Genomic DNA, 57,671 nt, shown 5'->3' with positions numbered 1-57,671 from the left:
GCAATTCGCGCAACATCCGCAGCCGGGGCAGAGACAGGTCCATGGCTCCGAGCCTAAATGCTGTGCAGGAACGCTGAATACTCCCGTGAACGAACCGTAAATGGACGCGCGGGCAGGTGGGGCCGCACTCTGGTGGCACGCGAGTGATCAGGAGAGCGATCACGAAGCCCTGGACTCGCGATTACGCAGCGCGGCGTTCCCTGTAGGCGGTGGTAACCGACACGAGCACGACGAGGAGGTGGTTCGTCATGACGACAATGCAGAACCCGGGCGGAAGTGTCCCGATGGCGACACGGCCGGTTCCGACCATCGCTCCGGTGCCGGTCGCCCCGACACCACACCGGCCCGAACCGTATCTGCGCATGCAGTGGACCGATTCGGTCACCGGCGCGGTCGGCTACCTCGTCGTCCACACCCTGCGTTCGGGCCTGGCCACCGGCGGCACCCGGATGCGGGCGGGCTGCACGCTGAGCGAGGTCGAGGATCTGGCGCGCGGCATGGCCAACAAGACCGCCACCTTCGACCTGCCGATCGGCGGCGCCAAGGGCGGCATCGACTTCGACCCCAAGGATCCGCGCGCCCCGCGCGTGCTGGAGCGCTTCTGCGCGGCCATGCGGCCCTGGATCGACGCGCACTGGGTGACCGCGGAGGATCTGGGCGTGCCGCAGCACCTGATCGACGAGGTGTTCGCCGGACTCGGCCTTGGTCAGAGCTATCACGCCGCCATCCGGCGCGCCGCCGACCCGGCCGCCACCCTGGAGCGGGTCCGCAACGGCCTGAACGCACGGGTGGAAGGCGGCTTCGCACTGGGTGACGTGATCGGCGGCTACGGTGTCGCGCACGCCTGCCTCGCCGCCGCCGTCTCCTGGGGCCGGGCCCCCGCCGATACCACCGTCGCCATCCAGGGCGTCGGCACCATGGGCGGTGCGGCGGCCTACTACCTGCACGAGGCCGGCATGCGGGTCACCACGGTGGCGGACGCCGCCGGGACCCTGCACCACCCCGGCGGCCTGGACATCCCGGCGCTGCTGGAGCTGCGCGACGGTTTCGGTGAGATCGACCGCTCCCGGCTGCCCGCCGACATCGAGCGGCTGCCGCGCACCGCGATCGTGTCGGCCGATGTCGATATCCTTGTCCCGGCGGCGATTTCGTACGCGATCACCCCGGACAACTCCTTCGACGTCCGGGCCCGCGTCATCGTGGAGGCCGCGAACGCCGCCACCACACCGGAGGCAGAGGCCATGCTCGCCGCCCGCGGCATCCCGGTGCTCCCCGACTTCGTCGCCAACGCCGGAGCCGTCGCCTGGGCGTGGTGGCTGCTGCTCGGCCAGGTGGACGACATCCCGGAGACGTCCTTCGACCGCCTGCGCACCACCATGCACGGCAAGGTCGCGCAACTGCTCACCGCGTGGACCGACGAGGGCCTCACCCCGCGCGAGGCCGGTCACCGCTGGGCCGACGACCGGGTGTCCGACACCGAACCGATCGTCATCCCCTGAGCACGGCCGCACGGACCCGAGCCGGTCGCACTAGGTCGCGTTCCCCGGCTCCGGCAGTTCGAGGGTGTCGCGCAGCCAGCGCAGGACCGGCGGCGCGACCCGTTGCACCGCGGATTCGGCGATGATCCAGTGCGGCAGACCGGGATGCCGCTGATGCTCGGCTCGATAGCGGGCCGCGATGCGCGCCGATATGGGAGACCGAGTTTCTGTCGTTCGGGCGCTGCTGGGCGACGTAGCCGGAGCACCGCGCTCTCGCCTCCCCCGTCGACACCTGTTCCGGATTGAAGCGAAACACCCGGCGTGCCCGGCAGATGATGCCGGGCACGCCCGCGGGGTATCAACCCATGCCGAGATTCTTCACGATCGTGCCGATGTGGTGGTCGGCATCGCCGAAAGCGAGCGCGGATGCCATCGCATGCCGCGTGTAGTGGTGCAACCGGTGCTCGGCGGTGAACCCGATGGCCCCGTGCACCTGGTGGGCGGTGGCGCACACGCGCTGGTACACCTCGGACACCCAGGATTTCGCCAGCGCCACCTCGGTCGACGCGTCCAGCCCGGCCGCCAGCCGCCAGATCGCCTCGTAGGCCAGCAGCCGCGCGCCGAGCACCTCGACCGCCATATCGGCGCAATGGTGCTGCACCGCCTGGAAAGCGCCGATCGGTCTGCCGAACTGTGCGCGCTGGGTGGCGTAGTCCACGGTCATGTCCAGCACGGCCTGCGCGCCGCCCACCATCTCCGCGCAGACCGCCGCCGCGCCGTAGGCGTCGATCGCCGCGGCCACCTCGGCTCCGGCCGGGAGCACGCCATCCTCCGGAATCGGCACATGGTCGAAGGCCACCCGGTGGGACTCGTCGCCGACGACCGCCAGCGGCTCGCGGCTGATTCCCGGTGTCGCGCAATCGATCAGCACCGCGATCGGCCGGTCGGCGTGCGCGATGACCAGCAGCGTGTCGGCGATGTCGGCGTGCGGCACGAACATCGCCGCGCCGTGCAGCGCTCCCTCGTGCACCCCGACGCCCTCGACACAGGTGAGCAGCCGTCCGCCGGTGATCGCGGGGAGCCAGGCGGCACGTTCGGCGGCGCTGCCGTACCGCAGCACGGGCATTCCGCAGCAGGCCACGGTCGCCGCGAGCGGGCTGGGCACCCGGGCGCGGCCGACTTCCTCGAGCACCAGGCACAGCTCCAGGAATCCGGCCCCGAGACCGCCGTATTCCTCCGGGAACGGCAACCCGGTCCAGCCGAGTTCGACCATCCTGGTCCAGAGCTTGCCCGACGGCTCGGCCGCGCTCAGGAATTCGCGCGCGGTCGACCGGATCAGTTCCTGCTCGTCGGTGAGGGTGAGGTCCATCAGCTGTTCGCCGGGATCTTGTCCGACCGCACCCAGACGCCCGGGCGCTCTTCCCAGAACAGCTGCACGAGTACGCCACCCGCGTGCTTGGGGTGGATGAAGGTGTGCCGCCACGCCGCTCCGTCGGTGACGCCCGCGTCGGGGTCGAAGGTGGGCGTGTGGTGGTGTTCGCAGGCGGCGAGCGCGGCGTCCCAGTCGGCCACCTGGAAGGTCACGTGGTGCACGGCCGGACCGTTCTTCGCCAGGAATCGGTCGATGAACGAGTCCTCGCCGCGCGGCTGGATGATCTCCCAGCAGATCGACGAGCCGGGGATGTTGAGTACCAGGTCGGCCATATCCGGCCATTCGTCGATCGGCGTCTTCCACACCGGCACGAAACCGGCCAGTTCGGCGTACCAGTTCGCCAGCACCTCGCGGTCCCGGAACGCCTGGCAGATATGGTCGATCGCCACGATGCCGAGCGTCGGTCCGGTCGCGGGGGTCGCCGCGGCGGCGTTGGCGAGCTCGTCGCCGACCAGGGCGAGGCCGCCCGGCCCGCGCAATCGGAAGCGCACGCCCGGCCCGTCCTCCGGCGGCGTCAGCGACGACTCGATCCAGCCCGGCCCGTCGACCGGTTCGAGCCCGAGCTTGTGCAGCTCGGCGCGCGCCGCCTCGAGGTCGGGCACTTCGACGCCGATGTGGTGGATCGCCGGTCGGCCGCCCTGGTCCTCGAGTGCGGCGCGCAGCGGGGAACCGTCGCCGGAGGGCGCGATGACGACCCAGTCCTGACCCCAGCTGCCGGGCACCGTCATGCGTACCCCGGTGACGCCCTGCTCCGGGTTGTCCCAGGTGCTGGTGCGGCGAAAGCCGAACAGCCCCTCCAGTTTCCGCGCCGCGGCGTCGAGATCGGGTACCAGCTGGGCGATGTGGTCGATTCGGTAGATGCGCACGGCGCCTCCTCAGCTCGGGTGCGGTTCGATCCAGTCGTATCCGCCGGACACCAGCTCCTTGACCAGGCGCAGGTTGTACCGATTCATGGCGGCGATCCGCTCGGCCAACTCCCCCACGTGCTTGTCGAATTCGGCGGCCGGGAAGACGTTGTTCACCAGTCCCAGTCGCAGTGCCCGCTGCGCGTCCAGCTGGATGCCGGTGAACAGCAACTCCTTGGCGCGGGCCTTGCCGATGCGTTCCGGCAGCCGTTTCACCCCACCCCAGCCGGGCGCGGAGCCGCCGTAGGCGGGCTGGTCGGGGTCCGCGCCGCCGTTCATGTATTTCGGCTGGTAGGGCGGGCGGGCCGACAGGGTGATCTCCACCAGTCCCATTCTCGCGTCGTCCGAGCAGACGATGAAGTCGGCGGCCAGCGCCAGTTCGAGGCCGCCGCCCACCGCGTAGCCGTGCACCGCGGCGACGACCGGAATCGACAGCCGCTCCATCATGGCGAAGGTCTTCTCGCCGAGGCGGCCCTGTTCGACCCGCTCCTTCGGTGTCAGGCCCTCCGACCAGGACAGGTCCATTCCGGCGCAGAACGCGCGGTCGCCCGCACCGCGCAGCACCACGACGCACACGTCCTCGTCGTCGTCCACCCTGGTGAACACCTCGCGCAGTTCGGCCATCGAGGTGGGAGTCAGCGCGTTGAGTTTCTGTGGGCGGTTGAGCGTCAGCCAGGCCACCCGTTCTTCGATTGTCACGTCGAGGGTTTCGTACATGTGCACCTTCTCCCGGGGACTATTTTCTCGGCAGGTTCAGACCTCTGGTCGCGATGACATTGCGCTGGATCTCGGTGGTGCCGCCGAGGAATGTCGCGGCCACCGCGTCGAATCGCAGGCGGGTGAACTCGGTTGCCGGCGAGTGCTGTTCGCCGCGCGCGCTCAGCTGGGCGAGTGCCCCGAACGCCTTCGTGCCGGTGGCGGCCAGCCGCTGCGCCAGTTCCGCGCCGAACAGCTGGTTCACCGAGGCTTCGTACCCCGGCACGCCGCCGTGCGCCTGGCGCGACACCGTATATCGGGCAAGGTTGTACAGCACCCGCAGTTCGATATAGCGGCGCGCGATCTCGTACCGCAGCACCTCGGAGCCGCCGGTGGCGCGCACCTGCTCGACCAGCCGGGACAGCGCCCGTTCGAGTTTCACCGTCGCGCCGATTCCGGCCCGCTCGAAGCTCAGCGCGTCCATGGCCACGTACCAGCCGCGGTTCTCCGCGCCGACGCGATTGCGCACCGGCACCCGCGCGGCGTCGAAGAACACCTCGGCGAACGGTGTGTCGCCGCGGATATCGGTGATCGGCCGGACGGTCACACCGGGCGTCGCCGTATCCACCAGCAGGAAGCTGATGCCCGCGTGCTTCGGAGCCTCCGGATCGGTGCGCACCAGCACGAACAGCCAGTCGGCACAGTGGGCCAGCGAGGTCCACACCTTCTGCCCGTCGAGGATGTAGTCGTCGCCGTCGCGCACCGCCCGGGTGCGCAGCGACGCCAGGTCCGAGCCCGCGCCGGGCTCGGAAAACCCTTGCGCCCAGGTTCTTTCGCCGCTGGCGATGGGCGGCAGGTGTTGCGCCCGCTGTTCCGGAGTGCCGTGCGCGATGAGCGTCGGGCCGAGCAGGAACGCGCCGATGCCGTTCACCGTCGGCACCCCGGCCCGCATCATCTCCTCGTGCAGGATGAACTCCTCCACCGCCGACAAACCCGCGCCGCCGTACTCCTGGGGCCAGTGCGGGACGATCCAGCCCCGGGCGGCGAGTGCGTCCGCCCACCGCCGGGCCCCGGCCGCACGGTCGGGATCGGCGCTCATCCGGTCGACCGGCCAGTTGTAGCCCCAGACGTCCTCGGGTTCCAGGCTGTGCTCCGCGTCCGGGTCGGGCCGGTACTCGGCGGGGAATTCGGCCGCGATGAACGCCCGCACCTCGGCACGGAATTCCGCCTGCTCCGGCGTATCACCCCAGTGCATACCGGTCACCGGGGGTCGGCTGGTCGGCGGGCGGCGGTGCCTGCCGGTCCCAGGTGGTGGCGGTGACGCCGTGGTCGCCTTGTTCGCGCAGCCGGTACTTGGCGACCTTGTCGGTCGGCGTTCGCGGCAACGCGTCCATGAACTCGATATAGCGGGGCACCATATAGCCGGGCAGTTGCCGCTGACAGAACTCGACGAGTTCCTCCGCATCCAGCCGCGCGCCGGGGCGCACCACCACGGCCAGTTTGACGTCCTCTTCCTCGAGTTCGGAGGGCACGCCGATGGCCGCGGATTCCAGGACGGCGGGGTGCAGATTCACCTCGCATTCGAGATCGAAGGCCGAAATCGATTCGCCGCGACGCCGAATGGAGTCGGTCATGCGGTCGAGGAAGTAGAAGTATCCGTCCTCGTCACGCCAGACCCGATCACCGGTGTGGAACCACAGGTTTCGGAAGCATCTGGCGGTCGCGTCCGGTGCGCCGTGATATCCGGTGGTGATGACGTAGGGCTGTTTGGGTCGCAGCACCAGTTCCCCCGGCACACCGGGCCCGACCTCACGGTCGTACTCGTCCACCACGGCGGCATGGAACCGCTGCTCGTGCACCGTGCCGCAGGAACCGACGCGCCACTGGCCGTACGGGCTGCCGGTCGCGATCCCGGCCTCGGTGCTGGTGTAGGTCTCCACCGAGCGCACCCCGAATCGCTTGCGCAGCGGCTCATCCAGACTGGACTTGCCCATATAGAACATCTCGAGCGGATGATCCTTGTCGCGCGGCGACGGCGGCTGCTTGAGCAGGATCGGGATCATCGAGAACACGCTCATCGCGACGGCGGTGTCGAAGCGGCGCACATCGTCCCAGAACGTCGAGGCGTGGAATCGGTCGACGATCGCGATCGACCCGCCGCACAGCAGCGCGGCCAGCACCCCGTCCCACAGCCCGGCCGCGTGGAACAGCGGCAGCGGGCAATAGATCGACTTCCCCCACCGGTCCAGATAATTCAGCGAATCGTACGCGCAGGTCAATGCCAGGGCGTGCGAGCACATGGCCCCCTTGGCCGGTCCCGTCGTCCCCGAGGTGAACATGATGGCCTGCAGATCATGGAAGCCGACCTCGACCCGCGGCGCCTCCGCACCGTGATCGAGCAGGGTCGACCACGGCAGCACCGGCACCCCGACCTCGCGCACCGGCTCCGGCTCACCATCGGCGACCGGCCCCGTGATCACCGTCCGCAGCCCCGGCAACCTGTGCGTCAGCGGTGCCACCCGATCGAGGTAGCGGCCGTCTGCGATCAGCAGCACCGCATTCGAACCGGCCAGCACATGCCGCAGCATCTCCCCTCGGTGCGCGGTATTGACCGGCACCGCCACCGCCCGCAACCGCGCCAGCGCGAAGATCGCATACACGAATTCGGCACAGTTCGGCAGCATGACCGCGACATGGTCCCCCGGCCCGACTCCCGACGAGATCAACCCCCGCGCAACCCGATTGGCCATCTCATCGACCTCGCCATAGCCGATCTGCCCCTCGCGGAACCGCAGAAAAGGCTCTCCCCGGTGCGTAATCGCCCGGCTCGCGAGCACGTCACCGAGAACGAAACTCTCCAGGTTCCCCTGTGACGCCTCGCGCATGACAACGACCTCCGACAGCGCTGATATTCGTCCTCCATCATGACGCCCGCACCGCCACCACATGACCGATCCGCGATCTCACTTCGGACACAGAGACATTCGATGTAGCTATCAGCACTGGTCACCGCATGGTACGCCCTGGGCATAGCGATCGACGGGAAGGCGTTAACAGCTGCCGAGCCCCCAGAACTGGGGTTGGTTATCCGCGCTAATGATCACCGGACCGCCGACGACGCACTGAACATGAGCACACCTTGGAGCCCCACCCGCAAGACCTCGATGTTCCTGCGCGCCGGCATCGCCGCCGCATCGGCCACCGCCGCGCTGGTCGGCTTCACCGGCCCCGCCGCCGCCCTCCCCAGCGACCCGGCCACCATCTTCTCCACCACCCTCACCCGCATCCCCGGCCCCAGCTGCGCCGCGATCATCAACGCCACGGTCGTACCCCAGCCGCGCTCGGGCGAGTTCGGCGTCCGGGTGCGGATCACGCAGGACGGCGATTTCTGCAGCAGCTACCGCGTCGCCGTCGAGTGGCGCAACCTCGACACCGGCCGCGAGAACGGACAGTCGCACCAGGTCAACGAGCGCGGCGAGCTCCAGCAGGCGCCGGACGGCGTGATCACCGGTTTCGGCATGGGGCCGGGAGCCGGACGGGTGGAGGCACGCATCGTCACCTTGTACGACGACGGCTCCCAGCGGGAGCTGGAGCAGATCAGCGGCAGCGCGAGCTTCACCCTGGGCTGACCGGCTGCGTGGACGGGGCCGGTGGGCATTGCGCGCCGCACCGCCCCGGCAGCACGGGTGTCACAGCTTCGCGACGATCGCCTCGACGAGTTCGGTGACGATCACCGATCGTTCCCACTCCCGCTGCCGCCGCAGCTCATCCGTTGCGGATTCGCGTGCCCACGCGACTGTCTCGCCACCGTGCAGGTACCGAATCGCGGTGAACTCGTCCACCTGCCGGGTGTACTCGGCCGTCACCGAGACCTCGAACACGACGTACAGTGTGGCGCACACAAGACCATTGCCACCGGCGCCGACGCACGGCACCCCGGCGATCGTGACCACCGGATTGTCGCGGGAAGGCTCCGGCCGGTTCCGGTAGACGGCCCCCGCACTGCCCGCGGCTAGCACCTCGACCATCACCTCGGCCCCGGCGCGGGGCGGGAACTCGGCCGCGTCGAACGTGATCCCCGGAAGCGCCATCGCTACCGCACAGCGCGCTCCACCGACCCGGACCGTATGCGAAGGCTCCCATGCCTCCAGCGGCGAGAGCAGCATCAGGTTCGTGTCGCTCGCGACTTTCTCGATATCGGTCACCTGCGGAAATACCGCCCGGATATCGGCATCGGCAACCAGATTGCAGGCCTTGGGCCACTGGTCGAACTCATAGAACCCGGAGGAGTGCACGGATGCGCCCTCGTACCGCGGCCCGGCAGGATTCGCAGGCGCGGCCCCGAGACGAATCGGCGGCGGCGGCTCGGAAGGCAGTATGGAACAGGCCGCCGCGAACACTACCGCGGCTCCCACCGGAAACACACGTCGGAGAATCTCGACCGCCACCTTCGTATTCACAGCAGCCGACGAGCCCGGCACTGAAACGCCAAGTATGGCAGTCATTCTCGCCGCGATAACGCCCGCACCCCTGATCGGGAGGCCGACCACGCCGACATCGACACGCCACCGACTGGATCGCGGGCGCCCTCGGCATCGACGAGGCGGTCGCCTTCGGCAAGGAACTCTCAGCCGTGGGCATCGACCTCCTCGACATCACCTCCGGCCTGGTGGTACGCGGAGTGCCTCCAATTCGCGGATCAGCTCCGACACGGTGACGGGGTCGAGGGCATTCAGGTCGGTGTCGATCAGGTCGACGCTCGTCACGATGTGAGTCGAATACCGCATCAGATCGCGCCATTCGAGGCTTGGCGAAAACCGCAGCCGGACCGAACCGCCGGCGCGCAGCGGCCGCGTCATTCGATCGATGGCGCCGTCGGAGGACTCTCGTATCCACCCGCGATGTGCCAGTGCCAGCAACCGTCCCGGCGAGGTTTCGAGATCGTGATACCCGCCCAAGCGCGCCGCGAACGCGGATGGTTCAGGTGCCCAAAATGCTCGATCCAGCTGTGAAAATGGCTGCAAAACAGCATACTCCGAGAAAATCGACGCCCATCCCGCGACGGCCCCACCCAGCTGCACCGGATGGGCGATGCCTACCACGGCATGGTCGGCGATGCGGAAAGCGCCGTCCTCGACGTCGGCGAAGGTGAGATCTTCCGCGATCCGGAAGGACTGCTGAAGGACGCCGTCGATGCCGAAGGTGCCCCACACCAGTCGCCGGGCGAGCTGGCGCAGCATCGGATGGTCGATGAACAGCTCCCGGTGTGCCCGCACCGACCAGCGTCGACCTTCGACCATGGCTCGCTCCAGGCGCCGAATCTGTTCACGGGCAACCTTCTTCGCGCCCGCCCGCAGTACCGTGAACTGTTCATAGGCTGCGTTGGCGACGGCGCGGTCGTCCTGTGCGGCGGGTTTGGGCAAGGTCGAGCGGCGCGGGCCCGCAGCCCATGAGCCGTCGTCTGCGCGGCGGCCGTCGAAGACGACGACTTCTAGTCGCTCATCCAGATCGATGACAAACCCACGGGATCCGTAGTCCAGGGTGAGCCGACCATCCTTGCCCAGACCAAAATCCGGGATAGCACGATCGGCCAGTTCATCCGTCGAGATATGGTGCCGCTCTGCGACGGCATCGAGCTTGGCTCGCGCGGCCTTTCGAAATCCGCGCTGTCTCGTGCGGAAGGCGATGTCGCGCAGGTACCCGAGGGCTGCCGGTGTACCGATGTCGGCCAGTACGTCGAGGCCGGTTACCGCACGGGCCGACGCCGACTGCCGCGGCCATTGCAAGATCAGCGGGACCAGCAACCGCGCGGCTTCGTCGTCCCCGAACAGACCCACGGCACGCAAGGTCCAGATTCCACCCGCTGGATACTCGGCGAACACCCATGCCTGGAACAAGCCCCAGGCGAAGCCCGCCATCGACATCGGATCGAGGATGGCCGAAAGCTGTTCGATCGCGGTGCGATCCGGGTTGCGTTTGGCCAGCAACGCGCACACGGCTTCCACCGCCGACGGTGGCAGGGCTCGCGCGGTCTCGCTCGTCAGCAACGGCGGTAGCACCGGCAGAATCAACCACGACGGCACCGCGGCCGGCTTCCGGCGCGGCCGCAGCAGCTCCGGCAACTCCGCTGATTCGACAACCGGAAGATCGGGTAGCTGGACGCCGAGTTCCGCGGCCAGGCGCGGGTTCTGCCAGGCATGTATCCGCAGCAGCGTGCCCACAGCCGACGACCGCACGGCATCGGACGACAACAGCCGCATGGCCCGGCGCGGAAAACGGTGCGCCGCCGCCATCGCCGCCGTCGGAACGCCGTAACGGTCCAGGTTCTGCAGCAGCAGGCGGAACGCCTCGTCGGTGGGCAGATACGACAGAATGTCAGCCAGATCGCGCGTTCTCTCACGCGTCCAGTTGGTCACGTGATTCACGAAGCCCACGGCGGCAATCGTTTCGGCTGCCGCCGGGCCGACACGAGTGACCGCACCGATGTACTCCGCCGTGGTCACACCAGCCCGATTGTCCGGCCGCAAACGCGCGATGAAGGTCTCCAGCTGGGGCGCGCTCGTCACCGTCGTCACGAGGAGGGCATAGATGGTGTGGACCCAGTAATTGTCCACTACCGGTACGTCGATATCGGCAGAGACCCAGGACTGCTCGGTCGGCACCAGATAGCTCGAGGCGATACGGACCGGCAGTGTGGCGGTAGCCGAACGTATTTCACCGAGCCGCGTGACGGCAGCCCGGTAGTGGTCGTCGGTGGCGGCAACCAGATGTTCACGTGCTCGTTGCAAGGCAGCCAGGGAGTAGAAATAGTTGAGGCGACCGACCAACCATGGTGTCAAGTTGTAACCGCAGTCACCCGCTGCATCACGGTATTCGCGAGTCATCGTGGTCGCGATGAGTGCGGCCTCGGCGGCGAACACCACATCGCGCTGGGCTACCCACGTGTCGACCGTCATGGACCAGTAGTCGGCACTGCCGATGTGTCGCCCTTCGCACTCGGCCACAACCGCCAACGCGGCCGCCCCGAGCGGCGTCGCCGATGTCGGATCGGCCAACGCGGCTGCCCCAGCCTCGGCCGATGCTGCCGGCCACGAGGCCGCCAGCGCGCGGTACAGCGAATCCCGCTCGGCAGCAATCAGATTGTCGTACCGTTCGACAGCACTCTGATCAGGCGTGAAGGATCGATACGGGGGAAACCCGCGGACCGGAAGCGCCCCCTCGCGCCAGGCTGTGGGAACCTCCCAGGCATCCTCGTCGGCATTGCCACGCCAGTGCTCAACCTCAGTGGCCATCGGCCCCCCTCTACAGGAACTACGACAAACTGCCGACATTCAAGCAAACGAGACCGACACCCGAGCCACGCCGCACGCAGAGCGCTTCCGCATACCAGACGACGAGTCGACGCTTCCGCCATAGCCGTTGTCGTCCGGCGGAGGCCCCATTGGCCGCGGGGCGCTTACTTTCGGCGGAACATGGAGTGGCTATTCGGTGCGCAGCCGGGAGAGCCACCACAGGTCCCGGCAACCCTTCAGCAGGTGGTCGCGGACGGTCAGGCCCAATTCCGGGCGCTTGCCGTACTTCTTGAAGTACTCCCCGTCCTGTAAAAGGTCCCGGACACAGCCGTCGGCGATGTCGACACCGTAGAACGTCGTTGTGGACACAGCGAACGGGATGGCGGGGAGATATCCGACCCTTTCGACCAGCGGGGCCGGTTTGTCTCGCCGGTGTCCGAGGGCCCGCATTTGGGCGGCTTCGGCGGTCCAGGCGGGCGGATCATATCGGTAGTCTTCGTCGATTTGCTTGCGCACCAACTCTTCTCGCCACCGGACTCCGTCGCGGATTTCCTGCACCGACAGGACGTACCCGAGGCCCCAGTGCGGGGTGGCAAGACCGTTCGACTCCGCGAGCAGCTCCCGGTGTTCGACGTGCAGTCCGCCTTCCAGTTCACGATCGAGCGCGTCCAATTCCGCTGTCGTCGCACCGGCCCGCGTCGGTGCGGGACGGTCGGAATTCCCGCCCTCGATCAACTCGCTGATTTTCGCGACGATCTCGGCCATCGTCGGCGGGGCCGTGCGAATATTGCGGCCCTGCCAGGGTTCCGAATACTCGCCCAGCGTAGTTTGATCGGCGTCGTCGGTCATGCTGTCGAGCTGGGCACGGAAGTAGCTGTACAGATCGGGATAGGTCATCTCCGGTGGCAGCGGAACCGCCGCTCCGGTCGGCAGATCCGACGCCGCGCCGACGAACAGGAATACGTTGTCGCTGTAGCCGTTATCGTTCTCGACCACCAGTTGGAAGCTATCCGGGTCATTGGGAGCGCCGATCTCGTCACCCCAGTCGTTGTCGTCGAACCAGATCCCGGCCTGCATCAATCCCGATTCCCAGCGCGGACCTGACCCGATGTCCTCGGTACCCAGCAGGCTGAAACTGATCCAGAAATGGTCCCATCCGTTGGCCACCGAGAGCAATCCGCGATACTGCGGGTCGAGCCGACGCCCCAATCTCGACTCCGCCGCCCGCAACTGCTCCTCGGTCGCACCCGGCTTCGGCATCGTGTCCGATTCGTAGTCTCCGAATGCCAGAAGTCGTCGCTTCTGCTCGGCGAGCCCGTCAACCAACTCCCGCCACGCCTTGTCCCCGACCGGTGTGCCCATATCAGCTCCTCACATCCCGCACCCCTCATACACTGAGCACCCAACGAAGGCAAATATACAGCGAATACGAGGCCGCTCACCTATCACTCATCAGTCGAAGCGCGCCCAGATGGATAGGGGCATTACAGGCGACGTATCACTCCCATGCAGATTGCCAATAGATTGCTAATCTGAGTTCGTGGAGTCACTGGAAACGTCCGTCAGCGTACGGGCGAGGGCGTGGCTGCGTGACCTGCACTACGCGCCGACCTGGGTCCTCACCCTCACCTTCACCGTCGCGGTGTGGACCCTCTACGCGGTGTTCACTCCGTGGCTCTTCGCTGTGGTCGCCGCGCTGCTGATCGGTGCGACATTCAGCGCCGTCACCGCCGTGGTGCGCGGTCGCTACGGCGGCCGCCGGACGATGCGCGCATTCTTCGATGCCGTGCACGCTCGCGAACTACCGGACCTACACACCGACGACGAGATACGTCGATGGCATCGAATCATCACCGCAGAGCGCGTCCGACGCCGACGAGACCTGACCGGAGCCCGGCTGTACCTGATCGGCGCGTTCATTTTCGCGATGATCGCGGCCATCGGTATCGGCGGCCGAACCGGGATTTCCCCGACCGTGATCCAACTGCTCGCGGCGGCCTGGTTCGTCTACCGGTACTTTCGTGTCCGTTCGGTGAATACGGACGTCCTCGCCACGCTGGAAGTCTTCGCCGAGCAAGGAACTCAGCGCGGCTACGGCCGTCACCTACCCGAGAACTCGCCAGCGGCGAACGCCCGACGATGAACGAGCCCCCTCGGTGGGCACCGGGCCGCACCCTACACAAGCAAGCGAGCAGGAATGCGAGCACAGGGCTCCCCTTCACCGCGCAAACTCGCGCCGCCCGGCTCGGCCGGGCAAACTTGCCACGTGACCGACACCTCTCCGGCCAGCTATGACCGCTCCATTCTCCTGGGCGCGTATCTGGATGCCGTAGCAGAGTACTCCAAGCTCGAGCGGAAGACGGGCATGGAAGCCGAAGACGCGTATGTGGGGTGGTCCCCCGACGCGGTCGTACGCTCGAAGTCCCGTCTGGCCTTTCTCGCCGATCTCGAGAGACTGTTCGGTGTGGACCTCGGGCTGCCTACCCCCCGGTTCAGTTCCAACGACAGCCGCCAACGCGTCCGATTGACATTTCTGCACCAAACGGCCCAGTCATATCATGCGATCGCGACGCCCTTCTCCGGGTATATGGAAGCCGGCGGGTTGGTGAATGCGATGGAAGACGTCGGTGTCGCGGCAGCGGTTCTCGACAGCTGTGACCGTATGCAGGTCCCCGTCGAGACTCTGCGACAGCAGCATCTGGAATTGCTCGACACCGTACTGCGCGGGCTGCTCGGCGAACGAGCCGATGCGGTCTACGCGCACGACGACCCGGCCGCGACTCACATCGTTGTGCCGGATCCGTGGGATCCTTGGGACTGACCCATCCGCGAGCACAGAGTCATTCGCCCGCTGTACGCCCACGTGGCTGGTACCGCTTGCGGACCCGCCGACGGGCCGATCGTATCGGCAGCACAGTACGCCGACGCGATCGCGCAAACCCTTCAGAACAAAGGATTTGAGGTGGGCTTGTGTCCGGAGGGGGACTTGAACCCCCACGCCCTAATACGGGCACTAGCACCTCAAGCTAGCGCGTCTGCCATTCCGCCACCCGGACCGGTGTTGCTCGAAAACTTTAACGGATGAACCGTCGGTTTGTGAAAACGGCTGGATGCGATCCATTTTCCGGGGTGGGGAGGCGGGTGGCAAGGGGCCCGGTGCCGCCGCGGGTGGGCGGCACCGGGCCGGGTCAGGCGGTGAGCTGCTGGTGCAGGGTCACCCATTGGTCGGGGTGGACGTAGGCCACCACGGTGTCGCGGTCGATGCCCGCGACGGCCAGCGCTTCGTCCACGCCCCGGTAGCGAGCGCGCAGCGAGGCGCGGACCGAGCCGCCGAGGCCGGAGAATCCGGTCCGGACGAGTTCCAGGTAGGAACTCCGGTCCCGCACGAGCGGTTCCGGGCGGCGGACGATCCGCAGGATCGCCGAGTCGACCGATGGGACGGGCCGAAAGCTGGTCCGGTCCACCTGGCCGCGCAGTTCCCAGGTGAACCACGGCCACGTTTCGGCCGTCACCAGGCTCCAGCGGCCGTAGTCGCCGGTGCGCTTGCGCGCGTACTCCCGCTGGGTGAGCAGGGTCGCCGAGGTCAGCGCGGGTGCGGTCAGGCACCAGTCGACGATCTTGGCGGTCACCGAGTACGGGATGTTGCCGACCACGGCGAACGGTTCACGCGGAGCCTTCGCCTTGGTGAAATCACCTCGGACGACGCGTATTCCGTTCTCGCGCCGGGTTCGGGCGGAGAGTTTCATCGCCAGTAGCGGGTCGATCTCGTATGCGGTCACCCGGGCGCCGCGACGGGCCAGTTCCGTGGTGAGCACGCCCTCGCCCGCTCCGGGTTCGAGCACCAGCCCGGTCGGTTCGGCCACCGCCACCATGAGTTGGACGGCGTCGCGATTCACCAGGAAGTTCTGGGAGAGGGTGCGCCTGGCATGGTCGCGAGGCGTGCGAGCACCGCTGCCGCCGGTGACCTTGCGCTGGGTATGCGAGTAGTTTCGGTGTGCAAAATCTTGCGCCACAGCGTTTGCCCTTTCGGGTCCTCGAGTCGAATGAGTCTCGAAGGGCCCTGGGCGCGCCTGCGGACGCCGAGAGAAGAATCCGCGTCCGCTAGCGGGCCAGAGCCCGGCCGTAGCGCATACGGATGAAGTAGGGGGCGCAGTGACATGTCATGCGGGCAACCGTAGAGAACGTCGAACGGCCGACGCAACCGAATTTCGGGACCTGCCAGGTACATCAGGACCGCGACGGTCTCCGCAAGTTCCACGGACCTCACGGACAGGTCCCGTCGAGTCCACCGAAGCCAGCGAACCGTACGGCGCACCGGAACGGGCACGACCGCCAGCGCCACGGCGACCGCCCCGCACCCGCCATGAGCGGTGATCCGACCAGGACGGCGGCGGCCCACACCGACCGCCCGGTGGGCCTATGTGCTCGCCACCGGCGCGGCCCGATACCCATGCGGCACGCTATCCACCATCACGGACCCACCGGTCCGCACCGGCGTCCAATCCCCGCGGCGCGGACGGTCCGGTCAGACCGCGAGACTCGACACCGCGACAGCGACCGTCGTCGCCACCTCCACCGCCGCGCCGAGCACGTCGCCGTTGAGCCCGCCGAACCGGCGAACGGCGTGGCGGACGAGGACCGCCGCCGTCACCAGCGCGGCTCCCACGGCGATCGGCCCCAGCCACCACGCGTCGGTGGCGAACACCGCTACCACCAGAGCGACCGCGGCCCAGGCGAATCCGGTCACACGCGCCTGTGTGCCCGCGACCAACGCCCCGAATCCGGCCCCCGGCGCGGCGTCGATTCCGTCGCGGCAGGCGAGAACCACCGCTATCCGCCCCACCGCCACCGCGACCACCACGGCCGACCACCGCTGCGCGTCCACCAATGCCGCGAACGAAACCGCCTGTATCCCAATGACGAACACCAGCGCCGCCACCCCGAACGGCCCCGCCCCGCCACTCTTCATGATCTCCCGCGCCCGCTCCGGCGGACCGTAGCTCCCGAGCCCGTCCATGGTGTCCGCGAGCCCGTCGATATGCATCCCCCGCGTCCCCAACGCCAACGCGGCCACCCCGGCCAACCCGGCCAGCAGCGGCGAGGCTCCCGCGACCCCGAGCACCCACATCACCGCGACCGCCCCCGTGCCCAGCAGCACCCCCACCACGGGCGCCCACGCGATCGCACCCGCCGCAACACGCCGGTCCACCCGCTCCGGCCCCCGCACCGGCAGCACCGTCAGCCACGACACCGCCAAAGCGAGCCCCTTCACCGCCCCCTCCGGCGTGAGAGTTCCCGCACCACGCTGCGCGCCTGGACAAGGGCACCCCGAATCCGTACCCCGACGCGCCCGCTCCTCGCCCTTCGGGCATCGCCACCGGTGGACGAACGATCAGGGGGATTCTGTGGCGGCATCGTGCGATTGGCCAGCGCCACCAGGTCCCCCTCGCGATGAGGATGGCCGTGGCGGGCGGACTCCGTCGCGCACGCAGGGTGGTGCCATGCGAAGTGGGCCCGGATATCGGCGGCCGTGGCCTCGTCCGCATTGCACGAGTAGGTGGGTCCGGGGTACCGGCTCGGTGGGCGGCACCCTCGTGATGGCCGCCTCTTACGCACTGGCTTCCGACGAGTCGGCGGCACCCACCCCGGCCACCGGCGAAGCGGTTCCGCTCCCGCCTGCTGCTGTCGAATTGCCTGCGCTCACACCCGTTTCCACTGGATCGGGCCCGCTCGCACCACCGTCCGACGAATCGGCCGTGCTCACCCCGGCTTCGGCGAAGGTGGCCATCTCGCCGAGGGTCGCCACGGCCGCGCGCAGGACCGGGAGCGCGGTGAGCGCGCCGGAGCCCTCGCCCAGGCGCATGCTCAGGTCGACGAGGGGTTCCAGGCGGAGCCGGTCGAGGGCGATTCGGTGGGCGGGTTCGCTGGAGCGGTGACCCGCCACCCACCAGGCGCTGGCCCCGGGGGCGAGCTGTTCGGCGATCAGGGCGGCGGCGGTGACCACGACGCCGTCGAGGATCACCGGGGTGCGGCGGGCGGCGGCGCGGGCCAGGAATCCGGCCATGGCGGCGAAATCCGCGCCGCCCGCGACCCGCAGCAGGGCTCGCGGATCCTTGACCACCGGGCGCGCCCGCCACATGGCGTCACGCACCGCGGCGGTCTTGCGCATCCAGCCCGCGTCGTCGATGCCGGTGCCGCGGCCGACCGCCACCACCGGTTCGGTGTCGGTGACGGCGGCGATGAGCACGGTCGCCGGGGTGGTGTTGCCGATGCCCATATCTCCGGCGATGAGAAGGTCTGCGCCGGAATCGATTTCCTCGTCGGCGAGGGCCGCTCCGGCGTGCAGCGCGGTACGGGTCTCGTCCTCGGTGAGGGCGTCCTCACGGTCGATGGACCCGCTGGAGCGCCGCACCTTGAAGGTGGAGATCTCCGCGGCGGTATCGCCTTCCACCGCCATATCCACCACGCGCACGCTGGCATCGGCCAAGCACGCCAGCACATTCACGGCCGCGCCGCCGTGCAGGAAGTTGGCGACCATCTGCGCGGTCACCGCACTCGGATAGGCCGACACCCCGTGCCGCGCCACCCCGTGATCCCCCGCGAACACCACGACGCGCGCCCGCTCGAACTGCCTGGGCGGACACACCCCCTGGCATGCCGCCACCCAGTTCGCCAACGCCTCCAACCGCCCCAGCGCCCCCGCCGGTTTGGTCAGCTGCCGCTGCCGTTCCTCCGCGGCCGCGCGCGTCGCCGCATCCGGAGCCGCCACCGGGCCGAACTCCACCGCCACCGCGCCACCTTTCGACAGCCCGACCCGCGCACCCTCGCCGCCAGCGGAAGCGATTGCGCCCCCGGCGATTCCAGCGGCTCCCTGATCCACCGTCGTATCCGAGCGGTCGACTTCGAATGCGGCCGCGCCGCTCCCGCCACCTGTCATCGCATCCCCGACGGGCACCGAAGCGACTGCCGCTCCCGCTCGTTCGGTGGCATTGCCTCCGGTCCGACCGACAGCCACATCGTCCGCGGCAGCGGTCCCGGACCCACCGTCCACGGTCGACGCCGCACTGCCCTCGGCGGCCGCGGAACGAGTTCCACCCGACGCGCTGGGAACAGCACGCTCGCTCGACTCGTATTGCGCGGCTTCAACTCCCGCCGTCTCCTGTGTGGAGGCTCCCACACCGACGATGTGCGACGCGGGGACCGCTGCCACAGGCGCCCCGCCGGTCTTCTCCCCCGTCCGCGCCGCGTTGGTCAGACCGCTGTTCACAACATCCCCCACGCCCGGCTTGACCCGCACCGCCTGTCCGGCGACGAGCAGGTACACCTCATCGCACACCGCCGCGAGGCGCTGATTGAGCGTGCCGATCTCATCCCGGAACAACCGCCCGGACCGGGTGGCGGGAATGACGCCCAAGCCGACCTCGGGGCTCACGATCACGAGCCGTTCCGGATAGTCGGCCACTGCGGCGACGAGGGCGTCGAGATCCGGCCCCACGGTCCCGCGCGGCAGCTCCCACGCCTTGCGCGCGTCGAGGCGGGCGGTGAGCCAGGTGCCGAGGTCGTCGATCAGGGTCGCGGGGGCGGACTGCCCCAGCCCCGCGATCGGGTCACCCTCCACGACCGTCCAGTCCGCGGGACGCCGCGCCCGATGCGCCGCGATCCGCTCGGCGAAGTCGGTATCCGCCGGATCGACCACGGCGGTGGCGATGTACCGCACCGGCCCCGCGGCCACCAGTTGTTCCGCGAACGCCGATTTTCCGGACCGCGCCCCGCCGAGCACCAGCGTGCGGAGCGGCCGATCGGTTGAGTGAGCAGTGTGCGACACGTCAGCACGGTATCAACCACCGCGTCATACGACGCTCCCCAACCCACGCGGACACCAGCCCGAAGCCGGTGAGCCCGGGTGGCGGCCGGGTCGTTGCGCGCCCGAGGGTTCCGTCGCCCTGCCTCACATAGTGGCGGCCTGCCTTGTCGCACCGGTGCAGCCCCGCCGGCGAGGCCCCACCCGAGTGCTGCCGCCGACCACGAACCCGGCACCCGGTGCCCCCGTCCGGACCTGAGTGTCCGGCGGGCGCGTCCAACCGGCTCGTCCGCTCACTGGTTCTGCACGGCCAGCCGCCCCGCGAGCGCCACGAACGACGCCCCGAACACCCGCCGCATCCACATCACCACGGCGGGCCGCGTGATGATGTGATCCCGCACCGCCGCCGCGGCCACTCCGTACACCGCGAACACCAGGAAGGTCGCGAGCATGAACACGCCGCTCAACTCGAGCATGCGCGGCACGGCATTCGCCGTCCCGGCGGGCACGAACTGCGGCAGGAACGCGAAGAAGAAGATGGTCAACTTGGGATTCAGCACATTCGCCAGCACGGCCGCGACGATCACCCGCCCCGCGCCCGGGGCCGCACCCGACTGTTCGGGCACGGTCAGCGCCCCCTTGTCACGGAAGGTCATCCACGCCATGTACAGCAGATACGCGACGCCGAGGTATTTCAGCGTCTGAAACGCCACGGCGCTGGTGTTCAGCACCGCGGCCACACCGGTCACGGCGGCGATCATGTGCGGCACGATGCCGAGCGTGCAGCCGAACGCGGCGATCACACTGGCCCGCGTCCCCCGGGCGAGCCCGGCCGCGAGCGTGAACAGCACGCCGGTTCCGGGCGTTGCGACGATGACGAGCGTCGTCAGCAGAAATTCGATGCTCATCTCCCGCACAGTAACCGGATTCGGTGACCGGCGACACCCCCCGCCGCGGACCTACACCCCTACCTCACCGGGGTTGACTCCGAAGCGCCTGCGATATTCGGTGGGCGCGATGCCGACGAGCCGTTGGAAGTGGTGGCGCAGCAATGCCCCGGACCCGAATCCGCACCGATGCGCGACGGATTCCAGATCCAGTTCGGTGTCCTCCAGCAGCTGCTTGGCCAGCAGAATCCGCTGTCCCGTCAGCCATTTCACCGGCGTGGTCCCGGTCTCGGCGGCGAACCGGCGCGCGAAGGTGCGGGTGGACATGGCGGAACGAGCGGCCAGTGATTCCACGGTGTGCGGCAGTTCGAGGTGCTCGTTCATCCAGTGCAGGGTGTCGCTGAGGCTGTCCGAGGTGCATTCGGGCACCGGACGTTCGATGAACTGACGCTGTCCGCCGTCGCGCTGCGGCGGCACCACCATGCGCCGCGCGATGGCATTGGCCGCCGCGCTGCCCAGTTCGCGTCGCACCAGATGCAGGCAGGCGTCGATCCCGGCGGCGGTGCCGGCACTGGTGATCAGATCCCCCTCGTCCACGAACAGCACATCCGGGTCGACGGTCGCCTTCGGATACCGCTGCGCGAGTTCACCGACGTACTTCCAGTGGGTGGTGCATTTGCGGTTGTCGAGCAGTCCGGCTTCTCCGGCGAGGAAGGCCCCGGAGCAGACGGTGAGGATGGTGGCCCCGTTCTCGGCGGCGTCCCGCACAGCGGAGATGACCTGTGGATCGGTCTGCCCCAGCACGACGAACGGAAACGCCGGTATGGCAACGAGATCCGCGTTCCGCAGTTCGTCCAGTCCGTATTCGGGCGTGATCGTGATGCCGGGGGTGCTGCTGCCCAGCGGCTTCCCGGGTTCGAGTCCGCAGACACGGAAGTCGAAGGCGGGCAACCCGTCCATCGTGCGGTCCAGTCCGAAAACCTCGCAGACGACGCCGAATTCGAACATGGCGAGGCGCTCGTTGAGCACCACGGCGACCTTGGACAACATAGCCCCAGCCTATCTGGCCGAATCTTTACGAACAATGTCAGAACTGCCACTGTTGGCAGAAAGCCCGCGAGGGAAAACTTACTGCCATGCACGCAGTCACCGCAATACTCGCAGCCGGGACCGTTATGACCGCCCTGGCAATGCTCACCGGCGCGGCGATGGCAGCCGGCATCGAGACTTCCGACGAGCAGGAGGCATAAGCCATGACCGCCATCACCACCACCACCGAGCACCGCACTACAGCCGCGGCACTCGCCCGGTTGCGCCGCCTGTTCACACTGTTCGCCGCCGCCGGGCAGGCCGTGCCCTTCCACCGCGAATCCGGTTCGCGGCGGGCCGGTTCCTACGACATCGTCGATCGCGACACCCAGCGGGCGCTGGCCGAGCTGAATGCCATCAGCACCATCCGCGAGCACGGATAGCTCCGGCCAGACAGCACGCGGCCCCGCTCCGAGCCGATGCCCGGAGCGGGGCCGTCCGCGTCGATCCCCCTGGCTATACGCTCGCGCCCGGCTGCACCCGCGGCTTCGGTGCCCGCATCTTGCGCAGCTGCGAGGCGCGCACGAACGCGTACCAGCCCAGCGAGAAGCTGGAATCGGTGGCGTCCGGGAAGCGTTCCCGCACCCGCTTGTTCACGATCCGCCCCAGCAAGAAGCCCTCGGCGATCATGAACACCATCATGACCAGCATGGCCAGCGTGACGTACGCCTGCAGCACCGGCGACAGGAACATGGTCAGAATCAGCACCAGCGCCAGCGGCATGAACAGCCCCAGCAGATTGCGCCGCGCGTCGACCACATCGCGCACATACCCCTTGACGGGGCCGCGGTCGCGCGGCAGCAGGAACTGCTCCTCACCCGCGAGCATGCGCGCCCGCCGGTCCGCATTGTCGGCCCGCCGCTGGGCGGCCGCGACCTTGCGATCCGCCCTGGAGCCGCGATTGGCCTTGCGCCGGGCGCGCGCCTCCTTGGCGGTCATGGGCGCGGGCGCCACGGGACCACGCCGACGCGCCTCGGCATCCCGCCGCTTGGGGGTGGGCCGACCCTTGCCGAGCGTGACGTTCGGCTCGGCGGCCGTCGCCGAATCGCCGTTCGACGAAGCGGAGGTGGTGTCGTCGGTGGTACTGGACTCGCCGCGGCGCAGGAACTTCACGCCGACCAGGCTATTCGATCCGGCGTTCGTCCGGAAAAGGTGGTCCGTTTCCGGTGTCGTCGACCACACGAAACCACGCCCCGACGGGCCGGGAACGTCGTCGGCGGTAGCCGGATTTACCGACATTGCGCCCGGTCACGACCGTGGTCGACGCCTACCGCCCAGCTCGAGGGCTCGCGCCGCCCGCACCGTTGGATGTCCGGGTGGGTAGGGCCGATGAGTCGCCGGGTCCCGCGTAGGATGAGGAATAGCCGCCGGGGAAGCGGCGTTGACAGCCTTTGAGCCGTGCACAGTTCACGGTTGAACACGGTGCCCTAGGAGAGTTCATGACTGTGCAGAACGAGACCACCACCCACGGGGTGACGCTGACCGATGCCGCCGCCTCGAAGGCGAAGGCACTGCTGGACCAGGAGGGTCGCGACGACCTCGCGCTGCGGATCGCCGTGCAGCCCGGTGGCTGCGCCGGCCTGCGCTACCAGCTCTTCTTCGACGACCGCAGCCTCGACGGCGACCTGGCCGTCGAGTTCGGCGGCGTGAACCTGGTGGTCGACCGCATGAGCGCCCCCTACGTGCAGGGCGCGGCGATCGATTTCGTCGACACCATCGAGAAGCAGGGTTTCACCATCGACAACCCGAACGCCACGGGCTCCTGCGCCTGCGGCGACAGCTTCAACTGAGTCGCGCCGTCAGCGCGGAACTCCGAATACGGGGTTCCGCGCTGACGCATGTCCAGCCGCGACCGAACCCGTAGCTCCCGGCCCCGGATCGGCACGCCGATCCCCCGCTCGGGGGTGGAGTCGTCCGTCTCGGACAGTGTAGTTTTGGAAGGCGTCCGACCATCGGCCGCCGATCCCACCACCCCCGCGTCTGTCGTCCCGCATGCAGGTGTGCCCTCGCCTGGCAATGAACACAGCGCACGACACCGAAGGATTCCGCACGTGACCATCGCCGTGTCCGCCTCCATCGCGACCGATCACCTCATGCGATTCCCGGGCAAGTTCTCCGATGTGCTGCTGGCCGATCAGCTGCAACATGTTTCACTGAGCTTCCTGGTCGACGATCTGGTCATTCGCCGCGGCGGTGTCGCGGGCAATATCGCTTACGCGATGGGCCTGCTGGGCCGCAATCCGCTGCTGGTCGGCGCGGTCGGCTCCGACTTCGCCGATTACCGGCAGTGGCTGGAATCCAATGGCGTCGACTGCTCGGCCGTGCGGGTCTCCACCGAGGCGCACACCGCGCGCTTCGTCTGCACCACCGATGAGGCCATGGCGCAGATCGCCTCGTTCTACCCGGGCGCGATGAGCGAGGCCCGCGAGATCTCCATCGGCGAACTGGCCCGCACCCATCCCATCGACCTGGTGCTGGTCGGCGCGAACGATCCCGACGCCATGCTGCTGCACACCGAGCAGGCCCGCGCCGCCGATATCCCCTTCGCCGCCGACCCCTCCCAACAGCTGGCCCGCCTGGACGGCGAGCAGGCGCTGCGCCTGATCGACGGCGCCGCATACCTTTTCACCAACGAGTACGAGTGGGGCCTGCTGTTGCAGAAGACCGGCCTGTCCGCCGCGGAGATCGGCGAGCGGGTCGGCATCCGGGTCACCACGCTCGGCGTGAAGGGTGCGCTGGTGGTCGACAAGGACGGCACCGAACTGCATGTCGATGTGGTGCCGGACAATTCGAAGGTCGACCCCACCGGCGTCGGCGACGGCTTCCGCGCGGGCTTCCTCACCGGACACACCGCGGGCCTGAGCCTGGAGCGCTCCGCACAGCTGGGATCCCTTATCGCCGTGCACATTCTGGAAACCGTGGGCACCCAGGAATGGACTCTGGACCACGACGTGGCCGTGAAGCGCCTGCGCGCGGCCTACGGTCCGGAGGCCGCGGCGGAAATCGAAGCAATTCTTCGCTGACACCTGCCGGTTCCCTGTCGGACGCCTGAGCCCCGCACACTGATCGCGTGATCGGTGCGCGGGGCACCTGTCTGCGCGGACATTTCCCGTCCGATCACTGCTCTGTACGTGCTCTACGCGATCGGCCGATCGCGCCCGTTCCGAAGGATTGAACAAGTGTTTGCGTCATCGGACGCACCGCGGTCGGGCGGTGCAGCCGTGCGAATCGGAATCGTGGATCTGATGTCGCTGCGGCCGGAGAGTATGACTCGCAGAGTCTTTGCCGCCGCAGTGGCCGCGGGCGCGGCGCGGCTGGGCTGGCGGACAACGGGTTTCGGTGCCGCGACCGGTGGCCCGTCGGCGAGCGTCGCGTCCGGACGATCGGCGACCGGACGCTCGTCGGACGGGTCCTCGACAACCCGTCCCCCGGATGGCCGCCCGCCGGGAATCCGGTCCGAGGCGACTGGCCGGGCGGCCGTTGTACGCGCATCGGCCGGTTCGTTCGCGACCGAGCCCGCACCGGCCACCGAACATTCCGCAGCCTCCCCCTGGCAGACGACCGAATCCGAGGTGACGGTCGCGTTTTTCGGCATCGACCCGCTCCGTGCGAGCACCGATGTCGATTGGCCCGCGCTGGCCGCCATGGACGCCCTCATCATCAGCGGCAGCGAGCCCAAGGCCGCGAGCATCGCCGCCGAGCCCAGCCTCGCGGTCGTCGACCGCATCCTGCGCGACTGCTCGGGCGCGGCCTCGCTCCTGTTCTCCTGCCAATCCGCCCATGCCGCACTGCATCTGCTGTACGGGCTGGAGCGGCATCGCCTGCCGTACCGCGCGCACGGCGCGTTCGACCACTGGGTGCACAGCGCGGCCCTGGACCGGGTGGGCGGCGTGCAGCCGGGAGCGCACCCGGGCACCGCACTGGTCGAAGGTCTCGCCACACCCGTGCGCGTCCCACATTCCCGCTGGAACGCAATGACTTCCGCCGATCTCCGGGCGGCGGGCGTCGACATCCTGCTCGACTCCGAGGAAGCCGAATGGCACCTCGCCACCGCCCCCGACGGTCTGCGCCACCTCTTCCTCCAGGGCCACCCCGAGTACCTGCCCGACACCATGGCCCGCGAGCACCGCCGCGACCTGCGCCGCTGGCTGTCCGACCCGATTCGCCCCTTCCCCGGCATCCCGGCGCGATACTTCCCGCACGAGACCGAACAGGCCCTGCTCGACCTGGCCGTCCGCCTCCGCACCACCTTCGACCCGGCTCTGCTCGACGGCTTCCCGCTGCCGGGCCGTTACTCCGACGTGGTGGCCGACTGGACCGCCGACGCGGAGGTGTTCTTCGCCAACTGGCTTCGAGCCGTCGCCGATGCCCGCGCGGCCTCCGAGGTACCCACCGGCACGGCACCTCGACCGATCCCGGCGACCTGAGCCACCGACCGCCCACGAGACCGGAGCGGTCGCGCGGGCTGTCGCGCGACGCGCCTCCCGAACAGTGCCCGACCGGCCGATGATTTTCGCACCGCCAACCCGTCTACACAGCACACCTCTGTGAAGGAGCGAACCATGGCCGAGCCGAAGACACACACCCTCGAGGTTCCGGGCGCCATCCTCACCTACGACATCCGCGACGCCGAGACCGGTGCCGGTCCCGTCCTGCTGATGATCGGATGCCCCATGGGCGCGGCCGGTTTCGGCACCCTGGCCGGATATTTCCCCGATCACACGGTGGTCACCTACGACCCGCGCGGCGTGGAGCGCAGCACCCGCACCGACGACGCCCGCGAATCCACCCCGGACCAGCACGCCGACGACCTGCACCGGCTCATCGCCGCCCTGGATCGCGGCCCGGTGGACCTGTTCGCCAGCAGCGGCGGCGCGGTGAACGCTCTCGCCCTGGTCGCGAAGCATCCGGAACAGGTGCGCACGCTGGTGGCGCACGAGCCGCCCGCCGCGCAGGCGCTCCCGGACCGCGAGCACGCCTTGGCGGCCACCTCCGAGGTGTGCCGCGTCTACGCCGAGCACGGCTTCGGCCCGGCCATGGCGAAGTTCCTCAGCCTGATCAGCCACCAAGGCGAGGTGCCCGCCGATTTCGCCGAGTGGCCCACCCCCGACCCCGCCGAGCTGGGCATGCCCGCCGAGGACGACGGCACCCGCGATGACGTGATGTTCGCGCAGAACCTCGCCACCCTGGCCTACTACGAGCACGATTTCGACGCCCTGCGCGCGGCCCCGACCCGCATTGTGCTGGCGGGCGGGGCCGAATCCGAGGGTCAGCTCGCCCGGCGGGCCGGCGAGGCCGTCGCCCAGCGCCTCGGCACCGATATGGTGGCCTTCCCGAGCAATCACAGCGGATTCCTGGGCGGCGAATACGGCCAGACCGGAGAACCCGAGGCTTTCGCGACCGCCCTGCGTCGGGTGCTGAATACGTAGGCGTGCATGGGCGGCGCTCCCACCCGCCCAATAGGGTGTCCGGTATGGGATCCGACCGTGTGTACTTCCGCCAGCTGCTCTCCGGCCGCGATTGGGCCGTGGGCGATCCGATCGCCACGCAGATGCGCAATTTCGCGTATCTCATCGGCGACCGCGACAGCGGCGAGTGCGTGGTCGTCGATCCGGCCTATGCGGCGAACGAACTGGTGGGGATCGCCGAGGGTGACGGCATGCGGCTGAGCGGGGTGCTCGCCACCCATCACCACCCCGACCACGTCGGCGGCACCATGCTCGGCTTCACCCTGCGCGGCGTGAAGGAACTGCTGGAGCACGTGGACGTGCCGGTGCACGTCAACAAGGAGGAGCTGCCCTGGGTCGCGCAGGTCACCGATATCGCGCCCAGTGAGCTGACCGGCCACGAGCACGGCGACAAGGTCGCGATCGGCGGCTTGGAGATCGAACTGCTGCATACGCCCGGCCACACCCCGGGCAGCCAGTGCTTCCTGTTCGACGACCGTCTCATCGCGGGCGACACCCTGTTCGTCGACGGCTGCGGCCGCACCGATTTCCCCGGCGGCGACTCCGACGCCATGTTCCACAGCCTGCGCTACCTGGCCGGGCTGAAGGGCGACCCGGTGGTGTACCCCGGCCACTGGTACTCCCAGGAGCCGAGCGCCGCCCTCTCCGCGGTCCGCGACAGCAACTACGTCATGCGCCCGCAGACACTGGAGCAGTGGCGCATGTTCATGCCCGGCTGACCGCGAGGGGGAACTGGTGGCGGCGGCTACTCGGCCGATACCGCCACCATTTCCCCCTGATCAGACGTTCAGGCGAGTTTGCGGAGCCAGCCGTGGCGGTCGGCGAAGGTGCCGCGCTGGATGCCGGTGAGGGTGTCGCGCAACGCCATGGTGACCTCGCCGGGCTCGCCGTCGCCGATGGTGAATTCGCCCTCGGCGGAGGCGACCGAACCGACCGGGATGACCACGGCGGCGGTGCCGCAACCGAACACCTCGGTGATCTCCCCGGATTCGACGCCGGTGCGCCACTCGTCCACGGAGACCTTGCGCTCCTCCACCCGGTAGCCCGCGTCGGCGGCCAGGGTGATGAGCGAATCGCGGGTGATGCCCGGTAGCAGTGAACCGGACAGTTCCGGCGTGACCAGGCGAGCGTCGGAGCCGGTGCCGAAGACGAAGAACAGGTTGTTGGTGCCCATCTCCTCGACGTAGCTGCGCTCGCAGGCGTCCAGCCAGACCACCTGATCGCAGCCCTTGGCCGCGGCCTCCTGCTGCGCCAGCAGCGAGGCGGCGTAGTTGCCCGCCACCTTGGCCTCACCGGTGCCGCCGGGGGCGGCGCGCACGAATTCGGTCGACAGCCACACCCGCACCGGCTGCAGCCCACCCGCGAAGTACGCACCCGCGGGCGACCCGAGCAACAGGTACTTGTAGCCCGCCGCGGGCTTGACCCCCAACCCGACCTCGGTGGCGAACATGAACGGCCGCAGGTACAGCGACTCCTCACCCCCGGCGGGCGGCACCCATTCACCGTCCACCTCGAGCAGCTGCCGAATCGACTCGATGAACAGCTCCTCCGGCAGCTCGGCCATGGCCATCCGCCGCGCCGAGCGCTGGAATCGCTGCGCGTTGGCGTCCACCCGGAAGGTCGCGATGCTCCCGTCGGACTGCCGGTACGCCTTCAACCCCTCGAAGATGGCCTGCCCGTAGTGGAACACCATGGTCGAGGGGTCCATGGACAGCGGCGCGTACGGCTGCACCCGCCCGTTCACCCATTCCCCGTCGACGTAGTCCAGCGACACCATGTGATCGGTGAAGTACCGCCCGAACCCGGGCGCCGCGAGAATCTCCTGTCGCCGCTCCACCGGGGTGGGAGCCGGGTGCGAGGTGCGAGAGAAGTGCGCGGCAACAGTCATGACCGGGAGTTTAATTCGCCGCTCCGGAGCCGCCGGTGCCGCCTCGGAAAAACTCCCACATGGCCAGCTCCCCATCGTGCGCCCGCAGCTTGGCGACGGCCGCGTCGAGCGGGCGTTCCTGGGTGAGCTCGTAGAACAGGTACAGCGCCGCGAACAGGCTGGCGTGCCCGTACGGGGCGTCGACCGGGGCGATATAGGCCGCGGCCCCGCTGTCCAGGAACGCTCGCGCGAGCTCCTTGTCCCCGGTATCGCAGCCGAGCGACAGCACCGTGCTGCCCGCCAACCGGAAATGCGCGCGCACCTCCTCCGGCCCGAGCCGGTCGAACGGCTGCGCGGCGGCGATCTCACCGCCGAGCTCCGGCAGCAGAATCGCCCCGTCGATCCCGTGGCAGCAGAGCACCACATAGGGCGCGACCGGACGCTCGCCCCCGAGCGCTGCCACCAGATGCCGGGCCTGCCCGATGGTCAGGTAGTTGACCTGAATCCCGAACTCCTCGAGCGCCATTCGCAATGGCTGCGCACACGAGTCCTCGATGACGACAAGATCCACCGTCGCCCACGCCAACCGCCCGTCACACACTTCGTCCACTCGCGACATGAGCACGAGTCTGGCCGCGACAGGCGCGGCGCGACAACCGGATTTCGGTAACCGTTCAGGCGGTTTTCGCCTGAACGAACGGCGGCCGCACCACCTCGCACCGCAGCCGACGCCCGCGCACGTCGACCTCCACCTCGTCGCCCTCCGCGAGTCCCGCGGCGGTGTCGAGCAGTGCGAGCGCGATGCCGATCTTGAGCGTCGGAGAGAACGTGCCGGAGGTGGTCTCCCCCACTCGCTCGTCGCCGCGCATCACGGCCTGTCCCTGCCGCAGCACACCGCGATCGAGTGCCTTCAGCCCCAACAGAACTCGTCGCGGCCCATCGGCCTTCTCCTGTTCCAGCGCGGCCTTGCCCCAGAATTCCGGCTTCTTCCACCCGACCGCCCACCCGGCACGAGCCTGCACCGGCGAGATCTCCAGCGACAGCTCGTGTCCGTGCAGCGGATACCCCATCTCGGTGCGCAACGTGTCGCGGGCGCCGAGCCCCGCGGGCTGCCCACCGGCGGCCCGCACCCGCTCGACGAGCGCGCGGAACAGCGGCTCGGAATCCGCCCATCGCGGCAGCAGCTCGTACCCGTGCTCGCCCGTGTACCCGGTGCGGCACACCCGGACCGGCCGCCCCTCCCACTCGGCATCGGTGTAGGCCATGTACTCCATATCGGTCGGCAACCCGAGCGATGCCAGCACCTCCGCCGACTTCGGCCCCTGCACCGCGAACACCGCGTATCCCCGGTGCTCATCGGTCACCGTGATCCCCGCGGGCGCGGCCTTCGCCAACTCGGCCACCACCGCCGCCGTATTCGCCGCGTTCGGCACCAGGAAGATCTCGTCATCCGACACGAAGTAGGCGATCAGATCGTCGATCACCCCGCCCTCGGCCGTACAGCACAGCGTGTACTGCGCCTTTCCCGGCCGGATCCGCCCGAGATCATTGCTCAGCGCCGAATTCACGAACGCCGCCGCCCCCTCCCCCGTGACGGTCGCCTTCCCCAGATGACTCACATCGAACAGTCCCACCGCGGTCCGCACCGCAGTGTGCTCCCCCACCGTCCCCGCATAGGAAACCGGCATCTCCCACCCCCCGAACGGGGCGAAGGTAGCGCCGAGCTCGACATGAACGGCGTGGATGGGTCCCTGCAGCAGCTTCTCGTCGGTCACGGGTAGGAGCTTATCGGCCACCCCCGCGAATCCCCGCCCAGCCGGAACCGAAACCGCCTCACCAGCGTCGATAGTGATGACACTCAGCTATCGCTCCACCACACTGCGCTAGAGTCTGCCGAGGATTTGCTACCTGGGAGATACCGCCGTGTACGTCGACATCGAACTGCTGCACCGCCTGGAAAAGGCGTGGCTGGAGACGTCACGCGCTGTCAAGACCGTCCCCCGCGAAGGAATAGCCGACCTCGAAGCCGAACTGCCGCAGTCCCTCGCCGAGAAAGCCGTGGCCGACATGGGCACCGACGTATACGAGGCGTACCTGGAACTGGCGTACCACTTCGACGATCTGGCGAAGCTGACCCGAGGCGCGAACGACACCTACCAGGTGACCGACCGGTTCTGGGCCGAACAACTGGCGAGAATGGGCCGCCGATGACCTACACGGTGAGCGCGGTCCGCAGCTGGCGGCCGGAATCACTGACGGAACGGGCGACGATCCTCGCCACGGGTGCGGACCACATGATGCAGACGCTGGACGCGGCGTGGCGGGAGGCCGATCAGATCGCCTCGGGCGGGTGGACCGGGGAGGCGGGTTCCGCGGCGTACGAGCGGATCCAGCGCGAGTACCGGATGGGCATGCGGATCGTGACCGCCGTCCGCGATGTAGTGGACGCCCTGCGCAGCGCGGCCGCCAGCCTGCGATCGGTGCGCGATCATGCGATCGGAACCGTGGACGCGGCCATCGCCGACGGTTTCACGGTGGGAGACGACTGGCAGGTCGGACCGACACCGCAGGACAAGAGCGAAGACCTGCGGGCAAACCACATCGCCTGGATCTCGGGCGCTCTCCGCCAGTTGACGGATGTCGACCGGTCCGTCGCGATGGCACTCGACGCGAAGATGGACGAAGTCAGAGCGCTCCGAGAGGACGCCGCGACGGGGCGCGAATACGTCCCGCCCGCCTCGACGGCCCAGATGTCGGCGGCGGAAGTCCAAGCGCTGATCGACGATCCACAGTTCCGCGAGTGGGTCGACCACCATCCCGATGCGGCCAAGGCGCTACTCGACGCGGCCGTCGATTCCGGAAAACTCGATCCGGCCACGAAGTTCTACAGCTCGTTCCTGCGAGGCTACTGGCAACGAGAAGCATTGGAGCAAGCCGGGATCGACCCTGCCGACTGGCGCCCCGAACTCGGCGCGGAGGCGAACAAGGACACCATCGTCAAGGTCTACGAGTACTACGGCCGCCTGTTCCTGGACCGGCCCGAACTCCAGTGGGCGGGAATGGCGAACATGATCGGACCGTCGTTCGCGGGCGGGTTCTTCGACCTGGACATGATGCAGGAACTGACCAGCCTCGAGGGGCGGTCACCGCTGCCGGTCTTGATCGGTGGTTTGCCGCCGATGCTGGGAACGGAGCAGGGTCCGGGTCTCACCGCAGAGGAGATCCGCTACTACGAGACCGCGTTGCTGGGAATGCAGAAGGAGATCTTCAACGACCAAGCCGCCATGCACGAGGCATACCTGACCGGCGGCACTGCGGAGATCGACCGCATGTACAGGGCGCGCCTGATCGATGACAGGGCTGCCGGTGCTTGGCAGCAGATCCACGACGGTTACACGCGCAACGATTCCGCACTGATCGCCGCCGGGAACAAAGACCTGCTGTGGCGCGAACAATGGCAGATCATCGACGATGACTACGACGCGATGCGTGAACGCCCGAACACCGGGGGACTTGTCACTTGGGGAATGACCACGGTGGGTGCCCCGTCGATACCCGGGGCTCACTCCTTCCCGGAGGAGTTCCCCAAGATTGTCGATGCACCCGGCCCGATACCCGGCGAGATCGTAACGCCCTTCCCGGAGGGCAACATCTCCTACGGCGACCAACGCTGGGCTCTGATCGAGCAGGACACACTCCCGGCGTACCAACGAATGCTGTCCGAAGATCCCACACGGGCAAGAGCCATCATCGCCTCCGACTTCGCCACCCGAATGGACGAGCAGCGCCTGAGCAACCGATGGGACGACATCATGAAACAGTTTGCTTCACAGTGGGACTACCGGCGATGAATCCCCTTTCGACCATCGTCAGGGCGCTGCCCATCACCGTAATGCTGCTGGTAGCCGTCGGATGCGCCGCACCGTCCAGCGAGGAGAAGCCCGTGCCGAGCACCTCAGAATTCTCACAACTCACCGACGCGGGTATCGCCGAGATCGAAGACTCCCGGCACGCTCGCTTCGACCTGCGCAACCACGAACTCACCAAGGCCGCAGTTGGATTGGATGGCCAGGACCGGGGTCCGATCATCGGAGGCGCGGACAAGCCCCTGATCACCCTCGAACTCCTCGGTCCGGAACGCACCGAGACGGTCCAGACCAGCACCATCATGTTCCTGTCGACGAGCGCGGACACCCCGTACGAGGGGATCGTCTTCTGGCAATCCTTCGACACTCCGCAAGAATGCCTCGCCGAACTCCGCACCGATGTCACCCGATGGGGTATCCGTGTCGAAGACATCGACCGATGGGACCGGAACAGCCAGGGCGAGACCGACTATCAACAGGTGATCTCGATGGGAGTGGGCCGCAGTGGCCTGGTCGCGGACGTGGAGGCCCGTCTCGCGAACGGGCATTGCCTGCTCAAGTACGACATATACCTCGAACCCCGGTATTACACCCCGGAGGTCCAAGACACGATTCGCCGAACCGGCTCATCTCGGTAGCGGAACCTCTCCGCTCTATAACCCGACGCCTCCAGGCACCTCGGGTCCGCGAGGACGTTCGCGAGTTGGCATCATTACCTACTCCAGCCGGCGGCTACTTCTCGGCGAAGAGCTGTTCTGCCGAAGCGACCCCACGAGCCAGGGAACCCGAATCCGGACCTAGTTCCGCGATAATGTGATCGATGTCCCGCAGACCCGCATCGGTGAGCATCCGCTTCTCGTTGAGCACCCATTCGCCACGGGCGGCGAGTACGGCGTGCGCGGTGTACATCGCGGCCGTCGCCAGTGCGCCCGCGACCTCGGTCACCCGGCCGCGCGTCACGTAGGCGTTCTTGGCGTACATCATCGTGAGATTCGCTCGTTCTCGCCATTGCTTCGGTGCCGACTCCCGCAGTGCCGCAGGAAACTCCGGCCGGGGCAGGCTTCCGCGAAGGACTTCGTTCACCGCCAGTTCCGCCACGACGAGATAGCTCGGGATCCCCGCGAGGTGGAACATCAGCGGTTCCCAATGGAATCGCCCCGCCCGGGACTCCTCCAGTTCGCGTTCGACGACGTCGAGGTCGCGGTAGAGCACGTCGACGTGTCGGCCGTCGACGATCAGCCACGCACCGCCGTTGAAAACACCAGCACCCCATGCGCCGACATCGAATACCTCGCCTTCCCAGCCGATCGCCCGCAGATCGTCAGGATCGAACGCGCCGCGATAGTAGACGCCGAAGTCCCAGTCGCTGTCCGGCGAGTGCGTGCCCTGCGCACGCGATCCGCCGAGCGTCACCGCCCGCGCCTGGGGAAGTGCGGCAAGCCGCTCGGCCACGTACTCGCGAAATGCATCGTCGTCGTATTCCATGATCACCCCATCCTGCTACGAGATCACCGCGATCCGTTTCGCGCCCGGCTCGACCGTGTGTCGCTCCAGATCGAGACAGGCGAGGAGGCCACGCTCATCCATCACCTCGACCTGAAATCCCTTCGCCCGCAACTCCGCGACCCGCCGTGCCTTGACCGTGCTGAATGCCGCGGGCTCCACCCCTTCGAACCCGTCCCCGATCACCAGGCAGGTGGTCCGCCGGGTGACATTCCGCGCCGGGGTGGCCCCGCAGGCGGCGATCGCATCCCACGCCTCCTGCCGACTCATGGCCGCCAACTCCCCGGTGAACACGACCACCTGTCCGAACAGCGGGTGCCCCGGATCCCCACCACGAACCTCCGGCATCACCAATTCCGCACGCGGGAACCCGGAGCGCCGCCGACGCCGCCCCGTACCCTTGCTCGCCCGCCGGTACGGCCGCACCTCCCCCAACCGCTCGAGCTCCGCGAGACTGTCCACCCCCGCCCGCGCCGCCAACGCCACCACGATATCCGCCGCCGCCGCGGCATCCGCCCCCGCGTCATGATGCGCGATCAACTCGACCCCCAGCGCTCCCGCGACATCCGGCAGCCGATAGCTCTCCAAATCCAGATGCCGCCGCGCGATCGCCAAGCTACAGCGGAAGTCCCACCCCGGCTCGCCGATCCCACTGTGCCCACACGCTTCTCGCACCGCCCCGCTGTCGAACCCGGCATTGTGCGCCACGACCGGCAACCCGCCGACCACCCGCACCACCTCGGGCCACACCTCTCCGAACGCCGGTTGCCCGGCCACCATAGAAGCCGAAATCCCGTGCACACGAACGTTGTGCCGCGCAAAGAAGTCCACGGCCCCTGGCGGCCGACACAACCACGAGTGACTACCAACCCGACGCCCCTCCCATACGACGGAAACTCCGATAGCACAGACACTCCCCCGCGCCGAGTTCGCGGTCTCCACGTCGAGCGCCGCGAACGACAGGCCGGGCACCCTCACCGCACCACACACGGCGGCAGGATGCGATCTCCCACCCCACCACGTTCGACCGTCACCGGCCACGCCAACCCACAAGACTCGAACACGCTCCAAGTCTCAGCCAATTCCGCGGTACCCTCTCGCCAAAATCAGTTCCGGACAGACGGTTTCATAGAACTCGGCAACGGCTGCGAACACTTCGAACAGATCCTCGTTCTCAGGACCACAGCGCATACCAGCTTGCCCGACGACCGCATCTGATGTGCGGAGAATCGCCCATTCGCACCGGCTTTCGGCGCTCACACTGTCGCCGGGACGGCATGGACGGCATGGACGGCATGGACGGCATGGACGGCATGGACGGCATGGACGGCATGGACGGCAAACATAGCCCGGCCGCACAGACCTGCTACCCGGCCGCCGACCTCGAACCACTGCGCGCCGGGTGACCGAGATCAGCCAGCACCACTGGCGAGGCGACGACGGCTTCGCGCAACACCCACCCGCACTCCACCGACTCGACGAGATACGTACGGCATCACTGATCCCGCACCGTCGATTCCACCACCGAGTACCGCACCCGCTCCTGTTCGAGGCGCACGGCGTGCCCGAAGGTGTCGTCCACCAGATCCCGATACAGATCGAGTTCGGCGGGCCGCAGGTGGTCGAGCACCGTGACCGTCGGCGAATCCTCGCGCACCCATTGACCTTCGTGCGACAGCAAGGTGTCGCGGTCCATGAGCAGGGATTCGGCGTGTGGGAACCGCTGCCGGAGGCGGTCGAGAATGGCGAAGCCGTGGGTATCGATATCACCCCAGTAGCGGACCCTGCGGTCGGCGAGCCACGACAGGGCGTCCAGCCTGGTCAGCGCGTAGCCGCCGCCGAAGATGGCGATGGCATCCGGCACCGGCGGCAGCGCCAGGTATGTCGTTTCGTTCTCGACGATGACGATCGTCGTCGCCTCCGGTGGCGCCACCGCCAGTTCATCGACACGAACATTCAGTTCGGTGAAGCCAGCGGTGGCGCGCAGCGGGTCGAGCCAGCGGTAGCGCACGTACCGCGGCTTGCGCCGAAATCGGTACCGTCCGATGAAATCGGCGGGCGGGCAGTCGGTGTCGATGCGGTGTTCGGCGAGTTGACGATCGAGTAGGCGGGAGAGCACGGTCCGGTGGCGTTCGATGAACTTGGTGTCGACACCGGGGACGTCGACCTGACGCAGGTAGATTCCGGAGGCGGCGTGGGCGTCGATCCACCGCACCGTGTCCACGATCTTCACCCAGTCGTCGGCCAGGGTGAGCACGTCGTGTGGCTTGCCGAGCATCCAGTCGGTCAGTGCGGGCGCGGCGGCGCGGGTGTGGTCGAGGAGGTCGAGGAATTGGCGTACCGCGCCACCGACGCCGAGCAATGCCCACAGCTGGGGCCACTCGTCGATCCAGACCCGTCGCGGCAGTTCGTTGGACCCGACGATCCTGCCGCCCACCGCCTGGTATTCCACCCGCAGTCCGTTGCCGACACGCCACGGGTTCGCCCATTCCCGCACGGCGGCCAGGTCGGTGGCGATATCTCGCGGGCCGGGTCTGCGCAGGGATACCTCGATCGGCAGCAGCGGCTGCCCCGTGGCGTACGCCGCCAGCAGCTCACCGGAGTCCCAGCGCCGCCGCAGTTTTCGCGTCACATCCGCGCGGGTGGTCCAACCGGTCACCGTCCCTCCACAGCATCCCCGGAGGCCAGCACGTGGGCGAGTTGCCGCTGCCGGTACTCCTCGATCGTCAAGGTCTGCATGCGCGAGTAGGCACCGGTCTTGTTGTCGACGAATCCCACCGACGAGACGAAGGGCTCGATGACGTGGATCTTCTGCAACGGCGTGACGATCAGCAGTTGCAGCCCGAGGCGACGGAACAGACCCAGCGCGAACCGCGTGGACTCGTCCGAACCACGGCCGAAGGCCTCGTCGATCACGACGAACCGGAAAGTCGTGCACTGCACCGCATCCCAGTCGAGTTTGAACTGATACGCCAGGGACGCCGCGAGGATGGTGTAGGCGAGTTTCTCCTTCTGCCCGCCCGATTTGCCACCGGAGTCGGTGTAGTTCTCGTGTTCGGTGTCGTCCTCGAGCCAGCGCTCGGATGCGGAGAAGACGAACCAGTTGCGCACGTCGGTGACGCGCCGGGTCCAGGACTTGTCCGCCTCGGTCTGTCCCTCCCGGCCCCGGAAACGTTCGATGATCGACTTCACCTGGAGGAACTTCTGTTCCGAGTACTGGTCGCCACCGTCGTCGACCGCGCCGCTGGTGCATTCGCGCAGCTGGGTGCGGAAATCCCGGATCTCCACATTCGACGTCGGCTGCAATTCCAGCCGAATGTAGCGACCCGGGTTGTAGGGGATGCCGGACAGGGACTTGTTGATGGTTTCGACGCGTTCCCGGATGAGTTCCACCTGATTGCCGAGCTGTGCGTGAAAGCCCGCGATATCGCGAATCGTATTGGTGTTCAGATAGGTCTTGAAGTCGGCCTCGAAGCGCGGCAGATCATCGTCCGCCAAGCGGCGGTGCAGCTGCCGGTAGCCGTCCGCCGATTCGAGACTGTCGTCGAGTTCCTCGGTTTCGAGTGGGTACTTCGCACGGAATCCGGCCATTTTCGTGATCGCCCGGTTGCCCGCGGCCCGCTGCTCCTTCGACAGGTTCTCGGCGCGCGTGGTGAACTCGGCGGTGAGCCGGGCCTGTGCGTGATCGCATGCCGGCACGGTGTCGGTCGCATGCCGTTTCGCCGCCCGTTCCAGCTCGGGGAACTGCATCCGGGCCACCTCGTAGTCCGGGTGGGTGAGCAGCTGGCCGAGATCGGTGCGGGTTGTCTCGGCAACCGATATGTCACGGTCGATCGCCCCCAACCCGGTGCTGATCCGCGTGACATCGCCGTCGGCTGCCTTCAGTCGTTTCCCGACGTCCTCGAGCTGTGTCGCGATCTCCCGCAGGGCATCCGAGGCACTCTCGATGCGATGGCGCTCGGCGTCGAGATCGGCGATCCGCCCCACCATCGCCCGCCAATCGATGTCGGAGTAGCCACGAAACTCGACCAGCTTGGACGCGGTGCCCGCGAACCTGTCCAGTTCGGTGAGTGCGCCTTTCGCGGTGCTCTGCGTCGCGTTCAGCTCCGTGAGCACCCGGGTGAGCCGTTCGGCTTCGGCCAGCAGTGTCTCGATCTTGCTGGTATTGCTCCAGCCGAGCACGTAGTGCCGTCGATCGTCGATACGATGGCGATCGTCCTTCTCGTGCCGTCCACGCCCGCCTTTGATCTGGCCCGCCCGGGTGATGGCGGTGCGGGCGCGGCGGAACTCCGCCATGGTGTCGACGCACTCGTAGTCGGCGCGATGGCGCAGCTCGCGATCCAGCCATTCCGCGAACGGCGAATCCTTGATCTCCAGCTTGGAGTACAGCACGCGGTTGCCGATCTCGGGCAGGCGGTCCACGGTGGCTCCGGGCACCCTGAAGTAGACGAGCCGCCCGCCCAGATGGTGGCCGTCGATCCAATCCGACACCGCCGCATAGTGTTCGCCCGACACCAGCAGGGCGAGACCGAATCCGTGCAGCAGCCGCTCCGCGGCTCCCTCCCAGTCCCGTTCGTCGTCGCGCACCTTGATGAGTTCGCCCGCGTAGGGCAGGTCGGCCTCGTCGATGCGCAGTTCGGTGCACAGGCGTCGCCGCAGCTCCAGCTGCCGCGCGGGAATATTGCTCGGCCGCTCTCGCAGGCTGCGCAGTTCGGTGTTGATATCGCGGGCATCGTCGTCGGCGTCGCGCAGCCGCACCGCCACCTCGGTGAGGATGTTCTGCTGCGCTGTCTTCTCGTCGTCCACCGTCGCCGCTCGTCGGCGCACCTCGCGCAGTCGCTCGCCGAACTGTTCGGCCGTTTCCGCAGGCCGCAGACCGACGTCGCCGAGCAGCTCCGCGAATCGCTGTGCACGGTACTGTCTTTCGTCGCGGACTCGGGCGCACTCGTCGATCTCACGACCGATCTCGGCAATCCGGTCGCCACCGTGCCCGGCCCGCTTCAGCTCGAGCCGCCCCTGTTCCTTGCGCAGGCGTTCGACCTCGTCTTTCGCACTGTCCAGGTCCTCGCCGAGCGCATCGGCTTCCTCCCGCCATGTGTCGATCTGCACCGTGAGCAGGCCACGCTTGCGCTCGGCGAAGTAGTAGGGCAAGGCGTCCCGCCGCGCCCGCACAGCCTCGATCTCGGCACCTCTCCGAGCGTATTCGTCGCAGTCGGTCAGCAGCGGATCGAGCAGCGCCAATTGGTCGCGGGCCCGCACCACGGCGTCGTGCGCCCTGGTCAGATCCTCGAAATGATCCACGAGACCCTTGATCGCGGCGTCGGCCGCGAAGGGTTCCAGCATGTGGTTGCGCACGAAATCGTTCAGGTTGCCCACCGATTTCATGGACACCGTCTGATGGAACAGCTCCATCGCCTGCTCGGACTCGATGCCGAGCAGCCGTCGAAAGTCCTTGCCGTAGTCCGGGAATGCGTCGCGGATCGTGGCACCGGCCTTGCGTAGCCGCCGCTTCAACGCCGCGATGTCGCCGCCGAAGTCGCCGAAGTCACCGGCGATGCTCAGCGCGCGGTCGGCGGTGACGAAGAACCGGTCCGGCTGCCCGGCCCCGGCTTGGTCCTTGAACCAGAACACCTGCGCCAGGCTGACCGTCGCATCGAATCCGTGGTTGGCGAAGACACCGAGGATCACCGAGAAGGAGGTGCGGTCCCGCAATCCCACCGGTCGGCTGGTCCCGAGGGCTTCATTGCGCTCGGACTTGTAATGCCCGAGTACATAGGAGCGCAGATCACGCTCCCGAGTCTCCGCGCCCGCTGCTTTGTTGTACGAGATCCGGTGCGCGGGCAACAGCAGCGTGGTGATGGCATCCACCACCGTGGACTTGCCCGATCCGATATCGCCGGTGAGCAGACCGTTGCGGCCGTGCTGCTCGTAGCGCCACACTCGCTGGTCGAAGGTACCCCAGTTGTACAGCTCGAGGCGGTCGAGCCGATATCCGGGCCGGTCCTCGTCGGTCACCTGTCCTCCCCACCCAGTGTGGCCGCGTACTCGGCCAGTCTGCGATCGAAGTCGGCCAGCCATTGCGCGTCGACGAACGCCTTCAGCACGCGCCGCACCTCGAAGGTATCGGCCGCGGCGGAGGATTTGAGCCGACGCAGGAAACCGAGCTCGATCACCTTGTTGATCTGCGTGTCGATCTGTTCCACGAGCCGGGCTTCGTTGCTGCTCTCCGGCTGGAAGGTGCGCACCGTCTCGACGATCTGGTCGCGGGTGAGGATGAGCCGGGCGTCGGCGTCCTTGGCGTCGTTCTCGGCCAGCTTCTTCCGCAGCAGCGCCAGCAGCAGGCTCACCGGGAACGAGAGCGCGCGCCGGGGCACGAGACGCGGAATCGCCGGTCCGTCGTCCTCCTCGAGTTCGGGCCGAGAGCGCAGGAAGGCGTAGCCCTCCGATTCGTCGATGAACACGGTGAGCCCGATGACGCGCACATAGTCGCGCACCTGCGCCTGGAGCGCCAGCAACTGCCGCCACTGTCGCTCATGGGTGTCCTGGTAGAGCACGCCCTTCATCAACTGAGTGACGACCACGGACAGTTCGTGTTCGGCGGTCGGTGTGGTCATCGCTGCTCCTCCGGCGCGGCGGCGCGCGTGAAGATCACGCGCGGAATCCGGGCACTGCGTTCCACGCCATCGGTGTCGCACCACCGCACCTGCTCGTGCTGCCCGTCATCGAAGACGACCTCGAAACCCGGATCGCTCAGTGACAGGTAGGTGACCAACTCGGCCAGCCCCTGTTCCAACGGCCGCTGCTCGAGCAGGGCCGCCAAACCGATCTGGCCGCGCCCCCGAAGCGCCGAGCGCACGCCGTCGACCAGTCGCGCCGGATCGACGAACACCTGCTGGAACAACAGGTCCGCGTCCACATCCTCGGCGGCATCGGTGATTCCCGCACTGTCCAGCGGTGCCTTGTCCACCGGTCGATACAGCGGCCGTTCCATCGGCAGCACCACCTCCGGTGCGGTCGCATCGAGGCCCATCACGACATCGGGCTCCCGAATCTCCCTGAGGCGCAGCGCATTCGCCTCGATCCCCCGCAGGATGTCCATGACTCGCCGGTTCTCCAGCCAGACCTGGTCATCGAGGAATCGACGCAGCTGCTCGGACAGCATCCGGACGGTGGCCTGGGTGCGGCTCCCGGCAGCCAGCCAGTCGTGGTGGATGCGCCGCAGCCGCGGATCCGGTTCCACGGCGTCGAGTTTCTGCACCTTCGCGAGCAGTTCGGTGAATTCTGTCTGTTTGTCGTGGGAGAGCAGGAAGTCGTAGAACGCCTGGAAGCTGCGCCCCTGATCGGATTCCGCGATCGAATTGCGGTTGCCGAGCAGATCATCGAGCAGCTCCCCCTTCGCACCCGACCAGGTGGCGATCTGCTCCCGCAGCTCCCGATCGAGCTGCCGGAAATTCGCCTCGACCTCGCGAAAGTCGGCCAGCAACTCGCGTGCGGTCGCGGCGAACTGCTGATACCGGTCGCGCTGCGCGGCGGGCTCCAGCAGCGCGAACCGTCCCTGAGCCACCGCCTCGATCTCCGCGTCGATCGCGTCGCGCCGCCGCCGCAACTCCGCCAGCCGGACCCGCGGGTCCCCCTCCGCCCCGAACGCCATCTGCCGCAGCAGCTCGAACACGGTATTCAGCCGCGACTCGGTCCCGACGAACGACCGCTCCCGCAATGCCTTCGCCCACCCGAGCGCCTTCTCCACCGCCGGTGTCGCGTCGAAGTGCACCTCGTCGGAATCGGCCGGGTAGTACTTGCGCAGCCACCCCGATTCCGGTGCGGCCCAATCGTTGAGATAGGTCTTCGGCGACTTCGGGAAGGCACCCTCGCCCAACCGCTGATTGAGTGCGTACAACTCGTCATCGAGTCTGCTCTCGAGCTCCGAGGCGGAGATGGCGCGAATGTTCTCCTCCACGAACACCTTGCCCAGGAACGACAACACCAGCGGCGCGTTGTCGGCTCGCAGCAGTCGCCACGCGGGATGCTGCCGACGCAGGGCGTCGAGCTGCTCGTAGTGCATGGCGATGTGTCCTCGTTCGTACCGGGTGATGCCATCGCATCGTAGGCGGGTGCTATGACAGGTCGGCGATCCGTCCCACGCGGGAAGTCGACATCCCGGGCAAGCACCGATCGGGCCGCCGAACCCCCGGCAAGTCCCTCACACTGTCGCGAGACGTCGAAGCAGGGCGGGCCGGTTCGCGTATCGGGTACGCAGGTCCGCAACGCGGATATCGAACCGGTCCATGCGTTCGTCACGGTCAGCGAGCACTTTGAGATCGGAGAGCAGCGCGGCGGCCGCGTCGTAGTCACGCGGCTTGGCGGTAGTGACCAGCGCCTCCACCCGCGTCCATACTGCTTCGCCCTCGGCGGCGAGCCGTTCCAACCGCCGCTCACGGTCGCGGACGGCCCGAGCCGCCACGCGGGCGCGCTCCCGTTCTTCCGCTTCGGCCTCGGCCCGTTCCCGGGCGGCACGCCGTCGCGCCGCCCCGTCGAGCAGATCGGCGACCGTCCGTTCCCCGATCGGCCGCGGCCGTGGCGTCACAGCGCGGAAGCGGTGCAGCAACTCCAGGTGCACGAGCGCGGCCTCACCGCGAGCCACCCGCAACAAGAGTTCGTCCTTCTCGGCGGGCGGTAGACCGGCGATCCAGACGGCCAGCTCCTCCGGCTCCTCGGCGGCAGCCTCGAGATCCGGACTCGCCTCCGCCGCGACCTCCAGCAGATCCGGATCGAGTCGCAGAAAGTCCGCGAGCCCACGCTGCGAGGCGGTGAGCGACCGCAGACCCGAGGGCACCGGCGGCTCGAGTTCGTCATCATGCTCACGGCCGAACGCGGCCTCGTCCCACTCCCAGGTCCCATATCCCGCCAGCCAGGCCAGATAGAGCGCTCGCATATCCCCGGCGGCCAACTCCGCCCGCACGCCGACCAGCACCGACAGCGAATCCTCCGCACCCTCTTCCCAATCGCCGTCATAGCCGTCGCTGGTCAGGTCGATGACGAGACTATCGCCAGCGGTCCAGGCACTCACGCACTCGTCGAGCAGATACGGCTCGACCGCTTCCGCACCCAGCAGCGCACGCGGCACCTTGAACAGGAACCGGTGTGTGCCCCAATCGGTTACATACAGATGCGCGTCGAAATACTGCTCGACCAGCCGCCGGGGATCGGCCTTCAGGTCACCCCAGTGGTACTCGTTGACGAAGCGTGTCGCCGTGATCCGCGCCCGGGTGGACAGCGCCCGCACCTCCGCGAACTGACGATCGTCGAGCGGGCGGTCGATGGCGACGAATTCGTAGTACTGGTACTCGCTCATCCCCTGCTCTCGGTCGCGCTGTCCTCGAACGGTACTGCGCGGAAACCGGATTCGTCACCGAGATGAAAGGTCAGATACCCATCCACCCCACCGTCCACGCTCGGCACCGCCCACCCGCGCCCGCTCACCGGATCACCCTCGTCGAACCCTTCCCAGCTGAATCCGAAGCCGTCGCGGCCGTTATGCTGCTCCGGGCGGCAGTCCAGTTCGCCGGTCACACAGATGAAGGAGAACTCACCGGCACCGTCCCGGCGGAACTCGATGTATCCGGGACCGACGAGTTCGATCGCGTCGAGATCCCAGTTGTCCATCTCGACGATCCGCCAGCGGCCGAGGAGTGCTTCAGGAATCCACAGGTTTCCGTTGTGCGCCATCGACCGTAATGCTAGATCAGTCCCGGCACAGCGGGCACACGCTGTAGACGCCGGCCCGCTTCCCGCCGCTGCGCTCCTCACGCATGCGCAGTGTTCCGCAGCCGCAGCGTTCCGGCGCTTGGCCGGTACCCGGCACACCGTGGACGTTGCGCCGCAGCGATTGACGTCGCACCGCCTGTGCGAGCGGGCAGTGGCCGGTACGCAGCAGCAAGCCGGGTGCCCGGCCGAGGATCGACGATTGCGCGGACCACAGCACGGAATCGGTGACCACGAACGATTCTCGGCATCTCCGAAGCGGATGCAGCGTCGTGTGGTGATTGCGCAGTGCACGTTCAACCACTGAGCCGATACCCTGCGGTCCGAACCAGAATCCGATCCTCACCTCCTCTGGAGCGTTGTCGAGAATCTCGAGTACCCGTCGTGTCGCGGGTCCGTCTACCGTTTCGGAGAAGATCTCGATGCGCTCGGTCGCGGCGGCCAGGTCGTCGGTCAGGGCTGTCAGATCGGATTCGATCGTGGTAGGGCCGACCTCACTCGCGACCTCTCGCCAATCCCATGGCAGCGCATGTCGACCCACGTGCTGCAGGAACGTCCGCACCGGAGTTGATGAGATCGGGCGTCCACGATGGATGCGTCCCATATCCGCGACCAGGATGACCTGCTCGCGCGCCCGGCTCATAGCAACGTTCAACAGACGTGCGCCCTCGCTACCGGCGTGGGTATCAGTGAACCAGCGGTGCATTCGGAGGTTGCCGCCGCCGCTCTCGACCGCGTCGTAGAGCACCACATCCGTTTCTCCACCCTGGAAACGATGCACAGTGGAGGCGATAGTCCGCGGGTCATTATCGGGCGCAAGGGATTGCAGTAGCTTCGCCTGCGGTGCGAATGGGCTGATGAGCCCTACACTCGCCGGTTGCCGTGCGACGCCCAATCGTGCTGCCACGATATTGGCGGCCAACTGAGCATGCATCACGTTATATCTGGAGGACATGCCATCTCGCCGTGCGAGTGGAGCCGACAGATCCGACGTATCGACCAGGACGAGCTCGGGCTCGTCGTGGGCGATCGTTCGCGCTGGTCGGTCCCGCACCGACGACGCGGTCACGAGCCCTACCTCCGGATAGAATGCGGCACCGATGGCGTCACCGATCGACTGCCGCATTCGGTGCTGGGTGTCGAGTGCGACAAGGTTCGCTGGCGGGGAGCCCCTGCCCACTGCTCGTGCCACTCCCGACTTCTCGAATGCGCTCTGGCCGAGCCATTCCCGCGCGCCCACGTCATCTGCCTGAACGATGGGCGGCAGCTGCCGGAAGTCGCCCGCCACGATCGTGTGCCCGACGCCCGCACCCGCGACCAGCATGGTCATCGCGGCCGTCATCATGCTGGCCTCGTCGATGACGACCACGTCGAAGCTCTTCCGCCGCACCGATTCCTTCAGCACCACCTGGTGTGCCGTGCACGCGATCAGCCTCCCCTCGGCGATCACCTGATCGCGTACCTCCCCGAGCAATGCGACCAGCCCTTTGCCGAAGCCCTCGAGATCGCCGATCTTGCTGGTCAGCGCTGTCCGTTCGTGAGTTCGGCTCGGGTCTTTGTCTGGGATGGCGCGATGGCGATCACGGAGCTGCTTCAGCTCCTGTCGGACCTCCACGAGTCGGCGGGCGGGTTCCGCGCCCTGCTCCGCAGCGATCTCATCAAGCAGAACAGCAGGATTGCGACGAGCCAGAAAGTCGTTGTCAGTGGGACCGATTCGTACCAACTCGCCGCTCACCCACTGCCGCCGGTATCTGATGAGCGCACCGAGCGCCACGTCGATCGCCGCGTTGGTAGGAGCGGCCAACAGTACGGTCTTGCCCATGTCGAGCAGCTGAGCGAGCAGCACCGCCAAGGTCGTCGTCTTGCCGGTGCCCGGCGGTCCCCACAACCACGTCAGCCGAGGACAGAGTCCGTGCGCTATCGCGAGGCGTTGACGATCGTTCAGTCCCGCAATGGGATACGGATCGATCGATGGCACCCTATCCAGCACGCCGTCCATCGAGACGGGTTGCATGGCGGCGGCGGTGTCGAAACCCGTTGTCGGACCGGCCAGGAGTTCGTGGAACCGGTTGGCCTGCTCGGTCACCAGATACGACAGATCGCACCGAAGCCGAGCTCGCTCCCAGAACTGCTGCTCGACGGGCATGGCCATCGTGATCTCGGATCCGTACTGGGTGAGCACTTCGACATCGACCGCGCCATTGTGTTGCTTGCTCGTCCCCTCCGGCGGCAACAGTGTCGCCGTGGTGCCCTCCCGTACATTCTCACTGCCCTGGATCTCGTAGCGCGCGATCCGCCGCGTCGGTGTCTCCTCCAGGATCGCGCCGTCTACGAGTTCGATGTTCTGCCACATCGACTTGCCGACCGCAGCCGCGCGCTCCGATCGCAGGGCTGTCCGCGCGGCGTCCGCTACCTGCTTCCATCCGGGTGCGATGGGTACGGCCGAATTTTCTGGAACTGCGCCGACGCGCACGAACCGGTCTCGCAAATCGCGCAGCTCTCTGCGAAACGCCGCGCTGGTATCACTGCTCCTATCCCTGCGCGCCATCCGCTTACCGTCATTGCCCGCTCGATCGGCCACCGCCTGGTCGGAACCGGCTGGGTCGCACCACCTGCCGGTGACTTCGTCCAGTTTCGCGATGCCGGTCTCATCGCAGATCAGGAAAAGCTCGGTCTCGCCCAGCCGAGGAAGACCCCTTGCTTCGAGCTGCCCGAGCAACTCGTTCGTAGTCAACGAGCTTGTGGCGACCAGGTCCCGAATCACCTTCCGCAGACCGTCTTTTCGGCTCGATCTCATTCTTCCCCCATAGCGCCATACGTGGAACATGCCATAGTCACACGCTCGGCGAGATCCCGCAGGCCGAATCGCACACGACACCACCACCAGCCTTCGCGCCGATGACACGTTGCGCCAGTCCTGCTGAACCGCAGGGCATCTCACAGCACGCACTGCTACTGTCCAATTGCCCGGGCCACGGGGGCGGCGGGTGCACAAATAGGGGTTACATCGGTGAGTGTCGAGGCCTTCGAGATCAAGAAGTTATTCCTGCGCGGTCTTCTCGAGCAGGCCGGGGAGGGCCAGATCCAGCTTCCGGAGTTCCAGCGTGGCTGGGTGTGGCCGGAGAACAATATCCGCAGCCTACTGGGATCGGTGTCACGGGGTTTTCCCGTCGGAAGGCTGATGATGCTTTAGGCGGGAGTATCTCGACGACGGCCGCTGCTACTACTGGATAGACGACCAGCTCGCCGCGTTGTTCCGCGAGGGTCGCGACTGAGCGATGGTCAGGTTGCGGTGGGACCCGCAGTGCGGGGGTCCCACCGCTGCGTGACCGGTTCGGAGACAACACCATGTGCCAACAGCACTGGACAACCGTCACCGCCTCTCGCTTCGAACACGAACAACGGGGACTAGCCCGAATCCGTACGGCACTGACCGCACTCCCCCGCTGGCGCGCGTGGTCGAACTTCACCTTCGCCACCGCTGAGGGCCAGCTCTTCGAGGTCGATCTCCTGATCGCCGTTCCCAACGGACTGCACCTGATCGAACTCAAGTCCTGGCGCGGCAGCATCGAGGAACGTGACGGCAAGTGGGTCCAGCACACCGAGCAGGGCCAACTCCTGGGGCACGGTAACGCCATGGCACTCGCGAACCACAAGAGCGCCGCACTGTCACGCCTGCTCCGCGCCGCCGGTGAGTCGGTGCGTGTTCGCTGCGCGATCTGTTTCACCAACGACCAGCTGCGCATAGATCTGACCGCTCTCGATCGTCGGCGCATTCACACCGTCGACACCCTGATCCGGATGCTGGGGCGCCCGGCTCACAACGACCGGCACCGCATGTCATCCGCTCGTGTCGAGCGGCTTGCGGAAGCACTCGAAGCGATGGGCATTACCGACGAGCCGAGCCAGCTTCGGCAAGCCGGGCGGCCCGATCTACAGTCCGTGGTGGACCGGCTGTTCGTCACCGAGGAAGGAGACGAATCCCTCGGGGTGGAACGACCGGACACAGGTGGTGACGTTCGCTGACCATCGCGCGGGCCGAAACCCCGACATCACGTCGGATTGCACCGGCTCGTCTCGACAGCATCCGACCCGGATCGACCTGCTCGGCCGCGCCGCGACCGTTCGCGGTGTGGGTCCAGCGGAGCTGTTGCGATCCGTCGCGGCCGAGCCCGCTGCGGCACCGTCAGTCTCCAGCGGCGAGCCGCTGGGCGAGCGGCAGCACCCGCGCCAGCGCCGCTATGGTGTTGTCCGTGAGCCGCTGCTGCCCGATCGCATTGATGACCGAGCGGAACAGCGAGGCCCGATCCTTCCAGCCCTGTCGCGCCGCATGATTCGCCATGATCTCGGCGAGTTCCCGCGGCGGCACCTGCTCGATCTTGCGGACTCCGAGTTCCCGCCATGGGGTCGCATGCTGAGCCGGGAGCCGATAGGTCAGCAGAGCCGGGTCCTTCAACACGAGCGCGTCGTCGACCAGCAATTTGCCGGTAGCGACCGCGGCCTGCAGGGCGATGTCGAGCTTCCTGCGCACGATATCTCGTTCTCGGGTGCGCGCGGCGGTCACGTAGGCGGCCCGCAATCGGGCGGCGGTGACCGGCCCTTCGACCGCGACGATGCGGACGAAGTCGGCGACGATCGTGCGATGCCCCGCCGTGGTGGGGCTTTCCAGCGTCTCAGAGAACGCGGTGTACGGCACGATGATCGGCTCCCCGGTGCCGTCGACAGCGGACACTGCGTTGTCCTCGGTCTCGTCGTGTCCGGCAGGCCGCACCTGCGACGCTTCGTCTGGACCACTGTCGGATCGCACGGCGGCCGCCGGCGGCTCCGACAGGTCCGGCGGCCCCTCGCCGGCGGTCGGCTGCTCGGATGACTCGTCGGCCGCGATCGGCTCACCCCGGCTCGGCACCGTTCGACACTCGTCCACATCCCACTCCGACATCTCTGCATCCCACTCCGACATCTCTGCCGCAGTGGAGTCGGTATCGACGACGTCGGCACCCACACGGGCATCCTTGACGCCGAGACGTGCTTCTGCGATCGGCACATCATCGGATTCGACGTCGACCAGCGTGACGCGCCGCATCAGCACGGGATCGCCGGGATCGACCGGCGACGGATCGCGGGTGACCATCGCCGCCAGCCGTCGCTGTTCCTCCTCCGCGATCGGGTAGATCCCGTTCGCGGTCAACGTATCCCACACGGTGGCCAGACACCGGTCGGGATCGAGGACAAAGTCGAGGTGCCGGAGACGGATCAGCGGCCACTCGCACCGCTGCAGGTCCCGCTGCTTACCGAGTTCCGCCCAGAACTCCTCCTCCCCCGACCAGCGCTCGTCCTCGCACTCGATGGCGACCTGCCCGCCGCCGCCGGTGACGACCAGATCGATGTCGTAGCCGGTGTCGGTGTGGTGTGCGGTGACGCGATAGCCGCGGGCGACGATGCGGTTGTACACCCGCTGCTCGAACAGTGACTCGAACGGCTCGACCGCCGTGTCGTCCGGCACCGGCCGCGGCGGATCATCCTCATCCAGGATCTGCCGTTCCACCTCCAGGCAGTACTCGAGCAGCCGCAGGCGCAGGTCCTCCGGATTGCTCACCTGGTCGGCGGTGAAGGAGTGGAACAGCCACAGCTGGTCGCGGGCACGGGAGACCGCGACGTTGTAGCGCTGCACCGTGGATTCGGTGGTCTGCGCGGGAACCCGTTTGTCCGCCTCGGGTGCGGCCACCAGGGACAGGAAGATCACGTCCCGCTCCGCGCCCTGGAAATCCGCGGCGTCGCCGCAGTGCAACTGCCGTCGCTCGAGTTCCTCCGGCGGGATGCGACTGACGAGTGCGTGCCGAATGTGTTTGGCCTGAGCGGATCCCAGCAGCGAGATGACGCCGAAGGTCTTGCCCGCGTAGCGAGGATCGGCTAGGCACCGTTCGATCTGGTCGACGATCCGGTCGGCCTCGGCCGTATTGACATTGCGGTTGGTGGCGGCCCCGTCCGGCACGTGAATGGCGCGTACGGGAGCGAGACGGTCGGTGCCGTAGCGGCGCACCGGCTTCAGCGGAACGCCCTGCGGCTCATAGGCGATCTTGTTGGAGAAACCGATGATCTCGGGCACACAGCGGCGGTGCTCGACCAGGGTGATGCGGGACCCGTAGCGCGCGTCCGCCTCATCGAAGAGGCTGCGCTTGGGGTCCTTCCAGGCCAAGAGGCCGGTATCGCCGAAAAGATACTGCCCCGCATACCGTTCCAGCTCCGAAGCATCCACGCCGACCGCGGACGGCGACACCTGTTTGTCATCGCCGATGACGACGATCCGCGGGGCGAGGTACTGCAGGAACACCGCTTCCAGCCCCGCCTGCGAAGCCTCGTCCACCACCACGACGTCGAACATGTCGGGAGCGATCGAGAACTGTTCGACCACCCGATAGATCGGCATGATCCACACCGGCACCGAGGCACGGCAGGCAGTGAGCGCGGTTTGGATGTCGGCTCGTTTGCGGTCGGCGTACTGACCCGTCCCCTTCCCGAGCCGTCGCACCAGTTGGGCGTACTGGCGCAGATCGGATTGCGCGCGATTGGTCAGCCGCCCGACCGCTCGCTCCCACGACCGGGTGGCCGCCAGCACCGTCGCCTGCCGGCGCAGTGCGTCCTCGACATCATCGAGGCGACGGCACAGGTCGTTCACGCCACCGACCGTGTGACCGCTCAGCCAGCGTCCGGCACCCGCCCAGTTCCACGCCGCGTCGATCCGGCGCAGCCGCCCGTCCCACTCTTCGTTCCCGGGTTGTGCGGCGATGGCGTCGCGCAGTTCCGGAAGGGCGGCCATGGCAGCGGTGAGTTCGTCGCGCCGCGCGGCGGCGCGACGCAGCCGGTGCAGCAGCGCGAGTCGTTCGTGCGCGCGGCCGTAGGCCGCGACGTCGCGGTCGCGCACGGCCGCGTAGATGTCGTGCACGGTGGCAGTGGCACGCCTGTCCCGATGCGGGATCTCGAGTCCGGTCAGCAGTTCGCTCAGCGGCGCGCTGGCCGCGCGCCACGCCAGTTCCGCCTCGGCGGCGTCGAACGCCTCCAGCGCCGCGGTGACGCCGAGGGTATCGCCCCAATTCGGTACGGGCAGACCGGCTTCACGCAACCGAGCGCTGGCGGACTCGACTCGCCCGGCGTAGTCGAGCACGTGCTCCAGCACCTCGTGTGCGACGCGATGGCGGGCAAGGCGCTCGCGCGCACCACCGTCGGGGGTGGTGAACAGTCCGGGAGGCCAAGCCGCGTCCAGCTGACCCAGTAGCCGCTGTCCGCGATCGGCGTGCAGGATGTATCCCAGCTGCTCTGCGGTGGTGGGCACCCGTCCGTCCACCCGAACCCGCTCGAACAACGGCACGGCGTCCTTGACGACTCGGGGCGTGGTGAGACCGATCTTCGGGGTGCCGTCGGCGCGGATCTTGATCGGCCCATTCGCCTCGATATGAGCCCGGAGGTTCTCCGCCAGCGCCACGATCGGCGCCGCATCGTCGGCGTCGACGCGGACGTCCACATATCCCAGCGCCGCCACCGCATCCTCGGCCCGCGCGATGAGTTCCGCGGTCGTCGCGGCCCGGGTACGCCATTCCAGTGCATGTCCGGAGTGCACATCCGCGAGCGACGCCACCACCCACTGCTCGGGTCGGCGGCGCAGCTCTCGTGCACGATCGTCGATGTCGCGCAGCATGTTCCCGAGCTGCGCGCGTAGGTCGGCCGGTAATCCGGTCATTCGAGTCGCCGCCGGATCGCCGTCGAAACGGGAGTAATCCGCCCGGCGTCGCCCGGCCGCATGCTCCGCGGCGCACAGCCGCCCGAACGAGTCGGGCTCGGGCAGCTCGTCGGCACGGAGAATGTCGGGAGCGGCTACTTCGGGTTGATCGAGATCGCCCTCCAGCAGCAGAGCGCGCCATTCGGTGATCAGCGCCGCCGACACAGGGCAGTCCGCATCGGGTTCCGGGTTGACCAGATCGGTGATCCAGCCGTGGTCGGTCTGCTCGGCGCGCCACCTCGTGGCGATCTCGACCAAGGTGCCCTGATATCCGAAGGCGGCGTGCACGCCCACATCGCGTCGGCGCAATCGCAGCAGTTCCTCGTGCAATTCGGCCCGCTGCCCACGGAGCTTCTCGATGTGGCGTTCAGCCTCGGTGACCTCCGCGGTGCTGCGGGCCGGATCGAAACCCGCCGCTTCCGACGAGATGCGGCTGATCGACGCGCGCAACTCCTCGAGTTCCTGACGCGAATCGCCGACCACCGCGACGCACAGGTCCTTGATCTCCTCCGGCAGTTTGCCGCGCACCTCGTGCAGCGCCCGATCGGTATGCGCCGTGACGAGTACCCGCTTGCCCTGTGCGAGCAGATGGGTGATGAGCGCGGCAGTGGTGTGCGTTTTGCCGGTCCCCGGTGGCCCCTGCACCAATGTGTGCGCATTCCGGTCGACATGGTCGAGGATGCGCAGCTGGTCGGCGTTGAGCGGGAGCGGCAGGAAACTCTCCCCGCGGTCGCGGACGATGGCCCCGGTCTCCTCGGGCGGGGCGAGTTTCGGTGTGAGGTCGGGGTCGACGAGGTCTCGAACACCCTCGGGCAGATCTCCGGTACGCCGAATCGCGGCGGCGATGGTGCGCAGTGCCGTCACGATGCCGCGATTGCCGCGGCGGCGCAGCACGACCGCCGGAGCGTAGTGCGCGGTGGGCCGCGCGCTGGCCGTTCCCGGCCGCATCTCGTCGGCGTACTGGGCATCGGGATTGATGCAGTTGATGAACATGCGCACCAACGCGCCGACGTTCTCGCGGTCGAACGGGTCGATGTCCCCGTCGCGGGCCTCGGTCTCGGCGCGACGCAGGTCACCGGCGGCCGACATGTGCGCCTGGTCGATGATCTCTTGGAGTTCGGCGGTATAACCGGTGGCGGCGGTGTCGATGGCGACCGAGATGCCGCCGTAGTCGGAATCGAAGCCGATGGTGACGGGCATGGTGAGCACGTGCCGCCGGACCGTGCCCAGTTCGGGCGCCTTCCAGGTGAGGAAGCCCAGTGCGAGCACTGCTTCGAGGGTTTCGGATGCGCTCTCGGACCGCGTGTACATCTCGTACATCGTCTGGTAGAGGCGATGGGCCTCCAGATGCGGTAGAGCTCGCTCGGCCCACTCCGCTCGGCTCGGGAACCACCGTTCGAAGGCGGCGGACACCTCGGGGTGATCGTCCAGCCGCAGGGTGACGTCCGCCGACGTGGTCCGGCTGGTGCGCAGGGCCGCGTCTCGGTCGGGTTTGTCCCATCCGGAGTCGAGCCAGGGCCGCAGTTCCGCATCGGGTTCCGGCGGCGCGGGTATCGGCACCTTCTGCACCATCAGGAACGGACTGCCCGGATCGGCGCGCTGGTAGTGCACGGCCGAATGCTCGGGCAGGTCGCCGATCCAGATGACCGTGCCCTCACGCTGATAGGCGGCGATGTCCTGGATGCGCGAGACCCGCAGGCTCTGCACCTTTTCGAGGTAGTCGAACAGGCGTGCACCACGGTCGACCAGCTCGGGCGTGATGGACGTCCGGTTCTCACCTTCGGTCGGCACCATTCCTCCATCGTATGATTCGGCATTGCGGACCCGGCAGGCTATCGACATCGATCACGCGTGCGCTACCGGGTCATGGCACGAGCGCGAGCATTTTGCCCGATTCATCGGGAAATCGTCAGGTGGGCTTGATGCGACCGATCTGTGCCGCCAGCTCGACGACTCGCTTGTCCTGCTCTCCGTAACGCACCGCCATCTGGCTGCGCAGACGCTTGAGGCGGGTCAACGCGTTCCGGGTGTCGCCGGTGTGGACGTGACAGCTGGCCAGCTGACGCTGGCAGTACATGACCTGATCGTCGTACGGACCGCGTTCGGCGGTGAGATCGTCGATGAGGCCGCGGTACACCTCCGCCGCCGCGGAGTAGTCGCCGCACTCGAACCGCAGGTCAGCCAGCTTCTGACGCGCTTCGACCACGTCGGCGTCGCGCGAACCGTACACGGTGACGGCGCGTTCCACGACGGTGCGCAACTCGTGAATGGCGGGGTCGTAGCGGGACTCGTCGGCGAGATCGCGAGCCCGGTACACGGCGCGCTGGATGTCGCCACGGCTGAACTCGGCGGTGGGGACTGCGCTCTGCCGCGCCTCGGCCGCCGTGCGCACCGGTCGTGTGGGCGCGACCAGGGTCGGCGCGGTCCGCGGCGAGACCGCCGCCGCGACGGCGAGCGCGTACAACCGTGCGGCACTGTGGATGTCGTTGATCTCGTCGAGTGCGTTGAGCCCGGTCGCGTAGCGCAACAGCACCGCATGCACCGTCGCCGCATCCTGCGGACGCTGGTCAGGCGACTTGGCGAGCATGCTCATGATCAGTCGCGCCATCTCGACGGGCACTTCGGGCCGCTGCTCTCGGATATCCGGTGGCGGGAGATGAACCTGGTTCTGCCACACCACATATGGCGAGGTACCGGTCATGACCCGATCGCCGGTGAGCAGTTCGTGCAGCACGAGGCCCAGGGCGTAGAGATCGGTCTGTGCCACCACCGGTTTGCCTTCGACCTGTTCGGGAGCCATGAACGCGGGGGTGCCGAGCGTGTGGCCGGTGCTGGTGTACCGGGTCATATCGGTGTCGGGGGCGACTGCCAGCCCGAAGTCGAGCACTTTCACGGTGCCGTCGGCACACAGCATGAGATTCGACGGCTTCAGGTCACGATGGTAGATGCGGTGCCGGTGCGTGGCGGCGAGCACGGCAGCGGCCTGCGCCCCCATCGTCGCGACCACCCCGATCGGCAGCGGTCCGCGGTTCTCCAGCAACACGTCCAGGGTGACCCCCTGGACGTACTCCATGACGAGGAACGGTCGCTCGGGTTGGCCCGGCACGATCCCCGCGTCATGGATGATCGGCATCCCGGGGTGGTTGAGCTGTGCCATCAGCTCGGCCTCGCGGAAGAACCGCTTCGTCCAGTCCGGGTCGTGATCGAGATCCGGGCGGGTGAGCTTGACGGCGATGCGCCGCTTGAGGTGGGTGTCGAAGCCCTCGTAGACCTGCCCCATACCGCCCGCGCCGATCTCCGCGATCAGTTTGTACCGGCCGCCGCCGATCTGCGGTAGCACCGCCCCCACCTCCGTGAACTCGAACAACTGAACAGGTCAACCTATGTGTCGGCGCCATCGGGACGCAGCCGCCCCGCGGCCAGCCCGCTGACAGCGACTCGCAGCAGCCGCTGTGTGGACGCGCGCCGCCGATGCCAGTCATCCTCGAACTCGATCAACTGCTCGAACGCGCGGCCATACCGGCGTTGCTCGGGAGGCGGAATGCGTGGCACCGAAACCTGATAGAGGTCAACTGGTTTCCCGTCGGCCTCGGACAGCGCCGCACGGAGGACTCCGGCAAGGAATTGCCGGTCGAGAGCGGCGGAGTGGACCCGGACCAGACGCAATCCGGGACCGAGCAGGAGGTCGGCGTCGACGCAGACACGAACGGCGTCCGCCGAAACGATGACATCACCCGCGACGGTCACCACCGCCCCCGCCTCCTCGCGGTCGCCATACCGCGAGGGAGCGCGACCGAGGCGCAGATCCTTGGCCGACAGCACGAGGGTGTCGCGGCCGTCGGGCGACCGGGCATCCGGTGTGCCGGCGACCATGGTGACCGGCGCTTCGTGGATCGTGCAGGTTCCCGCGTCGACCAGGTCTTCGAGCGAGATCATCTCGTGCCGTTCGGAAGCGGTGTGCAGTATCGGCGGCCCCGGCTCCGACGGATCGAGCAGCGCGGCACGCAGGGCCGGGTAGTCCTCGCGCGCATCGTCCGGGTGATCCCCACGGCGGGCCGCGACGTCACGCTTCACAGTAGGTCTTCTCCCCCCGAGATCGTCGCGAGTGTCGCGTTCGCACTCGGCAGCAACGGTAGCAGCACGATGCCGGCCGGACTGCGCGAAGCGATCGACTGCGGAGTGATCGACGGAAATGACGACAGCCGACCATTACCGGCCGAGTCTTCGATCGGCTGGCCTATCGGGCCGCTCGCTGGGTGCGAGCGCTCCGGCGGTGAGACCTGTGGTCACCAGTTCGGCGGCGTGCTCCGCGGCGTAGGTCACCCGCCGCGCGGCGGTGCGCAGCAGGAAAAGCCGACGGAAGATCTCACCGTAGCGTTGCTGCTCGCTCAACGCGAGCAGGGGCACCCGTAGCCGACTCGGATCGAATCGGACGGTGGATGTCCTTGTCGCGGAGATGTTCTCGGCTCCGGTGAGGAAGCCGGCGAGGAACCAGGGGTCGAGCCGGTCCGGGTCGACGCGCAGCGTGTGGATGTGTGGGCCGCGAATGGTTCCGGCGTCCTCCGGTCCGGCCACCCGAGCGCTGCGGCCACCCGAGCGGTCGCTGCGTACGGCCGGAATGAGCACGTCACCGGCCGCGACATCCACGATCTCGGCGGGCGCCGCGGTGAGCAGCGTGCCCGAGGCGGGCGTACCGGTCGCTACGTCCGGTGCGGTCAGCACCGGACGCCGCTCCTCGGCATCGGTCCGCTCCGTGCTGGCCGGGCAGGCGCGAAGCCAGTGCAGTTGGCCGTGATCGGCGAGTTCGGCGATGGTGACCAGACGCCAGGACTTGCCGCTCGCGGCCGCCCAGCCGCCCAATTCATCGGCGACTGCGGCCGTTTCCGTCGCCGCGCTCGCCAGGCGACAGGTCGCCGCGTGGATCTGATCGGAGAGCGCATCCGAATCCAGTGCGGCCCGAACATATCTGGCGGGTGTGAGGTCGATGTCGTCATCGAGGACGTCCACCAGCCGCGCTATCGCGGACACTCCGGAGCTGATCGCCGCATCGGGGGTCGCGCTGTCGAAGGCCCGCCAGGAGCGAACCGCGATATCGGTCAGGGCATCCCAGTCGATGCCGTCCGCGGCAGCGGGCACCGCGGTCGTGTCGACGAACAGCATGGTCTCGGGGGCGGGCACGTCTGCCTGCTCCGGGCGCAGAATCCAGAGCTGCAAGCCGACGTGCCACGGTTGCGCTGCTCCCGGGGCCAGCCCGATGACGGCACGCAACACTCCCTTGCGGACCAGTTGCGCCCGAATCTTGCGACCGGACGGGCGCGAGGCGACCGCCGGCGGGAGCAGGAGCACGGCGGTGCCGCCCGGCCGCAGGTGCGCTATCGCGTGCTGCACCCAGGCCAGCTCCGATTCGTTGCGAGGGGGTAGGCCGTAGTTCCAGCGGGTGTCGAAGGCCAGCTCCTCCGAACCCCAATCCCGTTGACCGTAGGGCGGATTGCAGAGCACACCGTCGACCGACAGCCCTGGGAAGGCATCCGCCGTCACACTGTCACCGACGCGTATGTCGGCGACGCGCGGCGTTTCGGCCTCCAGCAGCAGCCGCGTCCGATCGACCTGGACCGCGAGCACATCCTGCCCGTAGAGATCCGCCGCGCCATCGTCAGCCGCCGCCAGCAGCAGGCTGCCCGAACCGCATGCCGGATCGAACACCCCGTGGACATCCGGCGTGCTGGGCGAATGCAACAGGGCCGCCATCAGCCGGGCCAGCGGCTCCGGGGTGGGGTACACCCCTGTCGCGGACATGTCCTCGAGGGCGCGTTCGGCGAGGGCGTCCACTACCGCGCGGACTCCGTCGATG

At 67.8% G+C, this 57,671-nt stretch carries 47 protein-coding genes and 1 tRNA gene (2 of these 48 only partly in view); 16 read left to right on the top strand and 32 right to left on the bottom strand.

The genetic code is table 11. From position 1 onward, the window contains the following. Positions 1–43, bottom strand: partial view of a LysR family transcriptional regulator gene (locus tag QMO76_RS01250; RefSeq protein WP_306359257.1) — the beginning only. The gene continues 941 nt to the left of window position 1, outside the view; 43 of the gene's 984 nt are visible here — the first part of the coding sequence; its start codon is at positions 41–43; its stop codon lies beyond the left edge, outside the window. A gap of 241 nt (positions 44–284) precedes the next feature. Here QMO76_RS01250 and QMO76_RS01245 point away from each other — a divergent pair, with 241 nt between their 5' ends. Then, positions 285–1,499 (top strand): Glu/Leu/Phe/Val dehydrogenase dimerization domain-containing protein, encoded by a 1,215-nt coding sequence (locus tag QMO76_RS01245; RefSeq protein WP_306359644.1) that lies wholly within the window; start codon positions 285–287, stop codon positions 1,497–1,499. A gap of 337 nt (positions 1,500–1,836) precedes the next feature. Here QMO76_RS01245 and QMO76_RS01240 read toward each other — a convergent pair whose 3' ends face one another. From QMO76_RS01240 to QMO76_RS01220, 5 genes are read right to left on the bottom strand one after another with little or no spacing between them, the layout of a single operon-like run. Further along, entirely contained in the window at positions 1,837–2,847 is a 1,011-nt protein-coding gene (locus tag QMO76_RS01240; RefSeq protein WP_306359256.1) for an acyl-CoA dehydrogenase family protein, read from the bottom strand. Then, complete coding sequence (locus QMO76_RS01235; protein WP_306359255.1) at positions 2,847–3,776, bottom strand: VOC family protein; 930 nt, start codon at positions 3,774–3,776, stop codon at positions 2,847–2,849. Before QMO76_RS01235 ends, QMO76_RS01240 begins: the two co-directional genes overlap by 1 nt. A 9-nt stretch (positions 3,777–3,785) precedes the next feature. Next, positions 3,786–4,532 (bottom strand): enoyl-CoA hydratase/isomerase family protein, encoded by a 747-nt coding sequence (locus tag QMO76_RS01230; RefSeq protein ID WP_306359254.1) that lies wholly within the window; start codon positions 4,530–4,532, stop codon positions 3,786–3,788. A 19-nt stretch (positions 4,533–4,551) separates the two neighbouring features. Then, positions 4,552–5,766, bottom strand: a complete 1,215-nt coding sequence (locus QMO76_RS01225; protein WP_306359253.1) for an acyl-CoA dehydrogenase family protein — start codon at positions 5,764–5,766, stop codon at positions 4,552–4,554. Next, positions 5,753–7,396 (bottom strand): AMP-binding protein, encoded by a 1,644-nt coding sequence (locus tag QMO76_RS01220; protein ID WP_306359252.1) that lies wholly within the window; start codon positions 7,394–7,396, stop codon positions 5,753–5,755. The genes QMO76_RS01225 and QMO76_RS01220 overlap by 14 nt, the downstream gene beginning before the upstream one ends. Before the next feature lie 243 nt (positions 7,397–7,639). Between QMO76_RS01220 and QMO76_RS01215 the strand changes: the two genes are divergently transcribed. After that, positions 7,640–8,140 (top strand): hypothetical protein, encoded by a 501-nt coding sequence (locus QMO76_RS01215; RefSeq protein ID WP_306359251.1) that lies wholly within the window; start codon positions 7,640–7,642, stop codon positions 8,138–8,140. Positions 8,141–8,200: 60 nt separating this feature from the next. Here QMO76_RS01215 and QMO76_RS01210 read toward each other — a convergent pair whose 3' ends face one another. The 3 genes from QMO76_RS01210 to QMO76_RS01200 all read right to left on the bottom strand — a co-directional run bounded on the left by QMO76_RS01210 (position 8,201) and on the right by QMO76_RS01200 (position 13,165). Then, positions 8,201–8,959: a hypothetical protein gene (locus tag QMO76_RS01210; protein ID WP_306359250.1), complete on the bottom strand. Its 759-nt coding sequence runs from the start codon at positions 8,957–8,959 to the stop codon at positions 8,201–8,203. 207 nt (positions 8,960–9,166) lie between these two features. Beyond that, on the bottom strand, positions 9,167–11,803 hold the full coding sequence (locus tag QMO76_RS01205; RefSeq protein ID WP_306359249.1) for a DUF4132 domain-containing protein: 2,637 nt from the start codon (positions 11,801–11,803) through the stop codon (positions 9,167–9,169). A gap of 189 nt (positions 11,804–11,992) precedes the next feature. Beyond that, the gene (locus tag QMO76_RS01200; RefSeq protein ID WP_306359248.1) at positions 11,993–13,165 is read right to left on the bottom strand and encodes an SMI1/KNR4 family protein; all 1,173 of its coding nucleotides are present in this window, start codon (positions 13,163–13,165) and stop codon (positions 11,993–11,995) included. A gap of 178 nt (positions 13,166–13,343) precedes the next feature. Between QMO76_RS01200 and QMO76_RS01195 the strand changes: the two genes are divergently transcribed. Then, on the top strand, positions 13,344–13,946 hold the full coding sequence (locus QMO76_RS01195; protein WP_306359247.1) for a hypothetical protein: 603 nt from the start codon (positions 13,344–13,346) through the stop codon (positions 13,944–13,946). Positions 13,947–14,069: 123 nt separating this feature from the next. Beyond that, positions 14,070–14,624, top strand: coding sequence for a hypothetical protein (locus QMO76_RS01190; protein WP_306359246.1), 555 nt, complete (start codon positions 14,070–14,072; stop codon positions 14,622–14,624). A gap of 150 nt (positions 14,625–14,774) precedes the next feature. Here the strand turns inward: QMO76_RS01190 and QMO76_RS01185 are convergent. The 6 genes from QMO76_RS01185 to QMO76_RS01160 all read right to left on the bottom strand — a co-directional run bounded on the left by QMO76_RS01185 (position 14,775) and on the right by QMO76_RS01160 (position 21,541). Continuing rightward, positions 14,775–14,859 (bottom strand) — tRNA-Leu (locus QMO76_RS01185). A gap of 132 nt (positions 14,860–14,991) precedes the next feature. Beyond that, complete coding sequence (gene erm, locus QMO76_RS01180) at positions 14,992–15,816, bottom strand: ErmE/ErmH/ErmO/ErmR family 23S rRNA (adenine(2058)-N(6))-methyltransferase (protein ID WP_306359245.1); 825 nt, start codon at positions 15,814–15,816, stop codon at positions 14,992–14,994. A 512-nt stretch (positions 15,817–16,328) separates the two neighbouring features. Beyond that, positions 16,329–17,075 (bottom strand): adenosylcobinamide-GDP ribazoletransferase, encoded by a 747-nt coding sequence (locus tag QMO76_RS01175; protein WP_306359244.1) that lies wholly within the window; start codon positions 17,073–17,075, stop codon positions 16,329–16,331. A 336-nt stretch (positions 17,076–17,411) separates the two neighbouring features. Next, on the bottom strand, positions 17,412–19,628 hold the full coding sequence (gene cobT, locus QMO76_RS01170; protein WP_306359243.1) for a nicotinate-nucleotide--dimethylbenzimidazole phosphoribosyltransferase: 2,217 nt from the start codon (positions 19,626–19,628) through the stop codon (positions 17,412–17,414). A gap of 269 nt (positions 19,629–19,897) precedes the next feature. Then, the gene (locus tag QMO76_RS01165; protein ID WP_306359242.1) at positions 19,898–20,512 is read right to left on the bottom strand and encodes a LysE family translocator; all 615 of its coding nucleotides are present in this window, start codon (positions 20,510–20,512) and stop codon (positions 19,898–19,900) included. A 51-nt stretch (positions 20,513–20,563) separates the two neighbouring features. Then, on the bottom strand, positions 20,564–21,541 hold the full coding sequence (locus QMO76_RS01160; RefSeq protein WP_306359241.1) for a helix-turn-helix domain-containing protein: 978 nt from the start codon (positions 21,539–21,541) through the stop codon (positions 20,564–20,566). Between the two features lie 203 nt (positions 21,542–21,744). On the opposite strand from QMO76_RS01160, the gene QMO76_RS01155 reads away from it, so the two are divergent. Continuing rightward, the gene (locus tag QMO76_RS01155) at positions 21,745–21,963 is read left to right on the top strand and encodes a hypothetical protein (RefSeq protein ID WP_306359240.1); all 219 of its coding nucleotides are present in this window, start codon (positions 21,745–21,747) and stop codon (positions 21,961–21,963) included. 73 nt (positions 21,964–22,036) lie between these two features. On the opposite strand, the gene QMO76_RS01150 is transcribed toward QMO76_RS01155, so the two are convergent. Continuing rightward, a complete protein-coding gene (locus QMO76_RS01150) occupies positions 22,037–22,693 on the bottom strand; it encodes a DUF3043 domain-containing protein (protein ID WP_306359239.1) in 657 nt (218 codons plus the stop codon). 326 nt (positions 22,694–23,019) lie between these two features. Here QMO76_RS01150 and QMO76_RS01145 point away from each other — a divergent pair, with 326 nt between their 5' ends. The 5 genes from QMO76_RS01145 (at position 23,020) to QMO76_RS01125 (ending at position 27,767) form a co-directional block, all read left to right on the top strand. Beyond that, a complete protein-coding gene (locus QMO76_RS01145; RefSeq protein ID WP_306359238.1) occupies positions 23,020–23,370 on the top strand; it encodes an iron-sulfur cluster assembly accessory protein in 351 nt (116 codons plus the stop codon). Positions 23,371–23,631: 261 nt separating this feature from the next. Next, positions 23,632–24,603: a carbohydrate kinase family protein gene (locus tag QMO76_RS01140; protein WP_306359237.1), complete on the top strand. Its 972-nt coding sequence runs from the start codon at positions 23,632–23,634 to the stop codon at positions 24,601–24,603. A 549-nt stretch (positions 24,604–25,152) separates the two neighbouring features. Beyond that, a complete protein-coding gene (locus QMO76_RS01135) occupies positions 25,153–26,007 on the top strand; it encodes a homoserine O-succinyltransferase (protein WP_306359236.1) in 855 nt (284 codons plus the stop codon). A 135-nt stretch (positions 26,008–26,142) separates the two neighbouring features. Then, positions 26,143–27,009 (top strand): alpha/beta fold hydrolase, encoded by an 867-nt coding sequence (locus QMO76_RS01130; RefSeq protein ID WP_306359235.1) that lies wholly within the window; start codon positions 26,143–26,145, stop codon positions 27,007–27,009. 44 nt (positions 27,010–27,053) lie between these two features. Next, positions 27,054–27,767, top strand: a complete 714-nt coding sequence (locus QMO76_RS01125) for an MBL fold metallo-hydrolase (protein ID WP_306359234.1) — start codon at positions 27,054–27,056, stop codon at positions 27,765–27,767. A gap of 68 nt (positions 27,768–27,835) precedes the next feature. Here QMO76_RS01125 and QMO76_RS01120 read toward each other — a convergent pair whose 3' ends face one another. The 3 genes from QMO76_RS01120 to gcvT are packed head-to-tail and all read right to left on the bottom strand — an operon-like array spanning position 27,836 to position 30,690. Beyond that, positions 27,836–28,936, bottom strand: a complete 1,101-nt coding sequence (locus QMO76_RS01120; protein WP_306359233.1) for a branched-chain amino acid aminotransferase — start codon at positions 28,934–28,936, stop codon at positions 27,836–27,838. Between the two features lie 10 nt (positions 28,937–28,946). Next, entirely contained in the window at positions 28,947–29,534 is a 588-nt protein-coding gene (locus QMO76_RS01115; RefSeq protein ID WP_306359232.1) for a hypothetical protein, read from the bottom strand. 55 nt (positions 29,535–29,589) lie between these two features. Further along, positions 29,590–30,690: a glycine cleavage system aminomethyltransferase GcvT gene (gene gcvT, locus QMO76_RS01110; protein WP_306359231.1), complete on the bottom strand. Its 1,101-nt coding sequence runs from the start codon at positions 30,688–30,690 to the stop codon at positions 29,590–29,592. A 148-nt stretch (positions 30,691–30,838) separates the two neighbouring features. On the opposite strand from gcvT, the gene QMO76_RS01105 reads away from it, so the two are divergent. The 3 genes from QMO76_RS01105 to QMO76_RS01095 are packed head-to-tail and all read left to right on the top strand — an operon-like array spanning position 30,839 to position 33,419. Then, on the top strand, positions 30,839–31,126 hold the full coding sequence (locus tag QMO76_RS01105) for a hypothetical protein (protein WP_306356297.1): 288 nt from the start codon (positions 30,839–30,841) through the stop codon (positions 31,124–31,126). Beyond that, positions 31,123–32,766, top strand: a complete 1,644-nt coding sequence (locus QMO76_RS01100; protein ID WP_306359230.1) for a WXG100 family type VII secretion target — start codon at positions 31,123–31,125, stop codon at positions 32,764–32,766. The genes QMO76_RS01105 and QMO76_RS01100 overlap by 4 nt, the downstream gene beginning before the upstream one ends. Beyond that, a complete protein-coding gene (locus QMO76_RS01095) occupies positions 32,763–33,419 on the top strand; it encodes a hypothetical protein (RefSeq protein ID WP_306359229.1) in 657 nt (218 codons plus the stop codon). The genes QMO76_RS01100 and QMO76_RS01095 overlap by 4 nt, the downstream gene beginning before the upstream one ends. A 94-nt stretch (positions 33,420–33,513) precedes the next feature. On the opposite strand, the gene QMO76_RS01090 is transcribed toward QMO76_RS01095, so the two are convergent. Next, positions 33,514–34,266: a nucleotidyltransferase domain-containing protein gene (locus tag QMO76_RS01090; RefSeq protein ID WP_306359228.1), complete on the bottom strand. Its 753-nt coding sequence runs from the start codon at positions 34,264–34,266 to the stop codon at positions 33,514–33,516. A 15-nt stretch (positions 34,267–34,281) separates the two neighbouring features. Then, positions 34,282–35,115: an exonuclease domain-containing protein gene (locus QMO76_RS01085; protein WP_372341865.1), complete on the bottom strand. Its 834-nt coding sequence runs from the start codon at positions 35,113–35,115 to the stop codon at positions 34,282–34,284. A gap of 446 nt (positions 35,116–35,561) precedes the next feature. Here QMO76_RS01085 and QMO76_RS01080 point away from each other — a divergent pair, with 446 nt between their 5' ends. Next, complete coding sequence (locus tag QMO76_RS01080; RefSeq protein WP_306359226.1) at positions 35,562–35,690, top strand: hypothetical protein; 129 nt, start codon at positions 35,562–35,564, stop codon at positions 35,688–35,690. Positions 35,691–35,779: 89 nt separating this feature from the next. On the opposite strand, the gene QMO76_RS01075 is transcribed toward QMO76_RS01080, so the two are convergent. From QMO76_RS01075 to QMO76_RS01045, 7 genes are all read right to left on the bottom strand, one after another. After that, positions 35,780–36,943: a Wadjet anti-phage system protein JetD domain-containing protein gene (locus tag QMO76_RS01075; RefSeq protein ID WP_306359225.1), complete on the bottom strand. Its 1,164-nt coding sequence runs from the start codon at positions 36,941–36,943 to the stop codon at positions 35,780–35,782. Beyond that, positions 36,940–40,299 carry an ATP-binding protein gene (locus QMO76_RS01070; RefSeq protein WP_306359224.1) on the bottom strand — a complete coding sequence of 1,120 codons (3,360 nt, stop codon included), beginning with the start codon at positions 40,297–40,299 and terminating at the stop codon, positions 36,940–36,942. The genes QMO76_RS01075 and QMO76_RS01070 overlap by 4 nt, the downstream gene beginning before the upstream one ends. Continuing rightward, complete coding sequence (locus tag QMO76_RS01065) at positions 40,296–40,898, bottom strand: DUF4194 domain-containing protein (protein ID WP_306359223.1); 603 nt, start codon at positions 40,896–40,898, stop codon at positions 40,296–40,298. The genes QMO76_RS01070 and QMO76_RS01065 overlap by 4 nt, the downstream gene beginning before the upstream one ends. Beyond that, on the bottom strand, positions 40,895–42,346 hold the full coding sequence (locus tag QMO76_RS01060; protein ID WP_306359222.1) for a DUF3375 domain-containing protein: 1,452 nt from the start codon (positions 42,344–42,346) through the stop codon (positions 40,895–40,897). Before QMO76_RS01060 ends, QMO76_RS01065 begins: the two co-directional genes overlap by 4 nt. Before the next feature lie 138 nt (positions 42,347–42,484). Further along, positions 42,485–43,636: a hypothetical protein gene (locus QMO76_RS01055; protein WP_306359221.1), complete on the bottom strand. Its 1,152-nt coding sequence runs from the start codon at positions 43,634–43,636 to the stop codon at positions 42,485–42,487. Beyond that, the gene (locus QMO76_RS01050) at positions 43,633–44,010 is read right to left on the bottom strand and encodes a hypothetical protein (RefSeq protein ID WP_306359220.1); all 378 of its coding nucleotides are present in this window, start codon (positions 44,008–44,010) and stop codon (positions 43,633–43,635) included. The genes QMO76_RS01055 and QMO76_RS01050 overlap by 4 nt, the downstream gene beginning before the upstream one ends. A gap of 16 nt (positions 44,011–44,026) precedes the next feature. Next, entirely contained in the window at positions 44,027–46,810 is a 2,784-nt protein-coding gene (locus tag QMO76_RS01045) for a DEAD/DEAH box helicase (protein ID WP_306359219.1), read from the bottom strand. A gap of 246 nt (positions 46,811–47,056) precedes the next feature. On the opposite strand from QMO76_RS01045, the gene QMO76_RS01040 reads away from it, so the two are divergent. Continuing rightward, the gene (locus QMO76_RS01040) at positions 47,057–47,239 is read left to right on the top strand and encodes a DUF262 domain-containing protein (RefSeq protein ID WP_306359218.1); all 183 of its coding nucleotides are present in this window, start codon (positions 47,057–47,059) and stop codon (positions 47,237–47,239) included. 155 nt (positions 47,240–47,394) lie between these two features. Beyond that, complete coding sequence (locus tag QMO76_RS01035) at positions 47,395–48,072, top strand: nuclease-related domain-containing protein (protein ID WP_306359217.1); 678 nt, start codon at positions 47,395–47,397, stop codon at positions 48,070–48,072. Between the two features lie 160 nt (positions 48,073–48,232). Here the strand turns inward: QMO76_RS01035 and QMO76_RS01030 are convergent, their stop codons facing one another. The 4 genes from QMO76_RS01030 to QMO76_RS01015 all read right to left on the bottom strand — a co-directional run. Beyond that, the gene (locus QMO76_RS01030; RefSeq protein WP_306359216.1) at positions 48,233–53,614 is read right to left on the bottom strand and encodes an AAA domain-containing protein; all 5,382 of its coding nucleotides are present in this window, start codon (positions 53,612–53,614) and stop codon (positions 48,233–48,235) included. Positions 53,615–53,729: 115 nt separating this feature from the next. Beyond that, positions 53,730–55,187 carry a serine/threonine-protein kinase gene (locus QMO76_RS01025; RefSeq protein ID WP_306359215.1) on the bottom strand — a complete coding sequence of 486 codons (1,458 nt, stop codon included), beginning with the start codon at positions 55,185–55,187 and terminating at the stop codon, positions 53,730–53,732. A gap of 14 nt (positions 55,188–55,201) precedes the next feature. Next, positions 55,202–55,756 (bottom strand): hypothetical protein, encoded by a 555-nt coding sequence (locus QMO76_RS01020; protein WP_306359214.1) that lies wholly within the window; start codon positions 55,754–55,756, stop codon positions 55,202–55,204. A gap of 273 nt (positions 55,757–56,029) precedes the next feature. After that, positions 56,030–57,671 carry the 3' portion of an N-6 DNA methylase gene (locus QMO76_RS01015; RefSeq protein ID WP_306359213.1) on the bottom strand. It continues 392 nt past the right edge of the window, so 1,642 of the gene's 2,034 nt are visible here — the last part of the coding sequence; its start codon lies beyond the right edge, outside the window; it ends in the stop codon at positions 56,030–56,032.

This window comes from Nocardia sp. CC227C (assembly GCF_030767025.1).
Taxonomy (GTDB): domain Bacteria; phylum Actinomycetota; class Actinomycetes; order Mycobacteriales; family Mycobacteriaceae; genus Nocardia.
Note: the sequence above shows the minus strand (reverse complement) of the source record. Positions and strands in the feature narration are given on the sequence as shown.

Excerpts from the sequence above, each read along its gene's own strand:
- QMO76_RS01245 (WP_306359644.1), top strand. The coding sequence starts at position 285 with ATGGCGACACGGCCGGTTCCGACCATCGCTCCGGTGCCGGTCGCCCCG.
- QMO76_RS01240 (WP_306359256.1), bottom strand. The coding sequence starts at position 2,847 with ATGGACCTCACCCTCACCGACGAGCAGGAACTGATCCGGTCGACCGCG.
- QMO76_RS01230 (WP_306359254.1), bottom strand. The coding sequence starts at position 4,532 with ATGTACGAAACCCTCGACGTGACAATCGAAGAACGGGTGGCCTGGCTG.
- QMO76_RS01225 (WP_306359253.1), bottom strand. The coding sequence starts at position 5,766 with ATGCACTGGGGTGATACGCCGGAGCAGGCGGAATTCCGTGCCGAGGTG.
- QMO76_RS01220 (WP_306359252.1), bottom strand. The coding sequence starts at position 7,396 with ATGCGCGAGGCGTCACAGGGGAACCTGGAGAGTTTCGTTCTCGGTGAC.
- QMO76_RS01215 (WP_306359251.1), top strand. The coding sequence starts at position 7,640 with ATGAGCACACCTTGGAGCCCCACCCGCAAGACCTCGATGTTCCTGCGC.
- QMO76_RS01205 (WP_306359249.1), bottom strand. The coding sequence starts at position 11,803 with ATGGCCACTGAGGTTGAGCACTGGCGTGGCAATGCCGACGAGGATGCC.
- QMO76_RS01200 (WP_306359248.1), bottom strand. The coding sequence starts at position 13,165 with ATGGGCACACCGGTCGGGGACAAGGCGTGGCGGGAGTTGGTTGACGGG.
- QMO76_RS01165 (WP_306359242.1), bottom strand. The coding sequence starts at position 20,512 with ATGAGCATCGAATTTCTGCTGACGACGCTCGTCATCGTCGCAACGCCC.
- QMO76_RS01160 (WP_306359241.1), bottom strand. The coding sequence starts at position 21,541 with ATGTTGTCCAAGGTCGCCGTGGTGCTCAACGAGCGCCTCGCCATGTTC.
- QMO76_RS01155 (WP_306359240.1), top strand. The coding sequence starts at position 21,745 with ATGACCGCCATCACCACCACCACCGAGCACCGCACTACAGCCGCGGCA.
- QMO76_RS01145 (WP_306359238.1), top strand. The coding sequence starts at position 23,020 with ATGACTGTGCAGAACGAGACCACCACCCACGGGGTGACGCTGACCGAT.
- QMO76_RS01130 (WP_306359235.1), top strand. The coding sequence starts at position 26,143 with ATGGCCGAGCCGAAGACACACACCCTCGAGGTTCCGGGCGCCATCCTC.
- QMO76_RS01125 (WP_306359234.1), top strand. The coding sequence starts at position 27,054 with ATGGGATCCGACCGTGTGTACTTCCGCCAGCTGCTCTCCGGCCGCGAT.
- QMO76_RS01120 (WP_306359233.1), bottom strand. The coding sequence starts at position 28,936 with ATGACTGTTGCCGCGCACTTCTCTCGCACCTCGCACCCGGCTCCCACC.
- QMO76_RS01115 (WP_306359232.1), bottom strand. The coding sequence starts at position 29,534 with ATGTCGCGAGTGGACGAAGTGTGTGACGGGCGGTTGGCGTGGGCGACG.
- QMO76_RS01100 (WP_306359230.1), top strand. The coding sequence starts at position 31,123 with ATGACCTACACGGTGAGCGCGGTCCGCAGCTGGCGGCCGGAATCACTG.
- QMO76_RS01095 (WP_306359229.1), top strand. The coding sequence starts at position 32,763 with ATGAATCCCCTTTCGACCATCGTCAGGGCGCTGCCCATCACCGTAATG.
- QMO76_RS01090 (WP_306359228.1), bottom strand. The coding sequence starts at position 34,266 with ATGGAATACGACGACGATGCATTTCGCGAGTACGTGGCCGAGCGGCTT.
- QMO76_RS01080 (WP_306359226.1), top strand. The coding sequence starts at position 35,562 with ATGGACGGCATGGACGGCATGGACGGCATGGACGGCATGGACGGCATG.
- QMO76_RS01065 (WP_306359223.1), bottom strand. The coding sequence starts at position 40,898 with ATGACCACACCGACCGCCGAACACGAACTGTCCGTGGTCGTCACTCAG.
- QMO76_RS01060 (WP_306359222.1), bottom strand. The coding sequence starts at position 42,346 with ATGCACTACGAGCAGCTCGACGCCCTGCGTCGGCAGCATCCCGCGTGG.
- QMO76_RS01055 (WP_306359221.1), bottom strand. The coding sequence starts at position 43,636 with ATGAGCGAGTACCAGTACTACGAATTCGTCGCCATCGACCGCCCGCTC.
- QMO76_RS01050 (WP_306359220.1), bottom strand. The coding sequence starts at position 44,010 with ATGGCGCACAACGGAAACCTGTGGATTCCTGAAGCACTCCTCGGCCGC.
- QMO76_RS01035 (WP_306359217.1), top strand. The coding sequence starts at position 47,395 with ATGTGCCAACAGCACTGGACAACCGTCACCGCCTCTCGCTTCGAACAC.
- QMO76_RS01030 (WP_306359216.1), bottom strand. The coding sequence starts at position 53,614 with ATGGTGCCGACCGAAGGTGAGAACCGGACGTCCATCACGCCCGAGCTG.
- QMO76_RS01020 (WP_306359214.1), bottom strand. The coding sequence starts at position 55,756 with ATGATCTCGCTCGAAGACCTGGTCGACGCGGGAACCTGCACGATCCAC.